Annotated in this window: 53 protein-coding genes, 2 tRNA genes and 1 pseudogene (1 of these 56 running past the window's edge); 29 read left to right on the top strand and 27 right to left on the bottom strand. The window is 31.9% G+C overall.

Translation table 11 applies throughout. The features are described from left to right. The 5 genes from metF to SLH33_RS12525 all read left to right on the top strand — a co-directional run. Positions 1-828, top strand: the 3' portion of a protein-coding gene (gene metF, locus SLH33_RS12545; RefSeq protein ID WP_320419463.1) for a methylenetetrahydrofolate reductase [NAD(P)H]. 129 nt of this gene lie to the left of the window's left edge; 828 of the gene's 957 nt are visible here — the last part of the coding sequence; its start codon lies beyond the left edge, outside the window; the stop codon is at positions 826-828. Between the two features lie 119 nt (positions 829-947). Continuing rightward, entirely contained in the window at positions 948-1,265 is a 318-nt protein-coding gene (gene trxA / locus SLH33_RS12540; RefSeq protein WP_320419462.1) for a thioredoxin, read from the top strand. Between the two features lie 67 nt (positions 1,266-1,332). Beyond that, the gene (locus SLH33_RS12535) at positions 1,333-2,256 is read left to right on the top strand and encodes a DUF58 domain-containing protein (protein ID WP_320419461.1); all 924 of its coding nucleotides are present in this window, start codon (positions 1,333-1,335) and stop codon (positions 2,254-2,256) included. A gap of 52 nt (positions 2,257-2,308) precedes the next feature. Then, positions 2,309-2,382: transfer RNA gene (locus SLH33_RS12530), tRNA-Asp, on the top strand. Between the two features lie 46 nt (positions 2,383-2,428). Continuing rightward, positions 2,429-2,502 (top strand) — tRNA-Asp (locus SLH33_RS12525). Between the two features lie 39 nt (positions 2,503-2,541). Here the strand turns inward: SLH33_RS12525 and SLH33_RS12520 are convergent. Together SLH33_RS12520 and SLH33_RS12515 are read right to left on the bottom strand one after the other, a co-directional pair. Further along, the gene (locus SLH33_RS12520; protein ID WP_320419460.1) at positions 2,542-2,871 is read right to left on the bottom strand and encodes a hypothetical protein; all 330 of its coding nucleotides are present in this window, start codon (positions 2,869-2,871) and stop codon (positions 2,542-2,544) included. Between the two features lie 2 nt (positions 2,872-2,873). Continuing rightward, the gene (locus tag SLH33_RS12515) at positions 2,874-3,335 is read right to left on the bottom strand and encodes a hypothetical protein (RefSeq protein ID WP_320419459.1); all 462 of its coding nucleotides are present in this window, start codon (positions 3,333-3,335) and stop codon (positions 2,874-2,876) included. A 286-nt stretch (positions 3,336-3,621) separates the two neighbouring features. Here SLH33_RS12515 and SLH33_RS12510 point away from each other — a divergent pair, with 286 nt between their 5' ends. The 7 genes from SLH33_RS12510 (at position 3,622) to SLH33_RS12480 (ending at position 9,696) form a co-directional block, all read left to right on the top strand. Continuing rightward, positions 3,622-4,446: a prephenate dehydratase gene (locus SLH33_RS12510; protein WP_320419458.1), complete on the top strand. Its 825-nt coding sequence runs from the start codon at positions 3,622-3,624 to the stop codon at positions 4,444-4,446. Then, entirely contained in the window at positions 4,443-5,585 is a 1,143-nt protein-coding gene (locus SLH33_RS12505) for a pyridoxal phosphate-dependent aminotransferase (RefSeq protein ID WP_320419457.1), read from the top strand. Before SLH33_RS12510 ends, SLH33_RS12505 begins: the two co-directional genes overlap by 4 nt. Next, entirely contained in the window at positions 5,582-6,430 is an 849-nt protein-coding gene (locus SLH33_RS12500; protein ID WP_320419456.1) for a prephenate dehydrogenase, read from the top strand. Before SLH33_RS12505 ends, SLH33_RS12500 begins: the two co-directional genes overlap by 4 nt. A gap of 7 nt (positions 6,431-6,437) precedes the next feature. Further along, on the top strand, positions 6,438-7,520 hold the full coding sequence (locus SLH33_RS12495; RefSeq protein ID WP_320419455.1) for a bifunctional 3-deoxy-7-phosphoheptulonate synthase/chorismate mutase type II: 1,083 nt from the start codon (positions 6,438-6,440) through the stop codon (positions 7,518-7,520). A gap of 49 nt (positions 7,521-7,569) precedes the next feature. Further along, positions 7,570-8,511, top strand: coding sequence for a ribosome small subunit-dependent GTPase A (rsgA, locus tag SLH33_RS12490; protein WP_320419454.1), 942 nt, complete (start codon positions 7,570-7,572; stop codon positions 8,509-8,511). 21 nt (positions 8,512-8,532) lie between these two features. Beyond that, entirely contained in the window at positions 8,533-8,985 is a 453-nt protein-coding gene (gene dtd, locus SLH33_RS12485) for a D-aminoacyl-tRNA deacylase (RefSeq protein ID WP_320419452.1), read from the top strand. Positions 8,986-9,057: 72 nt separating this feature from the next. Beyond that, positions 9,058-9,696 carry a YceI family protein gene (locus tag SLH33_RS12480; protein WP_320419451.1) on the top strand — a complete coding sequence of 213 codons (639 nt, stop codon included), beginning with the start codon at positions 9,058-9,060 and terminating at the stop codon, positions 9,694-9,696. Between the two features lie 45 nt (positions 9,697-9,741). Here the strand turns inward: SLH33_RS12480 and lipB are convergent, their stop codons facing one another. After that, positions 9,742-10,446 carry a lipoyl(octanoyl) transferase LipB gene (lipB, locus tag SLH33_RS12475; RefSeq protein ID WP_320419450.1) on the bottom strand — a complete coding sequence of 235 codons (705 nt, stop codon included), beginning with the start codon at positions 10,444-10,446 and terminating at the stop codon, positions 9,742-9,744. A 79-nt stretch (positions 10,447-10,525) separates the two neighbouring features. Here lipB and SLH33_RS12470 point away from each other — a divergent pair, with 79 nt between their 5' ends. After that, complete coding sequence (locus tag SLH33_RS12470) at positions 10,526-13,852, top strand: reprolysin-like metallopeptidase (protein WP_320419449.1); 3,327 nt, start codon at positions 10,526-10,528, stop codon at positions 13,850-13,852. 79 nt (positions 13,853-13,931) lie between these two features. Here SLH33_RS12470 and nadE read toward each other — a convergent pair whose 3' ends face one another. Further along, positions 13,932-14,723, bottom strand: coding sequence for an NAD(+) synthase (gene nadE / locus SLH33_RS12465; RefSeq protein ID WP_320419448.1), 792 nt, complete (start codon positions 14,721-14,723; stop codon positions 13,932-13,934). Between the two features lie 49 nt (positions 14,724-14,772). Between nadE and gldB the strand changes: the two genes are divergently transcribed. Continuing rightward, positions 14,773-15,729, top strand: a complete 957-nt coding sequence (gene gldB / locus SLH33_RS12460) for a gliding motility lipoprotein GldB (RefSeq protein WP_320419446.1) — start codon at positions 14,773-14,775, stop codon at positions 15,727-15,729. Next, the gene (gene gldC / locus SLH33_RS12455) at positions 15,729-16,067 is read left to right on the top strand and encodes a gliding motility protein GldC (protein ID WP_320419445.1); all 339 of its coding nucleotides are present in this window, start codon (positions 15,729-15,731) and stop codon (positions 16,065-16,067) included. Before gldB ends, gldC begins: the two co-directional genes overlap by 1 nt. A gap of 24 nt (positions 16,068-16,091) precedes the next feature. On the opposite strand, the gene folK is transcribed toward gldC, so the two are convergent. The 6 genes from folK to SLH33_RS12425 form a co-directional block, all read right to left on the bottom strand. Further along, positions 16,092-17,222: a 2-amino-4-hydroxy-6-hydroxymethyldihydropteridine diphosphokinase gene (gene folK, locus SLH33_RS12450; protein ID WP_320419444.1), complete on the bottom strand. Its 1,131-nt coding sequence runs from the start codon at positions 17,220-17,222 to the stop codon at positions 16,092-16,094. Positions 17,223-17,356: 134 nt separating this feature from the next. Beyond that, entirely contained in the window at positions 17,357-19,585 is a 2,229-nt protein-coding gene (locus SLH33_RS12445) for a polyribonucleotide nucleotidyltransferase (protein WP_320419443.1), read from the bottom strand. Positions 19,586-19,717: 132 nt separating this feature from the next. Further along, the gene (rpsO, locus tag SLH33_RS12440; protein ID WP_320419442.1) at positions 19,718-19,987 is read right to left on the bottom strand and encodes a 30S ribosomal protein S15; all 270 of its coding nucleotides are present in this window, start codon (positions 19,985-19,987) and stop codon (positions 19,718-19,720) included. Between the two features lie 203 nt (positions 19,988-20,190). Continuing rightward, positions 20,191-21,048 carry an acetyl-CoA carboxylase, carboxyltransferase subunit beta gene (gene accD / locus SLH33_RS12435; protein WP_320419440.1) on the bottom strand — a complete coding sequence of 286 codons (858 nt, stop codon included), beginning with the start codon at positions 21,046-21,048 and terminating at the stop codon, positions 20,191-20,193. 66 nt (positions 21,049-21,114) lie between these two features. Beyond that, entirely contained in the window at positions 21,115-22,173 is a 1,059-nt protein-coding gene (gene fbaA / locus SLH33_RS12430) for a class II fructose-bisphosphate aldolase (protein WP_320419439.1), read from the bottom strand. A gap of 91 nt (positions 22,174-22,264) precedes the next feature. Further along, positions 22,265-24,745 carry a BamA/TamA family outer membrane protein gene (locus tag SLH33_RS12425; protein WP_320419438.1) on the bottom strand — a complete coding sequence of 827 codons (2,481 nt, stop codon included), beginning with the start codon at positions 24,743-24,745 and terminating at the stop codon, positions 22,265-22,267. A gap of 71 nt (positions 24,746-24,816) precedes the next feature. Here SLH33_RS12425 and SLH33_RS12420 point away from each other — a divergent pair, with 71 nt between their 5' ends. Beyond that, positions 24,817-25,551, top strand: coding sequence for an RNA methyltransferase (locus SLH33_RS12420; RefSeq protein WP_320419437.1), 735 nt, complete (start codon positions 24,817-24,819; stop codon positions 25,549-25,551). On the opposite strand, the gene SLH33_RS12415 is transcribed toward SLH33_RS12420, so the two are convergent. Together SLH33_RS12415 and SLH33_RS12410 are read right to left on the bottom strand one after the other, a co-directional pair. Then, positions 25,543-26,157 (bottom strand): deoxynucleoside kinase, encoded by a 615-nt coding sequence (locus SLH33_RS12415; RefSeq protein WP_320419436.1) that lies wholly within the window; start codon positions 26,155-26,157, stop codon positions 25,543-25,545. The genes SLH33_RS12420 and SLH33_RS12415 overlap by 9 nt on opposite strands. An 89-nt stretch (positions 26,158-26,246) precedes the next feature. Then, a pseudogene (locus SLH33_RS12410) lies at positions 26,247-26,450 on the bottom strand (winged helix-turn-helix domain-containing protein); the annotation flags it as partial. Between the two features lie 179 nt (positions 26,451-26,629). Between SLH33_RS12410 and SLH33_RS12405 the strand changes: the two are divergent. Together SLH33_RS12405 and SLH33_RS12400 are read left to right on the top strand one after the other, a co-directional pair. Beyond that, complete coding sequence (locus SLH33_RS12405; RefSeq protein ID WP_320419435.1) at positions 26,630-27,475, top strand: GLPGLI family protein; 846 nt, start codon at positions 26,630-26,632, stop codon at positions 27,473-27,475. Positions 27,476-27,494: 19 nt separating this feature from the next. Next, positions 27,495-30,224 (top strand): TonB-dependent receptor, encoded by a 2,730-nt coding sequence (locus tag SLH33_RS12400; protein WP_320419434.1) that lies wholly within the window; start codon positions 27,495-27,497, stop codon positions 30,222-30,224. Positions 30,225-30,292: 68 nt separating this feature from the next. Here SLH33_RS12400 and SLH33_RS12395 read toward each other — a convergent pair whose 3' ends face one another. From SLH33_RS12395 to SLH33_RS12350, 10 genes are all read right to left on the bottom strand, one after another. Continuing rightward, on the bottom strand, positions 30,293-32,254 hold the full coding sequence (locus SLH33_RS12395; protein WP_320419433.1) for a hypothetical protein: 1,962 nt from the start codon (positions 32,252-32,254) through the stop codon (positions 30,293-30,295). Between the two features lie 338 nt (positions 32,255-32,592). Beyond that, the gene (gene dnaG, locus SLH33_RS12390; RefSeq protein WP_320419432.1) at positions 32,593-34,548 is read right to left on the bottom strand and encodes a DNA primase; all 1,956 of its coding nucleotides are present in this window, start codon (positions 34,546-34,548) and stop codon (positions 32,593-32,595) included. Positions 34,549-34,622: 74 nt separating this feature from the next. Further along, positions 34,623-35,861: an ATP-dependent Clp protease ATP-binding subunit ClpX gene (gene clpX, locus SLH33_RS12385; RefSeq protein ID WP_320419431.1), complete on the bottom strand. Its 1,239-nt coding sequence runs from the start codon at positions 35,859-35,861 to the stop codon at positions 34,623-34,625. Between the two features lie 48 nt (positions 35,862-35,909). Continuing rightward, a complete protein-coding gene (gene clpP, locus SLH33_RS12380) occupies positions 35,910-36,569 on the bottom strand; it encodes an ATP-dependent Clp endopeptidase proteolytic subunit ClpP (RefSeq protein ID WP_320419430.1) in 660 nt (219 codons plus the stop codon). Positions 36,570-36,722: 153 nt separating this feature from the next. Next, positions 36,723-38,030, bottom strand: a complete 1,308-nt coding sequence (nqrF, locus tag SLH33_RS12375) for an NADH:ubiquinone reductase (Na(+)-transporting) subunit F (RefSeq protein ID WP_320419469.1) — start codon at positions 38,028-38,030, stop codon at positions 36,723-36,725. A 2-nt stretch (positions 38,031-38,032) separates the two neighbouring features. After that, on the bottom strand, positions 38,033-38,815 hold the full coding sequence (nqrE, locus tag SLH33_RS12370; RefSeq protein WP_320419429.1) for an NADH:ubiquinone reductase (Na(+)-transporting) subunit E: 783 nt from the start codon (positions 38,813-38,815) through the stop codon (positions 38,033-38,035). Between the two features lie 56 nt (positions 38,816-38,871). Then, complete coding sequence (locus tag SLH33_RS12365; protein WP_320419428.1) at positions 38,872-39,516, bottom strand: NADH:ubiquinone reductase (Na(+)-transporting) subunit D; 645 nt, start codon at positions 39,514-39,516, stop codon at positions 38,872-38,874. 2 nt (positions 39,517-39,518) lie between these two features. After that, positions 39,519-40,262, bottom strand: a complete 744-nt coding sequence (locus SLH33_RS12360) for a Na(+)-translocating NADH-quinone reductase subunit C (protein ID WP_320419427.1) — start codon at positions 40,260-40,262, stop codon at positions 39,519-39,521. Between the two features lie 2 nt (positions 40,263-40,264). Continuing rightward, the gene (locus tag SLH33_RS12355; RefSeq protein WP_320419426.1) at positions 40,265-41,470 is read right to left on the bottom strand and encodes an NADH:ubiquinone reductase (Na(+)-transporting) subunit B; all 1,206 of its coding nucleotides are present in this window, start codon (positions 41,468-41,470) and stop codon (positions 40,265-40,267) included. 3 nt (positions 41,471-41,473) lie between these two features. Beyond that, positions 41,474-42,820 carry a Na(+)-translocating NADH-quinone reductase subunit A gene (locus tag SLH33_RS12350; protein WP_320419425.1) on the bottom strand — a complete coding sequence of 449 codons (1,347 nt, stop codon included), beginning with the start codon at positions 42,818-42,820 and terminating at the stop codon, positions 41,474-41,476. Positions 42,821-42,980: 160 nt separating this feature from the next. Between SLH33_RS12350 and SLH33_RS12345 the strand changes: the two genes are divergently transcribed. From SLH33_RS12345 to SLH33_RS12335, 3 genes are read left to right on the top strand one after another with little or no spacing between them, the layout of a single operon-like run. Continuing rightward, positions 42,981-44,192 (top strand): DUF5103 domain-containing protein, encoded by a 1,212-nt coding sequence (locus SLH33_RS12345; RefSeq protein WP_320419424.1) that lies wholly within the window; start codon positions 42,981-42,983, stop codon positions 44,190-44,192. A gap of 52 nt (positions 44,193-44,244) precedes the next feature. Further along, a complete protein-coding gene (apaG, locus tag SLH33_RS12340) occupies positions 44,245-44,631 on the top strand; it encodes a Co2+/Mg2+ efflux protein ApaG (protein ID WP_320419422.1) in 387 nt (128 codons plus the stop codon). Next, positions 44,631-45,770, top strand: coding sequence for a DUF3667 domain-containing protein (locus SLH33_RS12335; protein WP_320419421.1), 1,140 nt, complete (start codon positions 44,631-44,633; stop codon positions 45,768-45,770). The genes apaG and SLH33_RS12335 overlap by 1 nt, the downstream gene beginning before the upstream one ends. Here SLH33_RS12335 and SLH33_RS12330 read toward each other — a convergent pair. Beyond that, complete coding sequence (locus SLH33_RS12330; protein ID WP_320419420.1) at positions 45,767-46,477, bottom strand: NRDE family protein; 711 nt, start codon at positions 46,475-46,477, stop codon at positions 45,767-45,769. The genes SLH33_RS12335 and SLH33_RS12330 overlap by 4 nt on opposite strands. 132 nt (positions 46,478-46,609) lie before the next feature. Between SLH33_RS12330 and pruA the strand changes: the two genes are divergently transcribed. The 3 genes from pruA to SLH33_RS12315 all read left to right on the top strand — a co-directional run bounded on the left by pruA (position 46,610) and on the right by SLH33_RS12315 (position 51,062). Further along, entirely contained in the window at positions 46,610-48,238 is a 1,629-nt protein-coding gene (pruA, locus tag SLH33_RS12325; protein WP_320419419.1) for an L-glutamate gamma-semialdehyde dehydrogenase, read from the top strand. Positions 48,239-48,409: 171 nt separating this feature from the next. Continuing rightward, positions 48,410-49,540, top strand: a complete 1,131-nt coding sequence (locus SLH33_RS12320; RefSeq protein ID WP_320419418.1) for a hypothetical protein — start codon at positions 48,410-48,412, stop codon at positions 49,538-49,540. Positions 49,541-49,829: 289 nt separating this feature from the next. Next, on the top strand, positions 49,830-51,062 hold the full coding sequence (locus SLH33_RS12315) for a DEAD/DEAH box helicase (RefSeq protein WP_320419417.1): 1,233 nt from the start codon (positions 49,830-49,832) through the stop codon (positions 51,060-51,062). A 12-nt stretch (positions 51,063-51,074) separates the two neighbouring features. Here SLH33_RS12315 and rsmG read toward each other — a convergent pair whose 3' ends face one another. Further along, positions 51,075-51,704, bottom strand: coding sequence for a 16S rRNA (guanine(527)-N(7))-methyltransferase RsmG (rsmG, locus tag SLH33_RS12310; RefSeq protein WP_320419416.1), 630 nt, complete (start codon positions 51,702-51,704; stop codon positions 51,075-51,077). A gap of 118 nt (positions 51,705-51,822) precedes the next feature. Here rsmG and SLH33_RS12305 point away from each other — a divergent pair, with 118 nt between their 5' ends. Together SLH33_RS12305 and SLH33_RS12300 are read left to right on the top strand one after the other, a co-directional pair. Next, on the top strand, positions 51,823-52,914 hold the full coding sequence (locus tag SLH33_RS12305) for an acyl-CoA desaturase (RefSeq protein WP_320419414.1): 1,092 nt from the start codon (positions 51,823-51,825) through the stop codon (positions 52,912-52,914). A gap of 13 nt (positions 52,915-52,927) precedes the next feature. Then, on the top strand, positions 52,928-54,115 hold the full coding sequence (locus tag SLH33_RS12300; protein WP_320419413.1) for a pyridoxal phosphate-dependent aminotransferase: 1,188 nt from the start codon (positions 52,928-52,930) through the stop codon (positions 54,113-54,115). Between the two features lie 53 nt (positions 54,116-54,168). On the opposite strand, the gene SLH33_RS12295 is transcribed toward SLH33_RS12300, so the two are convergent. Then, complete coding sequence (locus SLH33_RS12295; RefSeq protein WP_320419412.1) at positions 54,169-54,648, bottom strand: retropepsin-like aspartic protease; 480 nt, start codon at positions 54,646-54,648, stop codon at positions 54,169-54,171. A gap of 41 nt (positions 54,649-54,689) precedes the next feature. Here SLH33_RS12295 and SLH33_RS12290 point away from each other — a divergent pair, with 41 nt between their 5' ends. Continuing rightward, positions 54,690-55,454 (top strand): TatD family hydrolase, encoded by a 765-nt coding sequence (locus SLH33_RS12290; protein ID WP_320419411.1) that lies wholly within the window; start codon positions 54,690-54,692, stop codon positions 55,452-55,454. A 1-nt stretch (position 55,455) separates the two neighbouring features. Further along, positions 55,456-55,944: a methylated-DNA--[protein]-cysteine S-methyltransferase gene (locus tag SLH33_RS12285; protein WP_320419468.1), complete on the top strand. Its 489-nt coding sequence runs from the start codon at positions 55,456-55,458 to the stop codon at positions 55,942-55,944. Positions 55,945-56,026: 82 nt separating this feature from the next. Here SLH33_RS12285 and SLH33_RS12280 read toward each other — a convergent pair whose 3' ends face one another. Beyond that, positions 56,027-56,473 carry a nucleoside deaminase gene (locus SLH33_RS12280; RefSeq protein ID WP_320419410.1) on the bottom strand — a complete coding sequence of 149 codons (447 nt, stop codon included), beginning with the start codon at positions 56,471-56,473 and terminating at the stop codon, positions 56,027-56,029. A gap of 92 nt (positions 56,474-56,565) precedes the next feature. Here SLH33_RS12280 and SLH33_RS12275 point away from each other — a divergent pair, with 92 nt between their 5' ends. Beyond that, on the top strand, positions 56,566-57,327 hold the full coding sequence (locus SLH33_RS12275) for a UDP-2,3-diacylglucosamine diphosphatase (protein WP_413818268.1): 762 nt from the start codon (positions 56,566-56,568) through the stop codon (positions 57,325-57,327). A 61-nt stretch (positions 57,328-57,388) separates the two neighbouring features. On the opposite strand, the gene SLH33_RS12270 is transcribed toward SLH33_RS12275, so the two are convergent. Continuing rightward, positions 57,389-57,671: integrase core domain-containing protein (locus tag SLH33_RS12270; protein ID WP_320419409.1), on the bottom strand; the 283-nt coding region annotated here is incomplete at its 5' end.

The following is a 57,671-nucleotide window of genomic DNA, read 5'->3' as shown; positions in this document are numbered from 1 at the left end:
CCTCCTTTTATTGATGTAACCTATCATCGTGAAGAATATGTGTATAAAGAATTAGAAAACGGATTGTTAAAAAAACAAGTCGTAAAAAAACGCCCAGGAACTGTGGGTATTTGTGCTGCTATTCAAAATAAATATAAGGTAGATGCTGTGCCACATATTTTATGTGGTGGTTTTACCAAAGAAGACACCGAAAACTTCCTCATTGACCTAGACTTTTTAGGCATTGATAATGTAGTTGCCTTACGCGGTGATGCGGTAAAAAGCGAAACTTATTTTAAAGCCGAAAAAGAAGGACATATATACGCAAGTCAGTTAGTAGGTCAAATAAACAACTTGAATCAAGGAATTTATTTAGATGATGATTTGCAAAACTCTTCCAAAACTGATTTTTGTATTGGTGTTGCAGGTTACCCTGAAAAGCATATTGAAGCCCCAAGTTTAGACTCTGATATTCATTTTTTAAAGAAAAAAATAGCTAATGGTGCCAGTTATATTGTAACGCAGATGTTTTTTGACAATCAAAAATTTTTCAATTTTGCTGAAAAATGCAGGAAAGAAGGCATCAACATTCCTATAATTCCAGGGTTAAAACCTTTATCAACCAAAAAACAATTGAATTTAATTCCTCACAGATTTCATGTTGATATTCCAGATGATTTGATCAAAGAAGTTATAAAATGTAAAAATCCAACTGAAATTAAACAAGTAGGAATAGAATGGTGCATTGAACAAAGTAAAGAATTAAAAAAAGCTAAAATTCCCGTTCTTCATTATTATTCCATGGGAAAAAGTGATAACATCCAGCAAATTGCATCAAAAGTTTTTTAAAATATCAGTAACATCAATTTAAGTATAACAAAAACCAATTTTATAAAAATTGCAAAAGTCAAATATTTGTTTATTTTTGTGACTTAAAGACGTGATTTATAATTTAAAACAGAAATAAAATGGCATTAGAAATTACAGATGCATCTTTCGAAGACGTAGTATTAAAATCAGACAAACCAGTTTTGGTTGATTTTTGGGCAACTTGGTGTGGACCTTGTAGAATGGTAGGACCAATTGTAGATGAAATTAGTAAAGAATATGATGGTAAAGCAGTAGTTGGTAAAGTAGATGTTGATGCTAATCAAGAATTTGCTGCTAAGTACGGAGTTAGAAACATCCCAACTGTTTTAGTATTTAAAAATGGTGAAGTTGTGGCTAAACAAGTAGGTGCTGCTCCTAAAAAAGCATATACCGACAAAATTGACGCTGCATTATAATAAAACAATACAGTAAAAAATAAAAAGGTTTGGCTTTTGTCAAACCTTTTTTTATTTTCGGTAGTCTATGTTAAATCTTTCTCAATTACAATCATCAGAAATAAAAAACCTCGATTTGTTGGCAAAACAAGTAGTAGAAGGTTTTATAACCGGCATGCATAAAAGTCCGTTTCATGGGTTTTCTGTGGAGTTTTCTGAACACAAATTATATAATAAAGGAGAAAGCACTCGTCATATAGATTGGAAATTATTTGCTAAAACTGAAAAACTTTACACTAAAAAATACGAAGAAGAAACAAATTTAAGATGCCATATTATCATAGATAATTCAGCATCTATGCACTACCCTATTGTTAAAACACAATCATTAAACAACTTAAATAAAATTGGATTTGCTGCTGTAGCCTCTGCCTGTTTGATGGAAATTTTAAAAAGACAAAGAGATGCCGTGGGTTTAAGTGTTTATTCAGATACTTATGAATATTATGCCCCTGAAAAAGGGAGTGAACGCCATAGAAAAATGATTACGCATCAGCTGGAAAAATTATTAGAATCCAGCAAATCATCTTCAACAGAAACCTATCAATTCTTACATGAAATTGCAGAAAAAATTCACAGAAGATCTTTGATTTTTTTGTTTACTGATATGTTTCAAACTACCAAAAAACAAGAAGAATTGTTTGATGCTTTAAGACATTTGAAATACAATAAGCACGATGTGGTTTTATTTCATACTTACGATAAAAACTTAGAACTTAATTTTGATTTTGATGATGCACCCAAAAAGTTTTTTGATGTTGAAACTGGTGAAGAAATTAATTTGTATGCCAATACAATTAAAGATAAATATCAAGAATTGGCAAGTAATTTCTTTAAAGAACTAAAAAATAAATGTTTACAATATAAAATAGATTATGTTCCGGTGAATATTCACGAAGGATTCAATTCTGTACTTACCTCCTACTTTATTAGCAGACAAAAATTTTTATGATTTGTTATTTTAATTTAAAAAAAGTTTTATATTTGCATCCGCTTAACGCAACGGTCTGGTAGTTCAGCTGGTTAGAATACATGCCTGTCACGCATGGGGTCGCGGGTTCGAGTCCCGTCCAGACCGCGAAAAGTTCTTAAAACATTTTTAAACATATTTGCTATATGCAAACGGTCTGGTAGTTCAGCTGGTTAGAATACATGCCTGTCACGCATGGGGTCGCGGGTTCGAGTCCCGTCCAGACCGCAAAAAAGCCTCTCAAAATTATGAGAGGCTTTTTTATTTTTATCCAAATACCACTCCTTTTATTACATCAAAAATGGTGTTTATTACCTTGTTTTTAAAATGCCCCAAACTAATTTTAGAAACACCAACTTTATATAAGGCTTTCATATGCAGTAAATCTTTTTGAGCCTCGAGCAACCATTTAAAATCTTGTAAGGTAATTTTTCCTTCCGCAAGTAAAATCGTCCAACGCTCTAACTTTTCTTTCGAATCACTTAAAATAGCTTCAACATCTTTTTTAGATTCTTTAGTGAACTCCGAATATTTATCCTTAAATAAATCAGTCAAAACTTTTTTGAGTTCTTGTAATATTTTTTCAAAATCTATCATACTTAGTTTTTAGAAATTATATCCAATAACTTGGTCTTTACTTCCGGGTCTTTTTGTGATTCGTATTGAATTAACAAATCCATAGCTTCCACTATAATTTTCTCCGCTTCTTCCACAAAAAACGAATTTAACTGTTGTTCTTCCTCCCATCTTTTGAAGAAACCTGAGAGTAAGTTTTTATCTTTATTAGAAAGTAACTGCCACATTTTGTAAGTTACTTCATTATTTGGTTTGTATTTTTCGTACTCAACCATTTTTTCAACTTCGGTTTGTAAATCTTCCACTTCTTCAGTAAAATTCTTAAAATCATCCGTGGCTTTTTCCATTAATTTTTGAGCTTCAATTTTAATTTCAATGGATTTCTGATACGAATATTGATCAAACGCTGCGGTCTTTAAAGCGTTGCAAGACATCAGCAAGACTGAAAAAATAACCGTGAAAACTGTAACCTTCATTAACTTCATAACAACTTATTATTAAGACAGTTAAATGTAATCATTTTTTGAATGAGATAAAAAATTAAGTTCAAAATGAAAATTTAATTTACAAAAGCTTGTTTTTTTCATTTAAATATTTAGATTTGCTTTTATCAAACAAAAGATAACAACGATGTTACAAAACGTATGGCAAGGTTTCTATTTTTACTTTTACTATTTTAGTAAGAGTTGAGACTTTGTATCGTAATGTTAACACTATAACATAATAGTAATATAAAGTCTCGATTTATCGAGGCTTTTTTTTTGGTTTTATATGAAAAAAATAGCCATTCAAGGAATAGAAGGAAGCAATCATCATATTGTTGCCGATGCTTTTTTTAGCGAACAGATTTCGTTAGATAAATGCATGTCTTTTGATGCTTTGGTTGATAGTTTACTCACCAAAAAAAGTGATTGTGGAGTGATGGCCATTGAGAATTCTATAGCTGGATCAATCATCCCTAACTATGCATTGATTGACAGTAATAATCTTCACATCATTGGCGAACACTATTTAAAAATCAGCATGAATTTTATGGCTTTAAAAGGTCAAAAAATTGAAGATATCAAAGAAGTGTATTCGCATCCAATGGCACTTTTACAGTGTAAAAAGTATTTTAAAAATCTTCCTCATATAAAACTTATTGAAGATAAAGATACCGCAGAGGTTGCAGAGCGAATTCAAAAAAATCAACTACAAGGTATCGCAGCTTTAGCAAGTAAAGAGGCTGCTCAAATTTTTGACTTAGAAATTTTAGCGGCCGATGTACAAACCATACAAAACAACGCTACCCGTTTTGTGATTATTCAAACATCAAACTCAGTAATTGCTGAGGAAGATATCAACAAAGCGTCGTTAAAATTTCAGTTAGACCACAAACGCGGAAGTTTAGCTACCATTTTAAATGTGTTGAGTGATTGTAAACTCAACTTAACTAAAATACAGTCGTTACCAAGAATAGAAACTCCATGGAAATATTCATTTTTTGTGGATGTGACTTTTGAAGATTATAAACATTACGCCAAAGCAAAATCGATTATGAATATTATGGCAGAAGATTTTAAAGTTTTAGGAGAATATAAAAACGGACACGCATGATTCAGTTTGCAGACAGATTACATACCGTTGAAGAATACTACTTTTCTAAGAAATTGCGAGAGGTTCGTCAGTTAATTTCAGAAGGAAAACCCGTAATAAATATCGGAATTGGGAGTCCAGATCTATTACCCCCTACCTCAGTTATTGATTCTTTAAAAGAAAGTTTAACCGATAACATCGCTCACAAATATCAGAGTTATCAAGGACTACCTGAATTTAGAGAAGCTGTTGCCAATTTTTATCAGGATAAATATCAGGTGATTCTGAATCCAAATTCAGAAGTATTGCCTTTAATGGGAAGTAAAGAAGGAATTTTACACATTTCTCTAGCGGTTTTAAATGAAGGAGATGAAGTTTTAATTCCGAATCCTGGTTATCCTACCTATACATCGGTAACCAAATTAGTTGGTGCAACTCCTGTTTTTTACGATTTAACCGAAGAAAATAAGTATCAACCGGATTTTGAAGAACTAGAAAAATTAGATCTTTCAAAAGTTAAAATGATGTGGGTTAGTTATCCGCACATGCCAACAGGAGCAAAAGCTCAAAAAGATACTTTTGAAAAATTAGTCGCCTTCGGAAAAAAGCATGCTATTTTAATTGTAAATGACAATCCGTATAGCTTTATCTTGAATGATGATCCGCAAAGTATTTTAAATATAAACGGAGCAAAAGATGTGGTTTTAGAGCTGAACTCTCTCAGTAAAACTTTTAATATGGCCGGTTGGCGTGTAGGAATGTTGTTAGGCAACGAGCAGTTTATCAACCAAATATTAAAAGTAAAAACACAACAAGATAGCGGTATGTTTTACGGCATTCAAAAAGGTGCTGTAGAAGCATTAAAAACTTCAAAAGAGTGGATTGAAAATCAAAACCACATCTACCAAAAAAGAAGAGCATTAATTTGGGAATTGGCTGATAAAATTGGCTGTATCTATGATAAAAATACCTCAGGAATGTTTGTTTGGGCAAAACTTCCCGAAGGAAAATCTTCCGAAGATATGGTGGATGAGTTATTATACAATCATGACATTTTTGTAGCTCCGGGAACTATTTTTGGATCGAAAGGAGAAGGATTTATCCGATTTTCATTATGTGTAAAAGAAGAGGAAATTAAAAAAGCGATAGAAAGAGTATGAATGTATTTGTAATAGGAATCGGATTAATTGGCGGAAGCATGGTGTTGGATATTCAAGACAACTATCCAGAGGCTATAATTCATGGTATTGATGCCAATCCTGAACATTTAGAAAAAGCTTTAGCATTAAAAATTATTCATAAAAAAGCTACTTTTTCTGATTTAGAGTTTGCTGATGTGGTCATCATTTCTATCCCTGTTGATATTCAGTTAGCGGTTATTCCGAAAGTTTTAGACACCGTAAACGACCATTGTTTAGTAATAGATGTGGGTTCTACTAAGTCACAAATTTGTGAGGCGGTTAAAAATCATCCGAAGCGAAGAAATTTTTTAGCCACGCATCCTATTGCAGGAACAGAGTTTTCAGGCCCTCAAGCAGCGTTGAGAGGTTTATTCAAATCAAAAACCAATATTATTTGTGAAGTTGAAAAAACGGCTTTTAAGCTTCAAGAGAAAGCGTTGGAAATCTTCACAAAACTAGGAATGAGAATCCGATACATGGAACCAAAATCACACGATAAGCATATTGCTTATGTATCGCATTTATCACACATCAGCTCTTTTATGTTAGGAAAAACGGTTATTGAAAAAGAAAAGAATGAAAGAGACATTTTTGATATGGCGGGTAGTGGATTTGCTTCAACGGTTCGTTTAGCTAAAAGTTCCCCTGCTATGTGGACACCTATTTTTCAGCAAAACAAAGAAAATGTAATCGAAACTTTAGAAGAGTATATTACCAACTTACAGCAATTTAAAGAACTTATGTTGAATGATGATTTTTCAGAAATTCATCAAGAAATGGAAAATACAAACTATATAAAACAAATATTAAACGGCATTAAATAATACTAAAATGGAAAACAAAAAAGAATTAAGAAATTGGTTGGATGACATGAAGTTGGATCATCCTTTAGTAATAGCGGGTCCGTGTAGTGCAGAAACTGAAGAACAGGTTTTAAAAATTGCACACGAACTAAAAGATACCGATGTAAATTATTATCGTGCCGGAATTTGGAAACCTAGAACAAGACCAGGAAATTTTGAAGGTGTAGGTGCTTTAGGTTTAAAATGGTTGCAAAAGGTAAAAGAAGAAACAGGAATGAAAACTTGTACTGAAGTTGCCAATGCCAACCATGTAAAATTAGCTTTAGAGCATGATATTGATCTTCTTTGGATTGGTGCAAGATCTACCGTTTCTCCGTTTATTATGCAAGAAATTGCAGATGCTTTACAAGGAACTGATAAAATTGTATTGGTTAAAAACCCTGTAAACCCAGATTTAGCACTTTGGTTAGGCGGAATTGAAAGATTGTACAAAGCTGGAATTAAAAATTTAGGAGCTATCCACAGAGGATTTTCTACCTATGAAAAATCTAAATACAGAAACATTCCAGAATGGCAATTAGCTATTGAATTTCAAAATAAATTTCCAGATTTACCATTGATTAATGATCCGTCACATATCACAGGAAAACGAGATATGATTTTTGAAGTTTCTCAAACTGCATTAGATTTAAATTTTGACGGATTAATGATTGAAACCCATTTTGATCCGGATAATGCTTGGAGTGATGCGGCGCAACAAGTTACCCCAGCTACGTTAAAGCAAATTATGAAAGATTTAAAAATCAGAAAAGAAACCGATACGGAAGCTGATTATAAAAATTCTTTAGATAATTTACGCGCACAAATCAATGTGTTAGACAACCAATTAGTTGAAATGTTAGGTAAAAGAATGAAAGTTGCTGATGAAATTGGTAAGCTTAAAAAAGACAAAAACGTGGCGGTTTTACAAACCAAACGATGGAACGAAATTCTCGGAAATATGATTTTAGAAGGAGAAACTAGAGGATTAAGCGAAGAGTTTATTTTAAGAATGTTTAAAGCTATTCATCAAGAAAGTATCAACCATCAAGAAAAGATAATTAATTCATAAAAACTCTCTCCCGCTTTTGCGGGAGTATTTTTATTCTCATCTTTGTTTTATGACAGGAATAGTTTATAAATCAACCGGAAGTTGGTATTGGGTAAAATCTGAAGGCGAATTTTATAAATGCCGAATCAAAGGAAAATTCCGTATTAAAGGAATAAAAAGCACCAATCCGATTGCTGTAGGTGACAAAGTTGACTTTAGCATTGAAACCAAAAATGATGAAGAAACCGGACTTATTACCAATATTCATGAGCGAAAAAATTACATCGTTCGTAAATCGGTAAACCTGTCTAAACAAACTCATATTTTAGCGGCAAATATTGATCAGGTTTTCTTACTAATTACCATAGATAACCCTCCCACTTTTACCACTTTTATTGATCGTTTTTTGGTAACCGCAGAAGCTTATTCTATCAAAACCATTTTAGTTTTCAATAAAATAGATTCTTACGAAATTGAACAGCGTGCAGAAATCTTGTATTTGAAAGATATTTATGAGCCAATTGGTTATGAATGTATTGAAGTGTCTGCAGTTACAGGTCAAAATGTCGATAAAATCAAAGAAATGATGACAGGAAATGTAAGTATGTTTTCAGGTCATTCCGGGGTTGGAAAAACTACGCTTATCAACACCATTGAACCTAGTTTAGATTTAAAAACCAAAGAAATTTCTGAACAACATAAACAAGGACAACACACTACAACTTTTGCTGAAATGTTCGATTTGAGTTTTGATGCTCAAATTATTGACACTCCCGGAATAAAAGGTTTTGGTGTTGTTGACATGGAAAAAGATGAGTTGGGCGATTATTTTCCTGAATTTTTTGCCTTAAAACAAGATTGTAAATTCAACAACTGTATTCATGTAAATGAGCCACAATGTGCTGTAAAAGAAGCGTTGGAAAATGAAGAAATTTCTTGGTCTCGCTACAAAAGTTACTTACAAATTTTAGAAGGTGAAGAAGAAAACTACAGAACTGATATTTGGGAATAATCAAAAGAAAAAATCAAAACTATGAAAGCTGTTATTCAACGAGTATCAAGAGCTAGCGTTACTGTTAATCAAGAAAAAATTGCAAACATTAATCTTGGATTACTAATTTTAATTGGCATTGAAGATGCTGATGAAAAAGACGACATTGAATGGTTATCAAAAAAGATTGCTAACCTTAGAATTTTCAATGATGAAAATAATGTGATGAACAAGTCGTTATTAGAAGTAAACGGTGATGCAATTGTGGTTAGTCAGTTTACACTGCACGCATCAACCAAAAAAGGAAACAGACCAAGTTATATAAAGGCTTCAAAACCTGATTTTGCCATTCCTATGTATGAAAAGTTTGTTAATCAGTTTGAAAAGGATTTAGGGAAAAAAGTGCAAACAGGAGAATTTGGAGCAGATATGAAAGTTGAATTATTGAATGATGGCCCCGTTACCATTGTTATAGATACAAAAGATAAAAAATAATTCCCACGGAAAATAAAATTTAATATATTTGCCATGGAAAATAAATTAAAAACCAATTAATCACTAATAAATATGAAAAAAGTAATTTTAATGTTAGCTCTTGTAGCTACTGCTTTAGTTTCTTGTAAAGGAGAAAAAAAGGAGAAAGTTGAAGCAAAAGAAGAAGTAAAAGTTGAAGAAACTGTTGCTGTTGTAGATAATGTAGATGTTGAAAACTCTGTATTAACTTGGAAAGGAACTAAACCTGGTGGAGCTCATAACGGAACTGTAGCTTTACAAAGCGGTTCTTTAGTTGTAGACAATGGTACACTTACATCTGGAGAATTTGTAATTGATTTAAACACTATTAAGTGTTTAGATATTGAAAATGAAGAGTACAACGGAAAACTAGTTGGTCACTTAAAAGCTGAGGATTTTTTCAATGTAGAAAAATATCCAACAGCTAAATTTGTTATTACATCTGTTGAAAACAATGAAGATAAATTAGATGTAACTGGTAACTTATCAATTAAAGACGTTACTAAAAGTATTACTATTCCTGCTACATTAACAGAGCAAGATGGTGTTTACACTTTAAAAAGTGATACTTTTAACATTGATAGAGCTGACTTTAACGTAAAGTATGCTTCTAAAAAATTCTTCGACAACTTAAAAGACAAGTTTGTTGATGATTTAGTTGAAATGTCTTTTGAAGTAAAAACTACAAAGTAATTTTACTAAACTTTAAAAATAAAAAACCGAGCAATGCTCGGTTTTTTATTTTATGAGAAACTCCTCTACTTCAAATAGTTCTTTAAAGTGTTTTAGAATTTTTTCTTTAACCTCATCAATTGGAACTTTCCTTCCTAATTCAGCTTCTAGTGAAGTAACCGCTTTACCTCTAATTCCACACGGAATAATATTATCAAAATAACCTAAATCAGTATTCACATTTAAAGCAAAACCATGCATAGTTACCCAACGACTCGTACGAATACCCATAGCACAAATCTTACGAGCAAACGGAGTTCCAACTCCCAACCAAACTCCAGTTTCACCTTCGCTTCTTTCACCTTCTAAACCATATTCAGCAATCGTTTTGATGATAGATTCTTCTAACAATCGAAGATATTTATGAATATCTGTAAAAAAATTTTCTAAATCTAAAATAGGATACCCAACAATTTGCCCCGGACCATGATAGGTTATATCTCCTCCTCTATTAATTTTATAAAAAGTGGCTCCTTTCTGTTTTAATTGCTCTTCGTTTAATAATAAATTACTCATATCTCCACTTTTTCCTAAAGTATATACATGAGGATGTTCAACAAAAAGAAAATAATTATTGGTAGGTGTTTCTTTACTTTCTCTTCTGTTTTTTATCTTAAGATCAACTGTACTTTGCAATAAATCAGTTTGATAATCCCAAATTTCTTTGTAATCTTTTTGATTTAAATTAATCAAATTAATCTTTTTATTCATATTTTTTTTAAATTGCTTTATTTTTAATGAAAAAAATTCAAAATAAAAAAGTTTTTTTTATTCCAAATAACAAAAATATATGAAAAAAATTACATTAATTACGTTCTTCCTGTTTTCTTTTAGCCTTAACATGCATTCACAAGAGCTATGGAAAAAAACTAATGATAATGGAGAAATTAATGGTATTACTATTCAGAAATTAGACCATAAAAATTTTTCTGTTTATTCACTAAAGTTTAAAAAGTTTCAATCTTTATTGAAAGAATCTCCAAAAAGAGGAACTCTACGAGGTAGCCTATTCAAGATACCAAATGAAAAAGGAAAGTTCGAAATTTTTGAAATATTTGAAAATTCTATTTTCGCCCCCTCTTTAGCTGCCAAATATCCTGAAATCAAATCATATATAGGTGTAAATAAAAACACAGGAGCTGTACTAAGAATGAGTATATCACCTAAAGGCATACAAACCATGATTAGCTATAAAAATAAACCTACCGTTTTTATGCAGCCTCTAACAGGAAGCACTGAAAAATATATTGTTTATAACAGATTAGCTAAAGCAAATTTACCACAAGAAGAATTTATATGTTCTACTGCTGATGAAATTGTTTCCTTAGATGAAATAAAAGATACTTATAGTAGGGATGCTAACGACCAAACATTACGTAAGTTTCGATTAGCCATGTCTGTAAATGGTGAATACACAATTTATCATGGAGGCACTATAGAAGGTGCCTTATCTGCTATTAACGCTACTATAACAAGAGTAAATGCTGTTTTTGAAACAGATATGGCAGTAACTTTTGAAGTTCAGGATTTTCCAGAATTAATTTTCACAAATCCTGTGACTGATCCCTATTCTAATTCTTTAAGTACTTGGAATGTTGAATTGCAAAACACTTTAACTAATACAATAGGTAACGATGCTTATGATATTGGACATATGTTTGGCGCCTCTGGAGGAGGAGGGAATGCAGGATGTATTGGATGTGTATGTGTAGATGATACACCTGCTACAACTGATGAAAACAAGGGTGCTGGAATTACTTCTCCTGCTGATGGTATTCCTGAAGGTGATACTTTTGATATTGATTATGTAGCACATGAGCTTGGGCATCAAATGGGGGCTAATCATACATTTTCAATGAATACGGAAGGAACTGGTGTAAATGCAGAACCTGGTTCTGGCTCCACTATTATGGGATATGCAGGAATCACAAGTTCAAATGTGCAACAACACAGTGATCCTTATTTTCATTACCATAGTATACGTCAAATTTTAACAAACTTAGAAACCCAAACGTGCTGGCAGAATAATAATCCAATAAATATAGTTAACAATCCTCCAACTGCAGATGCTGGCAATGATTATACAATTCCTGCTGGTACTGCTTATGTTTTAAAGGGGGAAGCTAGTGATCCTGATAGTGGAGATAATTTAATGTTTTGCTGGGAACAAACAGATAGCGGTCAAGTATCTAGAAGTCAATTTGGGCCTACAAACACACAAGGAGCTCAAGCAAGATCCCTACCTCCTACTATTGAATCAGATAGGTATATTCCAAAATTGAGCCGTGTGATTGCTGGTCAATTAACGGAATCAGATCCTGATTCTGGGGATGATTGGGAGACTGTTTCAGAAGTTTCTAGAGAATTAAATTGGGCCTTAACTGTTAGAGATAGAGAGCCCTCAGCAATAGGATTAGGCGGTCAAACTAGTTATGATACAATGAAAATTACTGTTGATTCATCAGTAGGGCCTTTTATCGTTACATCACAAACTACCGATGAAGTTTGGGATGTTGGAACAACACAAACTATTACCTGGAATGTTGCTGGCACAGATTCAGGTACTGTGAATACCCCAACAGTAAATATTAAAATGTCAACTGATGGAGGTGTTACATTTCCTTTTATTTTGGCTACTGATGTACCAAACAATGGAAACTGTAATATAATTGTTCCTGTTACTGGCGGCGGTGATACAAATACTGCCAGATTGATGGTGGAAGGAAATAATAACATTTTTTATGCCGTTAATTCCTCAAATTTTTCAATTCAAGAAACAGAATTTGCATTAACAATTGATAATCCTAACTTAAGTGTTTGCAAGCCTAATAATGCTATATATAGCTTTATTTATGACACTTTTATAGGTTTTTCTGATACTACTATATTTTCAGCTGAAAACCTACCTTCTGGAGCTACCATTACTTTTGATCCTGTTTCAGCCATAAATGATGATACCCCAGTAACAGCTACTATAACAACTACTAATATTGCTAAGGGGAGCTATTCAATAATTTTAAAAGGAACATCTGGTAGTATTGAAAAAACTGCAAATGTGACTTTAAATGTATTTGATAATAATTTTGATCAATTAACATTAACCTCCCCTACAAATGGAGCTACAAATGAGTCTATAAATCAAATACTTAGTTGGGAACTAGACAATAATGCTCTATCTTATGATGTAGAAATCGCAACAGAAAATAACTTTACAAACATAATAGCTAGTGAAAATGTTACAACTAATGGGTATTCAGTGCCTGCAATCTTAGAACATACTACAACTTATTATTGGAGAGTAAAACCTAAAAATGATTGTGGTGAAGGAGTTTTTTCTTCTCCCTTTAATTTTATAACAGAAGATCCATCATATTGTAGTTCTACTTTTACAGAAACTAATAACAGTGAATTTATTTCTAATGTTACATTTAACACGATAAATAATAATTCAGGTAATGATCATGAACCAACTGCAGACGACGGTTATCAAGATTTCACAAATATATCCACTACTGTACAACCTGGAGATACTCATCAAATAAATGTAACATTTGATGCTCAAGGATTTAGAGACCATTGCTTTGTGTTTATAGATTGGAATCAAGATTATATTTTCGATTTAACTGATGAAAGGTATGACTTAGGCACATTATCTGGGAATGTGGTTACAGGATCATTAGATATAACTGTTCCTGAAAATGCTGTAATTGGTCCTACTCGAATGAGAGTTGTTATTGAATTTACTACTAGTACTAATGATATATATGGTGAAGGAGCATGTGATGAAGATCAAGGAAGCGAATGGGGAGAAACAGAAGATTATACTATAGTTGTGGACAATCCTGCTTCAATTGAAGATTATGCGTTTGACAGTTTCAATTTATATCCTAATCCTTCTTCAGGTATTTTTAAACTTAGATTTGAAGTTTTAAATACAGAAAGAGTTGATATAAAGCTTTTCGATATCAGAGGTAGAGAAATTGACACTAAACAATTTAATAATGTTTCTAATATATTCTCTGAAGAGTTGAATTTTGATAAAGTAAATGCGGGTCTTTACCTACTTCAAATTAAAAACGGAAGCAAACAAACCACTAAAAAACTAATTATTAGATAAGCATAATAAAAAACCAGAGAAAATATCTTCTCTGGTTTAATCTAAATTCTATCTAAAAACAGGCACCCTTATTTTAGGACTATTTTTTAATTCCACTTGGTATTTCACAAACAGGAATAGGAATCATTTTGTGCTGATTAATTCGGTTTAAACGCGTATATATTTTATATACTTCTTGCTTACGCCCAGAAAAGTCAGTAACTTTTTTACCAGCATCTTGCATTTGCATAGCCCATTCTAATTCATCATAAGAGGCGCCAATTTGATCCTCATCTGTTCTGTCATCTCCCCATAAACCATCAGTTGGATCTGCAACAATAATTTCTTTGTTAATCCCTAAGTATTTTGCAATTTCATATACTTCTGATTTCATTAAATCTGCAATCGGACTTAAATCTACACCACCATCACCATATTTTGTAAAAAAGCCCACACCAAAATCTTCTACCTTATTTCCGGTGCCAGCTACTAATAAGCCATGGAAGCCAGCAAAATAGTATAATGAAGTCATACGTAATCTAGCACGTGTATTTGCCAAAGCCATAAACCTATCATCTTCGTTTTTTACAGGAGGTAATGCTTTAATCAAACTATCAAACACGGGAGTTAAATTAACTTGAGTCATAGATACATTTGAAAAGTTGTTTTGTAACCAATCTATATGATTTAAAGCTCTACTTACTTGATTTGGCGCTTGATAAATAGGCATTTCTAAACACATTACAGATAAGCCAGTTTTAGCACATAAAGTAGAAGTAACCGCGCTGTCAATTCCACCAGACACTCCAATTACAAATCCATTTACTTTTGCATTTTCAGCATAATCTTTTAACCAATTTACAATATGATCAATAACTTTAGGTACATCCATTTGATACTAATTCTTTAATTTTGACATTCAATTTATAAGAGCTAAGATAATGCGAAAAATTATATTCTTCATACTCATTTTTATTAGCATCATTTCTTGCAAAGAAAATAATGTTAATAGAATAGATGTTTCAAATATTGATGTAAACTTTAAAATTAAAAGATTTGATATTGATTTTTATTCTACTACACCAAATACTTTAAATAAAACGAAGAAAGAATATCCACTATTATTTCCTCCAGAACATGATAGTGTTTGGATTAATAAAATTAATAATAAAGATGAACAAGAATTGTTTAATGAAACGCAAAAAGTATTTGGTGATTTTTCTGAAGAAACTAAACAAATAGAAAATTTATGTAAGCATATAAAATATTATGATAAATCTTTTCAATCACCCAATGTAATAACTATGTTAACTAACATTGATTATGATAACAGAGTGGTTTATGCAGACAGTATATTATTGATTTCCTTAGATGCCTATCTAGGAGCTAAACATCCTTTTTATAATGATTATCCTGAATATATTAGACAAAATAACCACAAAAATCATTTAATTGTTGATGTAGCTAATGCTATAATTAACAAAAAAGTAATGCCTACTGCTAAAAGAAATTTTATAGATAAAATGATTTTTGAAGGAAAGAAAATGTACCTATTAGATCTTTTTTTACCTGGTATTTCTGATAGAGAAAAAATTGGTTATTCTCCTGAAAAATATGATTGGGCAAAGACAAATGAAGAAGAAGTATGGAAATATTTTATAGAAAAAGATGTACTGTATAGTACTGACACTAAATTAAATCGTAGGTTTTTAGATTTAGCTCCATTTTCAAAGTTTTATTCTGAAGATGACTCTCTTTCACCAGGCAGAATAGGAGTATGGATTGGATGGCAGATTGTGAGGTCTTATATGAGAAATAATGACGTATCTTTGCCGGAACTTTTACAAAAAAGTGAAGACGAAATATTTAAAAATTCTAAATATAAACCTAAAAGATAATGGCTATAGAGCATACATCAGAAATAAAATTTAAAGTAGGATTAGACGAAAATAGAGTTCCCGAAGAAATTTCATGGAATGCAGAAGATGGAGGAATTGAAAATGAAACGTCTAAAGCAATTATGTTATCAGTATGGGATCATAAACAAAAAGATACGTTGCGTATGGATTTATGGACCAAAGACATGCCTGTCGATGAAATGAAACAGTTTTTTCACCAAACATTAGTAAGTATGGCAAATACATTTGAACGTGCTACCAATGATGAAAAAATGAGTGCTACCATGCGCGATTTTTGTGATTATTTTGCAGAAAAACTGGATTTAATAAAGAAATAAAAAAAGCAGCTATCGCTGCTTTTTTTATACTTTATGATTTTTAATCTTTTTTAAAATATGTAAATAATCAGCTTCATTATTTACAAAGTCAAGTTCTGAAACATCAATAATTAAAATATTCAAATCTTGTTGAGTTTTAATAAAATTACTGTATCCATCATGGATTTTCTGTAAATAGCCAGCTTCTATGTTTTGCTCATAATCGCGTCCACGTTTTTTAATGTTCTGTAACAACCTATCAGTATTTTGATATAAATACACGTACAAATCTGGTTTTGTAATTTCATTGTACATCATATCAAACATTTTTCTATATAGTTGATATTCATCATTTTGGAGTGTGACTTGTGCGAAAATGAGCGATTTAAAAATATAATAATCAGAAACAATAAAATTTTTAAATAAATCGAATTGGGCTAAGTCATCTGATAATTGCTGATAACGATCCGCTAAAAAACTCATTTCCAAAGGAAAAGCATATCGTTCTTCATCATTATAAAATTTTGGCAAAAAGGGGTTATCAGCAAAACGTTCTAATACCATTTTTGCATTGAATTCATCTGACATCATATTAGCTAAGGAAGTTTTTCCTGCGCCAATATTTCCTTCAATAGCTATATAATTATACTTTTCAGTGATTGGAATTGGTCGTTGAAGCTGCTCTTCTAATTTAAAGATTTCAGAATCATCTGTACAGTTCTCCAAACAAATAAACAGATGCTTTTTTTCAATAGGATGAATCACATTGCGTGCAATTTCAACTAAAGGAACTAAAGCAAATTTACGTTCAAGCATTCTAGGATGCGGAACTATCAAGGTTTTTGAAAAGATAATTTCATCATCAAACAGTAAGATATCAATATCAATCACCCTATCTGTATATCCTTTTTTGTTTTTACGTTCTCTTCCTAACTCTTCCTCAATTTTTAGCAACCTGAACATTAAAGTTTCAGGTGGTAGATAGGTAGAAACTTTGATACACGTATTATAAAAATCTTCACCATCATACCCCCATGAAGCCGTTTTATATATTGAAGCTACTTTTTGTACTGCTCCAACTTTTTCTGCAATCAAATCAATTGCTTTTTGCAAATTTTGAAGCTTCTCTCCTTGGTTAGAGCCTAATGATAGGTATGTAATTCGTTGGATTTTCAATACTGTATACTTATAAATGGTGTAAAGAAATTAAAGCTAATTTTTAAAGCTCAAATTAGATAGCAAAGAAACAAAAAGCATAAAAAAAATCGGTAAAATACTTTACCGATTTTTCAACATTTATTTTAAGAAAATTAATCTTCTTTCTTTTCTTGTCTTGGTTTTCTATCATCTCGACGATTATCGCGATTACGATTATCTCTACCTTTTCCGTCATTGTTTCTAGGTTTAGAAACATAGCCTTCTGGTTTAGGTAATAAAGCTTTACGAGATACTTTTTCTTTACGAGTTTTTGGATCAATACCAAAGTATTTTACATCTAAAATATCTCCTAAATTAACTACATCGGTAACGTTATTTGTGCGTTCCCAAGCTAATTCACTTACGTGTAATAAAACTTCGTTTCCTGGAGCTTCTGTATATTCAACAACAGCACCAAAGTCTAATAACTTTACAACTTTAACTTCATAAACACTTCCTTTTTCAGGTTTAAACATCATTGACTCTATACGAGCAATTACTTTGTCTATTCCTTCTTGGTTGGTTCCTAAAATTTCAACAATTCCTTCTTCAGTAACAGGATCTTCGTTGATAACAATAGTTGTTTCGGTGTCTTTTTGAAGCTCTTGAATATGTTTTCCTCCTGGTCCAATAAATGCACCAATTAAATCGTTAGGAATAACTCTGGTAACCATTTTAGGTGCATGAGCTTTTACTTCTGCATTTGGTGTAGCAATAGTGTCTGTTAATTTTTCTAAAATATGTAAACGACCATCACGCGCTTGTTTCAGTGCTTTTACTAAGATTTCATAAGACAATCCTTTAATCTTAATATCCATTTGACAAGCTGTAATTCCGTCAGCAGTACCAGTAACTTTAAAATCCATATCTCCTAAGTGATCTTCATCTCCTAAAATATCTGATAAAACTGCGTAGCGCTCACCGTCAGAAATTAATCCCATTGCAATACCTGAAACTGGTTTTTTCATTTGCACACCAGCATCCATTAATGCCATAGTACCTGAACAAACAGTTGCCATTGAAGAAGAACCATTTGATTCTAAAACTTCAGAAACCACACGTACAGTGTAAGGGCAATCTGCAGGAATCATTCCTTTTAATGCTCTTTGCGCTAAGTTTCCGTGACCAATTTCACGACGAGAAGTTCCTCTAATAGGTCTTGCTTCTCCTGTTGAAAATGGTGGGAAATTATAATGTAAATAAAAACGTTCTTCGTCTTGTAAAGTAGGAGAATCAATCATGTTAGCATCACGAGATGTACCTAAAGTAACTGTTGCTAATGCTTGAGTTTCACCACGTGTAAAAATTGATGACCCGTGTGTGCTTGGTAAATAATCTACCTCACACCAAATTGGTCTAATATCTGTAGTTTTACGTCCATCTAAACGTAAACCTTCGTCTAATGTTAAATTACGAACAGCCTCTTTTTGAGCTTTATTAAAATACTTACCTACTAAATCTCCATATTCCTCTAACTCTTCTTCGGTAAACATTGCTGTAACTTCTTCTTTTACATTAGCAAAAGCCTCGCCTCTTTCTTGTTTAGAAGTTCCTTTTTTAGCTATGTCGTAGCATTTTTGGTATGCAGCGGCATTAATTTTTTGAGCTAACTCTTCATCTTCTCTTTCTCCTTCATATTCACGAGTTACTTTTTTTCCGAAAGCTTCTGCTAAAGCAACCTGAGCATCACATTGCGTTTTAATAGCTTCATGTGCAATACGTATAGCTTCCGCCATTTCTTCTTCAGAAACCTCGTCCATTTCACCTTCAACCATGGCTACGAAGTCTTTAGAAGCTCCTACCATTAAATCGATATCTGCTTCTTTTAACTGAGCAGAACTAGGGTTAATGATAAACTCTCCATTAATTCTTGCTACTCTTACTTCTGAAATAGGTGCTTCAAAAGGAATGTCTGATAATTGAATAGCTGCTGATGCGGCTAATCCTGCTAATGCATCTGGTAAAACGTTTTCATCATGAGACATTAATTGGATCATAACTTGCGTTTCAGCATGATAATCTTTAGGGAATAATGGTCGTAAAACTCTATCCACTAAACGCATGGTTAAAATTTCTTCATTACTTGGTCTTGCTTCACGCTTCATAAACCCGCCAGGGTAACGTCCTGCAGCTGCAAATTTTTCGCGGTAATCTACAGTTAAAGGTAAGAAATCAATGCCAGGAGCTGCTGTTCTAGCTGATACTACAGTAGCTAATAACATTGTATCTCCCATTCTTACAACAACTGAACCATCTGCTTGTTTAGCTAATTTTCCTGTTTCTAACGTGATGGTTCTTCCATCTCCAAGTTCTATTACTTGGGTAAATACTTGTGGAATCATACAGTGTTTTTTCTAATAATTTTTAATTTGTTTTTGTTAGGTGTTGTTGTGTGTTGTTCCAATGGAAGTATAAAATACTTTTTGCAATATAAAAAAAAGAGGCTGAATATTCCAGCCTCTTTTTGATAGGTATTATTTTCTAATTCCTAATTCTTTAATAATCGCACGATATCTATTAATGTCTTTTTTCTTTAAATAATCTAAAAGACTTCTACGCTTACCTACCATTCTAACTAATGAACGCTCTGTGTTAAAATCTTTACGATTTCTTTTTAAGTGTTCTGTTAAGTGGTTAATTCTGTGCGTAAATAACGCGATTTGTCCTTCTGCTGATCCGGTATCATTTGTTCCTTTACCGTGTTTTGCAAAAATGTCTTGCTTTACTTCTTTTGTTAAATACATACCAATATTGTTTAAATGATTTTAATGTACTCAATGAAATTCATTGAAGTTGCAAATGTACAATTATTTTTTAATAGATGATTATAATATTTTAATAGAATTTCATGTTTTATTTTTACTGATAAACATTAAAAGTATAAGAGAATTATTTTACAAATGAAAAGGTTAAAAAAACAAAAACCAGCAAATTGCTGGTTTTTTATTTATGCTCTGATAGGTTGATTTTGTATTAAGTCAATATACAAATTCACTTGTTTTTTTAAGTTTTTACGTTCATAAATTGCATCTAAGAATCCGTGTTCTAATAAAAACTCTGAACGTTGAAACCCTTCAGGTAAGTCTTTACCTGTGGTATCTTTAACTACACGGGGACCAGCAAATGCAATTAAAGCATTTGGCTCTGCAATATTAATATCACCTAACATTGCAAAAGAAGCTGTAGTTCCTCCTGTAGTAGGATCTGTACATAAAGAGATGTATGGAACTTTGGCTTCTGCTAATTGCGCCAATTTAGCTGATGTCTTTGCAAGCTGCATTAATGATAATGAAGCTTCCATCATACGTGCTCCTCCTGATTTAGAAACCATTAAAAAAGGGATTTTATGTTTGATGGAATAGTCAATTGCACGCGCAATTTTTTCTCCGACCACACTTCCCATAGATCCTCCAATAAAGGCAAAATCCATAGCGGCAATTACAAGATCTTTTCCTGCTGATTTACCTACCGCAGTACGAACGGCATCTTTTAAACCTGTTTTCTTTTGTACAGCCTTAATACGATCTGGATATTTTTTAGTGTCTTCGAATTTTAATGGATCTTTTGAAGTTAGTTTTTCATCTAACTCTGTAAATTCATTATTATCAAAGAATAATTCAAAATATTCTTTACTACCAATTCTTACATGATATCCATCTTCCGGACTTACATAAAGATTTTTCTTTAGCTCATCGGTATCAATTATTTTTCCGCTTGGAGTTTTGTACCACAAGCCTTTAGGAGTGTCTTTTTTTTCTTCTGTTGGGGTATGAATCCCTTTGTCTTTTCGTTTAAACCAAGCCATAATGCACTGTTTAGTTTTTGTTTTTTAAACTGTATTAGTTTTTGGTTTTCTCTTTCTTTAATTTTTTTATAACGTGTTTACGTTATTTAAGTCTTCAAAAGCCTTTTTCAAGCGCGCTTTGAAAGTTAATTCTCCTTCGCGTAACCATTTACGAGGGTCGTAATATTTTTTGTTTGGAACATCATCTCCTTCTGGGTTACCAATTTGCGATTGCAAATATGCAGAATTTTCTTTCATATAATCACGAATTCCTTCAGTAAATGCATATTGTAGGTCAGTATCAATATTCATTTTGATAACTCCATAACCAATAGCCTCTCTAATTTCTTCTAATGTAGACCCTGAACCTCCGTGGAATACAAAATCAATAGTATTGTGAGGAACGTTATATTTTTCAGAAATATATTCTTGTGAATTCTTTAAAATTTTAGGAGTTAATTTAACATTACCTGGTTTGTAAACACCATGTACGTTACCAAAAGCAGCAGCTATTGTAAACTGGTCGCTAATTTTTAATAACTCTTCATAAGCGTAAGCAACTTCTTCGGGTTGTGTGTATAGTTTTGAGCTATCTACATCAGTATTATCTACACCATCTTCTTCTCCACCAGTAATACCTAATTCAATTTCTAAAGTCATACCCATTTTGCTCATGCGTTTAAGGTATTCTTTACAAATTTCAATATTTTCCTCTAATGGTTCTTCTGATAGATCTATCATGTGAGAACTGTACAAAGGTTTACCAGTTTCAGCGAAGTGTTTTTCACTAGCATCTAATAATCCATCTATCCAAGGCAACAATTTTTTTGCAGCATGGTCGGTATGTAAAATTACAGGAACACCATAAGCTTCTGCTATTAAATGAATATGTTTTGCGCCTGCAACAGCACCTGCAATTGCAGCTTTTTGGTTTTCATTAGATAATCCTTTACCAGCATTGAATTGTGCTCCTCCGTTGGAAAATTGAATAATGACAGGTGCGTTTAATTCTTTTGCGGTTTCTAAAACCGTATTTATAGTATTAGAACCTACAACGTTTACAGCCGGTAGCGCAAAGCCTTTTTCTTTTGCTAATTTGAAGATTTTTTGAACTTCTTTTCCGGTGGTAACTCCAGGTTTGATCATTTCTTTAAATTTTTAGATGTTTGATGATTAGAAAAACAAATCTACACTTTTTTTATGTAAGTGTTGATTGATTTTAAATAGAAAGTAGGGTTTAGAATGGGTAATTTATACCAATATTATATACTGCATTACTAAAATTAAAATTTTGGAACCATCTTTTGTCATTTAAATAAGGTTCTCTTGCTTTAAAGCCAATATCTAGTCGAGCTACTAAAAATTTAAGATCATATCTAACTCCAAACCCCGCGGCAACTGCCATGTCTGTGATAGATTTTAAATTTTTAAATTTAGCTTCTTCATCAACAAAAGAAGAATTGGTGATGTCCCAAATGTTACCAGCATCCATAAAAACTGCTCCTTTTATACTTCCAACCATAGGAAATCGATATTCTAAAGAAGATAAAAACTTCAAACTTCCTATATTGTATTCTAATCCTGTTTTTCTTGTTCCCGGACCTAAATCATAGGTTCTCCAAGCTCTTATATCATTTGAACCTCCTGCAAAATAGCTTTTTGAAAAAGGAATATTAGAACCGTTATAAGTAATGATGGCTCCTAAAAATGTTCTGTGTGCTAAAACAGTACTTCTTCCAAGATCCCAGAATTTTTTATATTCTAAATCAGTTTTAAAATACTGTGCTACGGGAATTTTAAAAACTGTTTTTTGCCCATTTGCATTTTCTTGTTTAGATAATAAACCCATTACATTTCCAGAATTAGCAATTCTAGCACGGAAAAAAGAGAAAGAAGCATCATTTACATTTTCTTGATTGTTATAGGTGAAATTATAAGCTATTTCTGGAATTAAGAAATCTGACGAAATAATCCTATACCTGTTATAAACATTTAAATTATCTTGAAACGCTTGTGGATTTTCATTTCTAAAATTAACGTCTGAAGCAATTGTTCTCATAAATGAAACTATTCCTTCAAAGTTGTTTGGTGTATTGTTAGGTAAGTTGGGAGCAGAACCATAGGCGTTTTCTACTTGAATAAGCTTAGAATATTCTGATTGATAGATATTAAAATAATTATCAACATTTAAATTTCTAATATACTGGGCGTTTAATAACTCTAATTGAATACTTTTTCTTTCATTGTATTGCCATTTATAATCTACTCCTAAAGAAATATTTTGTTTATCTAAAGCAATGTTTTTTTGAATACTAATACCTGTTTGAAAGGTAGTACGAGGCATCATACTTTTGGGTACAAATTTATGCAAACCAAAAGGAGCCATGAACCTTGGTATTTCTAAAGACAAGTTAGAACCTAACTCCCAACCGGGACCGTTTCTTGAATTGAAGTAAGCTCCTAATACTGAAAACCTAAATATTTCAGCCCCTCTAAATGTATTTCTGTTTAGTAAAGAAAATTTAGCTGAAATATCAAAATTTCTAATATTTGATCTAGAAAGTTCTGTTTCTACTCCTAAGGTATATTTTTCGATAGGAGTTAAAAAAATATTAGCTTCTAGCTCATCATCATTTATTTCATTATATCTTATAGATATAGATTTAAAATTTTTTAGTCCTCTTAAATGAATCCGTGTTAAACTTCTTAAAGAATCAGTGTATATTTGATTGGGTTGAATAAATACAGATTGAGCAAGGTATTTAGGGTTGTATCTTAATTTATTATGAGCAAAAAAAGAAATTCCTGTATAACTAACAGAGTCTAAATAAGGTTGTTGTCTTAACTCATATGTGTAATCTGTAAAAACATTTATATTTTTTATCTTTTGAATTTTGAATGGCTTAGAGGAATATTCTCCATTTTCTTCAATTAACCTATCAGATATGTTGATTTCAACATCTGTTTTTTGATAGTTACTTAAGGTATCAGGCTCAAATAAAATGTTATTTTCATTAAAATGAAAAATACCTTTATTTCTATAAAGGTTTACAATACGATTTGCTTCGTTTATAAAATTTTGATTTTTATACTGCTCTCCTTTACGTAAAAAGCTTTTCTTTTTATTTATATGATAAATAGAATCTAATATAGGTGATTCTATGCTAGTGTAAATAGAGTCTAAAAAAGTGGGTTTTCCTTTTTGAATGTAATATGTTATAGCTCCTTTCTTTTTTGCTATTGAATCTTTTTTTGAAGTTACGTTCGCTCTAAAATAACCTTCGGTAAAAAAATAATTTTCTAGATTTTGTTCTGTGTCTTCAGTTTTTTCATCATCAATAATAACAGGAGGTTGACCATTTTCTAAATACCAATTATTAAGCCCAATAAAAGTTTTAGCAACTGAGATACTTTGTTTTTCTGAAAAAAGATCTTTAAAAAGGTTGTACCAACCTGGATGATTTTTTCTCCACTCAGAAACATCTTGAGAGCCTTGTGGATTTCCTAAATTATAAAAGTAAAGTGAAAGCGGTAAACCTAAAGCCTTAGCATTTGGGCGCTGCAATAAAAGACCATGAATTTTTTCTTTTGAGGTTTTTACACTATCTATATAAATGATGTTTTTGCTTAGTAATAGTTCATTTTCAGGAACATGTTCAATTGTGCTACATGAGCTTAAAAAGACTAGTAGTAAAAAATAGAAAGAAAGTTTTTTCATTAACTTTACGCGTCGCATTAAACATCAAAAATACTAATTTTTTATGGTTATTGTTTGTTAAAAAATATCCAATGAGTTTATCTAAAAATCAGCAAAAATTAATATTAGGTTTACAACAAAAGAAAAATAGAAATAAACACAACTTATTTGTAGCCGAAGGCATAAAAGTAATAAATGAACTGCTAAAATCATCACTTGAAATTGATGCTATTTTTACAACTGATGATTTTTTACCGGATATTCCATCAAATAAAATTACAAGAGTATCTGAACAAGAGTTAAAAAAAATAAGCTCTCTTAAAACTCCGAATAAGGTTTTAGGGCTGTTTAAAATCCCAGAAGAAAAGAAACCTCAAACTAAAGGTTTAATTATTGCTTTGGATGAAATAAACGACCCAGGAAATTTAGGAACCATTATACGATTGTGCGATTGGTTTGGAGTTAAACAACTGGTGTGCTCTAAAAATACTGTGGATTGTTACAACCAAAAAGTAGTACAGTCAACCATGGGATCAATTACCAGAGTACAAATAAATTATTTGGATTTGTCAGAATATGTAAAAACTACTACGCTTCCTGTTTTTACAGCAGATATGGATGGTAAAAACGTTTACAAATCTCAATTACCAACAGAGGCAGTTTTGGTTATGGGAAATGAAGCCAATGGTATATCCGACGAAATAAATGAGCTTGTAAATAATAAACTAACCATTCCGCGATTTGGAGATTTACAACAAACCGAAAGTTTAAATGTTGCTACTGCAACCTCAATTTTACTAAGTGAATTTAAAAGAAGTTTAGAATAATCCGTGTAATTGCGAATCGATTCGGTCTATAATATATCCTAAATCTTCAGGTTGATCTACAAAATCTAAGTTATCAACATCAATTATCAATAATTTTCCTTTGTTGTATTTGGTGATCCAAGCTTCATAACGCTCATTTAATCTACTTAAATAGTCAATGCTGATTGAACTTTCATAATCACGACCACGTTTATGTATTTGACCAACTAAAGTAGAAATATCTGCACGTAAATAAATCAATAAATCTGGTGGAGTAACCAGATTTTCCATTAATTCAAATAACGAAGAATAATTACTAAAATCACGATTCGTCATTAAACCCATGGCATGCAGGTTAGGTGCAAAAATATGAGCATCTTCATAAATAGTTCTATCTTGAATGATGTTTTTACCCGATTGACGCAACTCTAATACTTGACGGAAACGACTGTTCAAAAAATATACTTGCAAATTGAATGACCAACGCTCCATTTCAGCATAAAAATCATCTAAATATGGGTTTTCATCCACTGCTTCAAAATGTGGTTCCCATTTATAGTGTTTTGCTAATAATTTGGTCAAAGTGGTCTTTCCTGCTCCAATATTTCCGGCAATAGCTACGTGCATAATGATCTGTGTAATGTGGTTTTATAAAATTAGGTGTTGCCTATTTTAAGGAGGGTAAAATTACACATTATTTTAAATCTCAAAAGTAATTAACATATCAATTTATATCCATAACCTTTACCGTTTATAATTTGTATAAAACTGTCGTTTGTTAGTTTTTTTTGAATTTTTGATATAAAAACATCCATACTTCGAGCATTAAAAAAATCATCATTACCCCAAAGTTTGTTTAAAATGAACGTGCGGTCTAAAACATCGTTTTTCTTTTCTTTTAGACGAAATAATAACTCAGCATTGTTTTTTAGGATGTTATTTTAAAACTATAAGAAAATTTAAAGTGCAGAATCTATTACTGTAAAAGTTTACCAATAATCATTTTTAGTATTTCCCTATTAAACCTTTAGCTTTTTTTTAAGTCAAACTCTAGTTAACTAGACTTATATTTAATCTAAAATAATAAAGCTAAAAAATAATGAAATCAATTGTAACCTTAGTATTTGCTTTTTGCTCGGTAGTAACATTTGCACAAAAAAACTTTCAAGGAAAAGCGGTTTATCAATCAAAAACCTCATTTGATATGAGCAGATTTGAAGGTAGAGAAATGTCTGAACAACGTAAAAAACAAATTATGGAGCGTATGAAAAATATGCTTGAAAAAACCTACGTATTAACATTCAACAAAACATCTTCAATTTATAAAGAAGAAGAAAAATTAGAAGCACCGGGACAAGGAAGAGGTTTCAGATTTGGAGGTTTTACAGAAGGAATTCAGTATAAAAATACTTCCGATAAAAAGTTATTAGAAGAAAGAGAAATGTTTGGTAAGAAGTTTTTAATTTCTGAAGAACCAGAATTACCTCAATGGGAAATGACTGCTGAAACTAAACAAATAGGGAATTATCTATGTTATAAAGCAACCATGATGAAAAAAACAGATGCTTTTGATTGGAGAAATATGCGAAGAAGAGATGATAACAAGCCTAAAGATACAACCAAAACCAAAGAAGTTGTTGAAGGGGTTGAAATACCAAAAGAAGTTTTAGTTACGGCTTGGTATACACCTCAAATTCCTGTTAGTAATGGTCCGGGAGAATATTGGGGATTACCAGGATTGATTTTAGAAGTAAATTCAGATAAAACTACCATCTTGTGTACAGAGGTGGTTTTAAATCCGAAAGAGAAAATTCAAATAGAAGCACCAACTAAAGGAGATAAGGTTACAAGAGAAGAATACAACAAAATAGTGAAAGAAAAAATGGAAGAAATGCGTGAAATGTTCCGTAATCGTAGAGGTGGAGAAAGACGCGGTAGATTTTAACTAGCCAAAATTTTCAAAAATGAAAAAACTAATACTATTAGCAATTGTACTAATTGCCAGTTATACCAGTGCCCAAGTTAAACTATCAGGAGTTGTAAAAGATAGCATAGGTAACGGCTTAGAAATGGCAAATTTAATTGCAGTTAACAATGAAACTAAAAAACTCGATTCCTATGGATTTACCGATGCTTTTGGTAATTATAAACTGAATTTAAAAAAGAACTCAAACTATATTATTAAGGTGAGTTATGTGGGGATGAAAACTGGGGAAGTTCCTGTTTCTACCAAAGAAGAAGATATTGTTAAAGATATTTTTTTAGAGTTTGATAATACGCTGGATGAGGTTGAAGTAGTCTCAAAAATGCCTGTGACCGTAAAGGGAGATACTATTGTTTATAATGCTGATTCTTTTAAAAGTGGCACTGAAAAAAAGCTAGGTGACGTTTTAAACAAATTACCGGGAGTTGAGGTAAATGATGAAGGTGAAATTCAGGTAGAAGGGAAAACAGTTAAGAAGGTTATGGTGGAAGGAAAAGATTTTTTTGATGGCGATTCTAAACTTGCCACTAAAAATATTCCCGCCAATGCAATTGACAAAGTTGAAGTGTTAAAAAATCATAGTGAAGTCCGTCAAATGAGTAGCGTAACCGATAATGAAGATAATATTGTTATCAATTTAAAACTTAAAGAAGGAAAGAAAAACTTTTGGTTTGGTGAAGTTACTGCAGGTTTGGGTATGGGAACAGAAGATACTCGTTATTTGGTGCATCCAAAGCTGTTTTATTACAATCCGAAGTATAGTGTAAATATCATTACCGACTTTAATAATATTGGAGAAGTTCCGTTTACGCGTCGCGATTATTTTAAGTTTACAGGCGGGTTTAGAGGTGGCGGCGGAAGAGGAACTGGTTTTAATGTGGCTTCATCAGATATTGGTTTTTTAACCATGAGAAATAACCGTGCAAAAGAAATTGACTCACGTTTTGGTGCCTTAAATTTTAGTTATTCTCCAACTAAAACTTGGGATGTAAGTGGTTTTGCTATTTATTCGGGAACAGATACTGATATGGAAGAAAATACTATCAGAAATTATATCAATCCTGATGAAAATGATACAGAATCGGTACAAACGGAAACAGCCCAAAGTACCACTAACCAAAAGAGTGATTTAGGTTTGATTAAATTGAGTTCTAGTTATAAACCAAATGCCAATAATCAATTTGATTATGACATTTTCACTAAGGTTTCGAATCAAAGAGAAGATCAGTTGTTAATCTCAAACAGAACTACGATTGATGATGTAACAACTACAATTCCTATTGCTCAAATTACGAAGCAAAATCCTTTTTCAATCAATCAAAATGCAAATTATTATTATACGTTAAACGACAAAAATATTTTTGCTTTTGAAGCGCAACATTTGTGGCAAGATGAAGATCCGTTTTACAATGCAGCTTTATCTCAGTTATCATTTGCAAATCAATTAGGATTAACAAGCGGACAAACATTATACGATGTTTCTCAAAACAAGAGAGTAAAAACGAATAAGTTAGATGCGAAGTTAGATTATTACTATGTAATCAATCCAAAGAGTAATTTAAACCTAACTTTAGGTACAACACTAAGTAACCAACAGTTTAATTCTGATGTTTTTCAAGTGTTAGATGATGGGAATCAACAGAATATTAATAATCCTGACGCTATAAATGATGTAGATTATTCTTTTGATGATTATTATGCAGGATTACATTATAAATTCATTACCGGAATTTTCACCTTTAATCAAGGTTTTACCTTACATCAATATTCAGCAGAAAATACGCAATTAGGAACTTCGTTTGATAATAATTTTACCAAATTATTGCCTGATGCTTCTATAAAAGTCGCACTAAAAAAGTCAGAGACTTTACGTTTAGATTATAGCCAACAAGTAAGTTTTACAGATATCAATAGTGTAGCAGAAGGTTTTGTGTTTAATAATTACAACCGTTTATATGCTGGTAATAGAGAATTAGAAAGTGCATTATCTCATAATGTGAATTTAAGTTACTTCAGCTTTAACATGTTTAATTACACCAATGTGTTTGCCAATATTAACTATAACAAAAGAATTGATGCAATTAAAGGATTAACTGAATTTAGTGGAGTAGATCAAGTTTCAACATCGATTAATTCAGCTTTTCCTGATGAGAGTATTTCAGCAAATGCTAATTTTCAGAAGAGTTATAGAAAATTTAAAATCTCTTTAGGTGGTAATGTAGCGTATTCAATCTCTAACAACTTATTTTTTTCAAGAGAAACCAATGAAAATGAAAACAGAGAATCGAATTCATTTACACAATCTTACCAAACAAGATTCAGCTCTAATTTTAGAAATGCACCCAATTTTGATGTCGGATATAATGTGAGTATTAATAAATATGATCAAGGTGGTATTATTAATAAATTTACTACACATAGTCCGTTTATTAATTTTGATACTTTTATTACAGATGATTTAGTGTTCAACACAAAATATACCTATAATAATTACAGAAACGATTCTACAACGTTAAATGAGTATAGCTTTTGGGATGCATATGTAACGTATCAAAAAAAGGATAGTAAATGGGAATACAAAATTGGAGTAACCAATTTATTAGATACAAAATCTTTGAATCAAGATAATACGAATACTATTTTTAATAGTACATCGGCTTATGTTATTCAGCCTAGATATGCTACTTTTAGTGTTAAGTATGATTTGTAAACTGGACGAGTTAATGAAAAAAGACCTCTAAAATTAGAGGTCTTTTTTATTTGTTTTCATCCCAACAATTAAGGGACTACTTGATAATATCTTTCTAACAACTGTACTCCTCCTTGCAGGATACTAATTTTAAATTCAGTATCAGAAATATATTCAAAAGTCCAATCATCATAATCAATTCCATTATTTATAGATAATATATCTCCGTTTAAACTCCAATCTGTAGTAAATGTTAATGAACTTCCTGAGTTACAATGATTAGGATCTTCAGGATCAAACGAGTTATTATTATAAACCTCTAAATCACCAGAGTTTTTAAACAATTCATAGTCTTTACCATAACAATAATAAGGTTCAGCAGTATAATCTGTTTCGTCCATTACACCTGAACTAGTTGTTGATCCATTATAAGTAATCACTTTTGCATATTCTAACTTTTTTCCTGTGAAAAAGGTAAATTCAGGTGTTGTTACAACTTCTATCATAGTTATGCTACTTGTAACTGCACTTGGCATTGTACCATTAGCATCAAACATATCTTGATAAGTAGCCGTAATTACCGTGTTGTTTTCTGCATTCAAAGTATCATCGTTATTTACACCTGCATTTGCGCCACTTACAGTAGCAATAACGCCAACAAAAATACCTGTATCAATACCCGTTTCAGTTAAAGTAACAGTTTCTATTTCTCCTTTATCACTAGTAACCTCTACAGTTATAGTTTCAGCAACGCTGTTATTAGTATTTAAATCAGCATCCGTAACAGTAACGGTTAAATCATCCCCAACATTTGCTGTTCCTTCTACTAGTATAGTACCTGTAGCACCTCCTAACATAGTAGTTGTACTATTAATTACCACCTCTGCTCCTTGTTCATTTAAAACATCGGTATAGCTTGTTGTTAAAACGGTATTTGTGCTTACATTGAAGCTAGCATCGTTATTTGCACCTGCGTTTGCACCGTAAACCGTAGTAATAGTACCTGTAAAAACGCCAGTATCTACACCTGTTTCAGTTAAAGTAACTGTTTCTGTTTCTCCTTTATCACTTGTAACTTCTACAGTTATTATTTCAGCTACAGTAATATCCATATTTAAATCAACATCGGTAACAGTAATAGTAATATCCTCACCTACTTTAGCGGTTTCATCAACTACAACAACTCCGTTGACTCCTCCTAAAATAGTTGTGGTATCAGTAATTATTGCTTCTTCACCTTGTTCATTTTTAGCATCTGTATAGCTTGCTGTTAAAACGGTATTGGCACTTACAGTAAAGTTCCCATCGTTATTTGTGCCTGCGCTTGTACCATAAACTGTAGTAACTACTCCTTCAAAAATAGCAGTATTAGCACCTGTTTCAGTTAAAGTAACTGTTTCAATCTCTCCAAGATCGCTAGTAACTTCAACCATTATTGTTTCAGCTTCACTATTATCAGTATTTAAATCGGCATCTGAAACTCTTACTGCAATTTCCTGACCTACTTTAACATCCTTGGTCATTTCTAGGGTTCCTGTACTCGCAACTAGCATTTGCCATGTATTGTACACATAATTATCAAAATAATAATTATATACATAATATGCATGGTCACTTCGTCTTTCTGTATATGAATAATTATTAGCACTTATACCAAATCCTTCACCAGGAAGAATATACAGTGTATTATCGTCAGAATTATCTGTCCCTACTTTAAAAGAGACAGTAGCCTCAAAAATTTTAGAATCTACTTCAGTCTCAACAAAACTAAGTGTTGCGTTATCACCTGATCCAATAAGTTTAAATTCAAAAACGTCTTTTTTTGTAGAATTATCTAAACCCCCTATTTCATCATTTGTATTGTTTAATGTTACAACAGCATCATCTTGAAACGTTAGTTTACCATTAACTTCATTTGAAAAACTTATAATATTGGTATCTAAACGAGCTTCTTGGTGAAAATAATCGATATCATCATCATAACAAGAAGTTAAAAAGAGAGGAAAAACTAATAAAAAAAATGGCAGGTAAAATTGTAATTTTTTATTCATATTGATTGGTTTTTAAAATGTTGATTCGCAAATATATATTTTTTTGTTAATTAATAATTAATAAAAAAATACACATCAACACTTTAAAACATAATCATCACTTTAGATTAAAAAATTAAAGTAAATTAACAGAAACCATCAACTGTTTAATTTTTTTATAAGCATGTTTTTTTTCTCCATTAGAAATTTTGATAGGTAGCTGAATCAACAAAACTACCAAATGGCAAATTTGCAGCAATTTTCTCATAATTTTAAGCTTTCTTATTCTTTTCTTTTGGGGAGGGACTGCTAAATTACAAAAAAAAACATACAATTTGTTAAAAAATTGTTAATGATTTTTATACTACTCTATTTAGTTTTTCAAAAAGTAACTTTTTTAAGTCTGTATATCCTGAAATTTCTTCTAGATCTGGCTGAATTTGTTGGGTTTTTATTTCTTGAAGAATTCTGTTTATTTTCTTTTCAATTAATAATCTTCTTATATTTAATAAAGCATCCGTAACTAATTTTGGAAGTATTTTTGAGGTTTTTGTTACAAATATTTCTTTTCTACTCCAGTCACTTAAAGCATATTTTTCTTCATCCATTAAGATATTAGTTACTAGTTGAGAAACCTCAGGATTTTCATGTGTTACCAATTGATCAATTGAAATTTTTTCTTCTTGATTTAATTGATGTATCAACTCAAAATACACAACTTTAAATAATTCATTTGTAAATTCAATTTCGTCTTCTTGAAGATTTAAGTAAATTTCATTTGAAATGGTATTACTGTACTCTTCTTTTTCTAAAAAATGTCTTCCATTTTTATCAACTGCATCTACCCAATTTATAAATTCTATTTCTTTATTTCCGTATAATAATAAAATTCTAATAATTTCTTTTTCAAGGAGAAAAAGACTATCGATTTTAGGTTTATTTTCCTGTTTTACAGGATGTAAAACTGGTTGTTTTATGTTAGAGTTTGAGGAAGAAGAGTCTTCTTTTTTGAGTAGTTGAGCTAATTCACTAAACAAAACACGTTCAGAAATATCCATTATCCTTGCACATTCTTGTACATAAACTTCACGTTGAATGGCATCAGGTATTTTAGAAATACTGGTTACAATATCTCTAATTAACCCTGCTTTTTTAACAGGATCATTTTGAGCATCTTCCATTAAAAGAGACACTTTAAACTCAATAAAATCCTGTCCTTTTTCTTGTAAATAGGTTTTTAATTCAGCATCTGAATGTGATTTTGCAAAACTATCTGGATCTTCTCCTTCCGGAAAAGTAACCACTTTTACATTCATTCCTTGCTCTAAAATCAGATCTATACCTCTAATAGAAGCTCTAATTCCTGCTGCATCGCCATCGAATAATACTGTAATGTTATTGGTTAATCTGTGAATAAGTCTTATTTGATCAGATGTTAAAGCGGTACCCGAAGAAGCTACTACATTTTCTATTCCGGATTGATGAAAGGAAATTACATCTGTATATCCTTCTACCAGATAACAATTATCTTCTTTAGCTATTTCCTTTTTAGCTTGATAAATTCCGTATAAAATTTTACTCTTATGGTAAATATCACTCTCGGGTGAGTTAAGATATTTTGCTGCTTTTTTATCATTGGTTAAAATTCGACCTCCAAAACCTAAAATTCTTCCAGACATACTATGAATAGGAAACATCACTCTGCCTTTAAATCGGTCGAATTTCTTTTCCTCTGCACCACCTTCTTTAACAATAGTTAGTCCTGTTGCTTTTAGATATTTTAAGTCATATCCTTTTTTTAAAGCTGCATTGGTAAAGTTATCCCATTCATCTTTACAATACCCTAAATCAAATTTACTAATGATATCTTCTCTAAAACCACGCTCTTTAAAATACGACAAACCAATAGCTCTACCTTGTTGGGTATTCATTAAGACATCATGAAAGTAATCTTTGGCATATTTAGACACCAAAAACATACTTTCACGTTCATTAACTTGTTGTTTTTGTTCATCCGTTTGTTCGGTTTCTTCTATTTCAATATTGTATTTCTTTGCTAACCATTTAATAGCTTCCGGATACGAAAAATGCTCATGCTCCATTAAAAAAGAAATGGCATTTCCTCCTTTTCCTGTACTAAAATCTTTCCAAATTTGTTTTACAGGAGATACCATAAAAGAGGGTGTTTTTTCATCAGTAAACGGACTGAGTCCTTTAAAGTTACTTCCTGACTTTTTTAGCTGAACAAATTCACCTATCACCTCCTCTACGCGAGCAGTTTCAAATACACGATCTATAGTTTGTTTAGAAATCATTAATAGAAAATAAAACCTCACAAACTTAAAAAAAATCTGTGAGGTTATTTTGTTATAGTTTATAGCTTATTTAACTATGATGCGGCTTTTAATCTTTGTAATGCTGATTTGGTAATTCTGCTTTCAGCATATTTTCTTGTTACTACAAATTCTTTAGCTGGTGAACCAGGTAGTTCAAACATGGCATCGGTTAAAATTGCTTCACATAAAGAGCGCAAACCTCTAGCTCCTAATTTATATTCAATAGCTCTTTCAACAATATAATCTAGCGCATCATCTGTCATAGAAAACTCAACATTATCCATAGCAAATAGCTTTGTGTATTGTTTAATAATTGAATTTTTAGGCTCTGTTAAAATAGCTCTTAACGTTTCGGTATCTAAAGGATTCATGTAACTTAAAACCGGTAGACGACCAATAATTTCAGGAATCAATCCGAAATTTTTTAAATCGGCAGGAATTACATATTGTAGTAAGTTATCTTCATCAATTTTATCTTCCTCTAAAGAAGCTCCATAACCTACTGCCTGACGATTTAAACGTTTACTGATAATTCTATCAATCCCAGAAAATGCACCTCCGGCAATAAATAAAATATCTTTGGTATCTACTTCAATAAATTTTTGTTCTGGATGTTTTCTACCTCCTTTAGGCGCTACATTTACTAAAGTTCCTTCTAATAACTTTAATAAAGCCTGTTGAACGCCTTCTCCTGAAACATCTCTTGTAATTGAAGGATTATCTCCTTTACGTGCTATTTTATCAATCTCATCAATAAAAACGATTCCTTTTTCAGCTTTCTCTACGTCATAATCTGCTGCTTGTAATAATCGACTTAAAATACTTTCTACATCTTCACCTACATAACCTGCTTGGGTTAACACAGTAGCATCTACAATAGCAAAAGGAACGTTTAACATTTTAGCAATAGTACGAGCAACTAATGTTTTACCTGTACCAGTCTCTCCTACTAAAACTATGTTAGATTTTTCGATCTCAACTTCATTCTCATCATTTACGGTTTGCAGTAATCTTTTATAGTGATTGTAAACCGCAACTGACATTGCCTTTTTAGTTTCTTTTTGGCCAATGATATATTCATCTAAAAATGCTTTGATTTCTTTTGGCTTTTTTAAAACTAAATCATTAGATAGGCTTGTTGTTTTTGCTTCAGCTACTTCTTCTTCAACAATACCATGTGCTTGCTCTATACACTTATCACAAATATGTGCATCCATACCTGCAATTAACAGGTCTGTTTCTGCTTTTTTTCTTCCACAGAAAGAACAATGTAAGTTTTGATCTTTTGTCATCTTCTTTTCAATTAAACGTAACCCTAATAGTAGTAGTTTACTTGGTCGTTATTTTCTTGCTAAAATTTCATCAACCATTCCATAGGCTTTAGCCTCCTCTGCTTTCATCCAATAATCTCGATCAGAATCTTCATTTACTTTTTCAAATGATTGACCAGAGTGCTTAGAAATAATATTATATAGCTCGTCTTTTAATTTTAAAATTTCACGTGCTGTAATTTCGATATCTGATGCTTGTCCTTGTGCTCCACCTAATGGTTGGTGAATCATAATTCTTGAGTGCGGTAATGCAGAACGCTTTCCTTTTTGTCCTGCACACATTAAAACTGCTCCCATAGATGCAGCCATCCCTGTACAAATAGTAGCCACATCTGGTTTAATGAATTGCATAGTATCATAAATGCCTAAGCCTGCATAAACACCACCTCCTGGAGAGTTGATATATAATGAAATATCTTTAGATGCATCTACACTTTCTAAGAACAATAATTGTGCTTGTATAATGTTAGCTACTTGATCATTAATACCAGTACCAAGGAAAATAATTCTATCCATCATTAAACGAGAAAAAACGTCCATTTGTGTAATGTTTAATTGACGTTCTTCCATAATATATGGAGTTAAACTACTGGTAATTTTATTATAATAAGTACTGTTAATACCATGATGCTTAGTTGCATACTTTTCAAATTCTTTTCCAAAATCCATATAAGGGCTTTTTATTTTAAAAGTTGTAAGTGACAAAGATAAGAAGTTTTTCTTTTAAAAAAAGTTAAGATTCATATGAACAAAAACATCTCTTAATAAAGCAAAAAACCGACACATTTTGTGTCGGTTTTAATATATTTTTTTGGATTGATTTTATCCTCCAAAGTCGTCAAAACGGATATTTTCATCTGGAATACCAAAATCTTGACCCATTTTTTCAACTGCTTTGTTCATTAATGGTGGCCCACAGAAGTATAATTCGATATCTTCTGGAGAATCGTGTTTGCTTAAGTAATTATCGATAACACAATTATGAACAAATCCTACAAAACCATCTCCTTCTGCATCAATACTATCTTTAACTTTCCAATTATCTTCTGGTAAAGGCTCAGATAAAGCAATGTGGAAACGGAAATTAGGAAAATCTTTTTCTAATTGATAGAAATGATCTAAGTAGAATAACTCACGCTTAGAACGCCCTCCGTACCAATAAGAAACTTTTCTTCCTGTTTTTAAGGTTTTGAATAAGTGATATAAGTGTGAACGCATTGGCGCCATACCTGCTCCACCACCTACATATAACATTTCTGCATCAGACTCGTTGATGAAGAATTCACCGTAAGGACCAGAAATAGTTACTTTATCTCCTACTTTTCTTGAGAAAACATAAGAAGAAGCAATACCCGGATTTACATCCATCCATCCTCCTTTTGCTCTATCAAATGGAGGTGTTGCAATACGAACGTTTAACATAATTTCACGTCCTTCTGCTGGGTAAGAAGCCATAGAGTATGCTCTTTCTACAACTTCATCATTCTTCATTACTAATGGCCAAAGTTTAAACTTATCCCATTCCATTTGGAATTTGTCTGGGGTTTCATGCTCTTCTGGGTGAGCTGTAATGTCCATATCAGAAAACTTCACTTCACATGGTGGAATTTCAATTTGAATATATCCTCCTGCTTTGTAGTTCATATCTTCTGGAATTTCTACTACAAACTCCTTAATAAAAGATGCAACGTTGTAATTACGTACAACGGTTGCCTCCCATTTCTTAATTCCGAAGATTTCTTCAGGAATAGAAATATCCATATCTTGTTTTACCTTAACTTGACATGCTAAACGTGCTCCGTGTTGTAATTCTTTACGAGTAAAGTGAGGTGTTTCTGTTGGTAATGCTTCACCACCACCAGACAATACGTGACATTCACACTGAATACAAGATCCACCTCCACCACATGCTGATGGCAAGAAGATCTTCTCATTTCCTAAGGTAGATAATAAAGTTCCTCCTGAGGCTACCTCAATAGTTTTTTCTCCGTTGATGGTAATTTTTACCGGACCAGACGGAGCTAATTTTTGTTTTACGAATAACAATAAGGCTACCAATAGTAATACTAATGCTAAAAATGCTATTACTGTAATAGCTACTGTTCCTCCTGTACTTGCTTGTAAAAACATCATTATTCTGAAATTTCTTTAGTGTTAGTAGCTAATTTTTCTTCTTGTTGAGCTTCTGTTTCAGTTTCTTTAACTTCTTCAACCACAGCAGTAGCTACTTCATTGGTTTGTTCTTTAGCTTCAACTTTAACCTCAGCTTGTGCTTCTTCTTTCTTACCTTCTTCATTACCTCCTGTTAACATACCTCCAAAACTCATAAATCCGATAGCCATTAAACCAGTTGTAATAAACGTAATTCCTAATCCTCTTAATGCTGGCGGGATTGAAGAGTAACGTATTTTTTCACGAATCGCTGCAATAGCTAAAATTGCTAAAAACCAACCAATACCTGAGCCAATACCGTATACAAATGACTGACCTAAAGTAGGGATTTCACGAGATTGCATGAATAATGAACCTCCTAAAATTGCACAGTTTACAGCGATAAGTGGTAAGAAAATACCTAATGAATTGTATAATGCAGGAGCGAATTTTTCTACAATAATTTCTACCAATTGTACCATGGTTGCAATCGTTGCAATGAACATAATAAATGATAAGAAACTTAAATCGTATTCAGCATATTCTGCTCCTAACCAAGCTAAAGCACCTGGTTTTAAAATATATTGATCTAACAACCAGTTGATAGGCACTGTTACTGCTAATACAAAGATTACAGCCGCACCTAAACCTACTGCAGTAGATACCTTTTTAGATACAGCAAGGTAAGAACACATTCCTAAGAACGTAGCAAATACCATGTTGTCTATAAAAATCGACTTGAAAAATAATTCTAATAATTCCATCTATTTATATTTTGATGAGATCCTGAAATAAATTCAGGATGACATTTATTTAATGCCTAATCTTCAATTAATGCTTTATTTCTACTACGCTGAATCCAAATGATAATACCTACCACAATTAGCGCCATTGGAGATAACAACATAAATCCGTTGTTTTCATATCCTAAAGCATATAATCCTGTTTTTTCAATAGGATCTCCTAATACTTTAAAACCTAATAAAGTACCAGAACCTAGTAGTTCTCTAAAAAATGCTACAATTATTAATATAATACCATAACCGGCAGCATTTCCAATTCCGTCTAAAAATGATTTCCATGGGCCATTTCCTAAAGCGAATGCTTCAAAACGCCCCATAATGATACAGTTTGTAATAATTAATCCCACGAAAACCGACAATGTTTTACTTAACTCATAAGCAAATGCTTTTAGAACTTGATCTACAACAATTACTAAAGCAGCAACTACAACTAACTGTACAATAATTCTAATTTTTGAAGGAATAATATTTCTCATTAATGAGATAACAACGTTACCTACACCTAGTACAAACATTACCGAAATAGCCATTACAATAGCAGCTTTTAATTGTGCTGTAATTGCTAAGGCAGAACAAATACCTAATACTTGAATGGTAATTGGATTGTTATCTGCTAACGGATCTGTAATTAATTTTGCGTCTTTCTTTGATAAAAGTCCCATAATTATTTTAAGTTTTTAAAGTAAGGTACATATAACCCTAATTCATTTTTAATCATAGCAGATACACCGTCTCCAGTAATAGTTGCTCCTGCAATAGCATCTACCTCGTAATCTTCTTTAATTTCATTTTTAGGATCATTATTCCCTTTGGCTACGCTAATTCCTTTGAACACACCAGCTTCAGTTAATAAATGTTCTCCATAAAAATCATCCATAAAGAATCGTTCTTTTATGTTAGCTCCTAAACCTGGAGTTTCTCCTTTATGATCAAAATACACTCCTTGAACGATCATATTTTTATCTACTGCAACGTAACCCCAAATAGCATCCCAAAGACCTTTACCTCTAATTGGTGCGATATAAAACGTTTTACCGTCTTTTTCTCCAATAAACAATGGCAACTTTCTTGTTTTACCTTCTTTAGCATTTGTTTGTTGCTTTTTAACATCAATTAAATATGCTTTGTTATCTTCTGTAATTTTATCACCTTCAATAACAATTTGTTTCTTGATGTATTTTGAAAATTCTTCTTCTACTTTATCTGCTGCAATAAACTTTGCACTACTTTCATCATTTTCGTTTACGCCCATAGCGTATAAAATGTTTTGCTGCTTTTCAATACGTTCATTGGCATTGATTAACGGGCGTAAAGATGAAGCTGTAAAAGCTAATAAAGCGCCCACTAACACTACCATTCCGATAGCGAAAAGTACTGTGTATACATTACTATCTGTTCTTTTAGACATAATTATGCGGTTTTAGCTTTTAAACGTTTCATTCTTCTCTTTACATTTCCTTGTACCACGTAGTGATCAATTGTTGGAGCAAATACGTTCATTAATAGAATTGCTAACATTACTCCTTCTGGATATGCTGGGTTGAAAACACGAATCATAATTGATATAAAACCAATTAAGAAACCGTAAATCCATTTTCCTTTGTTGGTTTGTGCCGCTGTTACAGGATCTGTTGCCATGTAAACCGCACCAAATGCAAAACCACCAATTAATAAGTGTTTCCAGAAATCAAGAGACATTAATCCGTAGAATTTACTCGTCTCTCCAATAATTTCCGCATCTACAACCATGTTAAAGATGAACCCCATTACTAAAGCTCCTATTACTGATGATAACATAATTCTCCAGCTACCAATTTTAGTAAAGATTAAGAATAAGGCTCCTAATAAGATTAACAACGTTGAAGTTTCTCCAACTGATCCTGGAATCATTCCAAAAAACATATCCGAAACCGAATAATTTAATGGTTGTGACTGTGCTAAACTTCCTAAGATAGTTTCTCCAGAAATTGCATCTGGTTGCCCAACTCTATTTACAGCATCATGCACCCATACTTTATCTCCCGACATCCAAGTTGGATACGCGAAGAATAAGAACGCACGAATAGTTAATGCTGGGTTTAAGATGTTCATACCTGTACCACCAAACACTTCTTTTCCTATTACAACTCCAAATGCAACAGCTACTGCTAACATCCAAAGTGGTAGATCTACCGGTACAATTAACGGCACTAACATACCCGTTACTAAGTACCCTTCTTCTACTTCGTGTCCTTTAATTACTGCAAATACAAATTCAATTGCTAATCCTACTCCGTAAGAAACAATAACTAAGGGTAATACTTTGTATAAACCAATTATTAGGTTATCTAAATTCCAAAAGTTTCCGCTAAAAAAGCTCATTGCTCTTTCAACTTCTCCTGTAGCTACATGATGTTGGTAACCTGCATTGAACATTCCAAAGATTAAACAAGGAACTAATGCCATTATTACCGTGTTCATGGTACGCTTTAAATCATCTGCCGCTTTAATATGAGTACCTCCATGGGTAGTTTCATTCGGCAAGTATAAAAAGGTGTGGATTGCGTTAAACGCAGGTGCCATCTTAGTACCTTTATATTTCTCTTTTAAATTATGTAAATTTTGTTTTAAGCCCATGTCTTATCCTAATTCTTGCTTTAATAAATCTAATCCTTCACGAATTATCTTTTGGTGTGGTTGTTTAGACACACAGATAAATTCTGTTAAAGCGAAATCTTCTGGTGCAACTTCATAAGCTCCTAATCCTTCCATTTCGTCAAGATCTTTGTACATACAAGCTTTTAATAATTGCATCGGATAGATATCTAAAGGAAATACTTCTTCATACGACCCAGTTACTACAAAAGCTCTGTGCTCTCCATTTGTATTGGTATCTAAATCGTATTTTTTCTTCGGATTCAACCAAGAGAAAGTTAATGCTCTTGAAGTTGATACCTTATCAAATACTGGCTTATTCCAACCAAATAACTCGTAGTCATCACCTTCAGGAATTGCTGTAAGCTGGTTATCATAATATCCTAAGAAACCATCTTCACCAACTTGCGTTCCGCTTAAAACATTACCACTAATAACACGCGTGTTATCATTTTGTAAATTTTCTTTTACCAAACCTGAAACTTGAGCTCCAGCTAAAGCAGTAATATATTGTGGAGTAGTGAATTTAGAACCTGTTAAAGCTATTGTTCTTGTAAGGTTTAATTTCCCTGTTAATAATAACTCACCTATTACCACTAAGTCTTGTGGAGTAACCACCCAAACTACTTCACCTTTATTTATAGGGTCAATTTGAGCTATTTGGGTACTGACATTACCTACAGGGTGTGGCCCAGAAACCTTATGCAGTTCAACATCTCTCACACTTGCTAAAGGTGATTTAGAAGAACCTACCGAAACATGAACTTTACCTTCTGTTAACTTTGTTAACGCTGTAACAGCTGCTTGCAACTCTGCTTCTTTGCCTTGTAGTACATAATCATAATTAGCAGCTAAAGGTGCACTAGCATATGCAGAAACAAAGATTGCTTTTGGTGCTTGATTTGGATTTGCAATAACATCATAAGGACGTTGTTTTACAAATGGCCAACAACCTGATGCAAATAAGTGATTTTTAACTTGCTCTCCTGTCATTGACGCAACATCAACTTTACCAAAATCTTTGTGCTCTTGTGTTCCGTTAGAGGTAATTTTAATTTCTAATACTTTTCTTCGAGCTCCACGCACAATCTCAGTAACTTTACCACTTACAGGACTAGGAAATAAAATACGCTCATCACTTTTTGCATGAAAAAGTGCTTCACCTGCTTTTACTTCTGTACCTTCTTTTGCTAAAATTTTAGGAATAACGCCGTGAAAATCGCTTGGCTTAATTGCAAAAACACTACCCATTGGAAGTTTGGTAGTTACCTGCTTTGCCTCACCAACGAGCTTAATATCAAGCCCTTTTTTTATACGGATGTCTTTTGACATAGTAACTATATATTTGATTTTCTTAAAAAACACGCAAATTTAAAAATTTTGAAAATGACACATAGCCTATTCACATTTTATCTTTCTTTTAAACACTTATTTATACTGGTTCTAAATAGAAAACTCCTTATTTGGCTTACATTTTGATATTTTTGTGTTTATGAAACATTTAATTAAAATTAGCCTACTCTTAATCTCAACTTATATTAGCGGACAGAATATTAAAACCGTTCAATTACGCCCACTTAGCAGCAATCAATTTGCTCCAATTGTAAAATTAGGTGAAATTTTAGAACTATCTTTTGATGATTTAGATGCGGACAACAAACAATATCAATATAAAATTGAACATATGACACACGATTGGAAACCAAGCAATTTACTTTCCAATCAATACATACAAGGGTTTAACCAAAATTACTTTACCAATATAACCAACTCATTCAACACACTACAAGATTACACCCACTATTCCATTAAAATCCCTAATGAAAATACCACCCTTACCAAAAGTGGTAATTATTTAATTTCTGTTTTAGATGAAAACCTAGAAGTTGTTTTTACAAGAAAATGTGTGTTTTATGAAGATCTAACCACAGTTGGTGTTGCTGTTTTTAGAAGCAGAAATGTAGCCACACTCAACAAACAACAAACGGTTCAGTTTGTAGTAAATCACCCTAAAGTTTCTATCATTAATCCAACACAAGAAATTAAGGTAACCTTACTTCAAAATAACAATTGGAATATAAATATTAATAACATTGAACCTCATTTTATAAAACCAAATCAGTTAGTATACAACCATACTACTAAAACTAATTTTTGGGGAGGAAATGAATTTTTAAATTTTGACAATAAATATATTCGAAGCACCAACATAAACATTGCTAAAACAGAACGTTTAGATGTGGTTCATAATTATTTGTATTTGAACGAACCTAGAGCTTACAAGCCTTATAGTTACAATCCTGATATTAACGGACAGTTTATAGTAAGAACCTTAGACGCTCAAGATGAAGATACAGAAGCAGATTATGCTACCGTCCATTTTTCATTAAAAAGTGAAAAACTTAACTTTAAAGAGATATTTGTTCATGGAGCATTTAACAATTTTGAATTAACTGATGAAAATAAAATGGAGTATAATGAAAATGAAAAAACATATACTACATCACTTCAGTTAAAACAAGGTTTTTATAATTATGGTTTTGCCACAAAAGATCAAAATGGCAATGTTAGTTTAACAGAAATAGACGGCTCTTTTTATCAAACTGAAAACGAATACACTGCGATTATTTACTACAAACCTTTTGGAGAAATTTACGATAGAGTCATTGGTGTAGGTTTTGGTTTTTTTGATCAAAACAGATAATTAGTAATCTTCTTCTATTGTATCATTCAATAAAAACTTTTACATTTATTGTATGTTTCAACAAATAACAAAAGGAATTAAAATTTCCGTTAAATCTCTTTATAACGGAATAGTTGCCCGTGATAGATTAAACTATCACGCCTTTAGTTATTTTGTATCTATTGAAAACAACTCTAAAGACCCAGTACAATTACTAGAAAGATATTGGACTATTTTAGACAGTCTTAATATTACTGAGTATGTAGAAGGAAAAGGTGTTGTGGGAGAAACTCCAATTATATTACCTAAAGAAAAATACAATTACAGATCTAACTGTTTTTTACGCTCATCAACAGGAGCCATGTTAGGTAATTATAAAATGCTAAACCTAACTACCAATGAAGAGTTTTTAGTAACCATTCCTACATTTCAATTAACCACAACTACTACATTAAACTAATGTCTAAAAAAAACAAACCCATTACATTTCATAATCTTACCTGTTTAAATTGTGGATATCCTTTTTTTGGACACGAACTTTATTGCCCAAATTGCGGACAAAAAAACAAAACAGAAAAACTAACTTTTACATCCTTTACAAAAGAGGTTTTTAATGGCTTTACCTCTTGGGATGCCAAGTTTTGGAAAACTCTTTTTCCTTTACTAACAAAACCCGGAAAAGTATCAAAAGATTATATTGAAGGAAAACGCGCTAGATATGTAAACCCTTTTCGTTTTTACATAACTATATCTATTGTTTTCTTTTTAATAATAGGACTTTTAAATAGTTATACCGCTTTTAAAAATTTATCAAACGGAGACTCATCTTCTAGAAGTTCTACCAGTTTTACTATAAATGAAAACGGGATAGAAACTAGCAAACACAACTTTGATTACGATTCTTTTCAAAATCAGTTTTACAATGAATTAGAAAAAAACAAAAACAAAAAAGATTCTTTGAATATTTTAGTTAAAAATAACATTCTTACTAAAAAAGAAAAAGATTCTATTTTAAGTAACGACAAAAGTAATTTTAGCTTTTCTTTTGGCGATTCTGATAAAATGCAATCTTTTATGCTTTTTCAAAAAAAGCATCCACATATGAATATAGATAAGGCGCTAGACAGTTTAGGTTATGAAAAAACCTTTTCAAATCGCTTTTGGTATTCCAGATCTGGCTTTGCTAATAGCATGATATCAACCGAAGATGCAAATCAAAAATACATAAATCAGATAATCTCATATACTTCTATAGCGCTGTTTATTTTACTTCCTATTTTTACCTTGTTTTTATTTTTAATTTATGTTCGAAAAAAGTTTTCTTATGTAGAACATTTAGTATTTGTTTTTCATATTCAAACAGTATTTTTCCTGCTCTTTACTTTCTTCATTATAATTAACTTTTTTATAGCTACACCTAATATAATTATACTTTTTATAATTCTTTTTCTTGTATATTTATTTGTTGCAATGAAAAATTTTTACAATCAAGGTTATTTCAAAACTTTTCTAAAATATACTTTAGCTAATATAATTTATTTAACACTTTCATTATTCGGAATGCTTGCTATGTCTTTAATTGCTTTTGCATTGTATTAAAAGACACTATCCTCCAAAAAATTAGTATTAGAAATAAAATCAAGATAAGTTATAGCTACATTTTTTTCTTTCTTTTGTACCGAAGTAATGCTTACAGTTTCAACATAGCTACGTTTCATTTTTAAAGAAATTTCTGAATTTCCTTTGGTTTCATCTTGATGAAACTCTAAAATATCTTGTTGAGTATACTCCGGATTTTCATCCAACCACTGTGTAAACCATGTTTTACGTAACGCTTTCATTTCATCAGTATACAACGTAGAACTTGACCAAATATGAGGTTTATTTTTTAACTTACTAAAATGTTTTTCTACTCCAGTCCACACCAATTCATAAGCATATAAACTATTTGACCAATCCACCAACACAATGGTAAACGGTTCAATATTATTAAAATCAAAATGCTCAATAATTTCCACCGGATTATCAACCTGCAACAATTGTTTTACAATAACTCCTCTGCTCATGTTATACGATTCTTGTCGTTGGTGTTTTTCAAAACCACCATTTAACAAGCAAATCAATCGTTTTTTTTCGCTGATTCCAATCCATGTACCACCTGCTAACTCATCCTTCGGAAAAAATAGTTCCACTCCATTCTCAACATATTTTTGAGGCGGAATCGTTTTTCTTTTCGGACTTTCATCTCTATTCGATGTTAAAATAAAATCGTTATTAGCAAGAGGGAGTAACGTTACTGTGCACATTTATTGAGGATTTACAAGTTATTTATCAAACCTTAGGTCAGTATTCTGCAACAAACGTTACAGAAAGTATCAGTTAAAAATTGTACATTTACACCTCAAAATTAATTTAATAAAAACAATAAACAAACAACCATGGGAAAAGGTTTTTTTAATGTGCCTGTAGCGGTTAACGAACCTGTCAAAGGATATGCTCCGGGTTCACCAGAAAGAGAAGCCGTTTTAAAACAGTATAAAGAATATTTTAACGGTTCTGTTGACGTGCCAATGTACATTGGTAACGACGAAGTAAGAACCGGAGATACTAAAAATATGACTCCTCCTCACGATCACAAACATGTGGTTGGAACATATCATACTGGAGGAAAAGCGTATGCTGAAAAAGCGATTGACGCTGCTTTAGAAGCTCGTAAAAACTGGGCACAAATGCCTTGGGAACAACGCGCTGCTATCTTTTTACGTGCTGCTGATCTAATTGCTGGTCCATACCGTGCAAAAATCAATGCTGCAACTATGATTGCACAGTCAAAAACAGTTCATCAAGCAGAAATTGATGCCGCTTGTGAGTTAATTGACTTTTTACGTTTTAACGTAGAGTACATGACTGAAATTTATGCAGAACAACCAAACTCTGATGACGGAATTTGGAATCGTGTTGAGTACAGACCTTTAGAAGGTTTTATCTACGCAATTACACCGTTTAACTTTACTGCCATTGCTGCTAATTTACCAGCATCTGCAGCTATGATGGGAAATACCGTAGTTTGGAAACCTTCGGACAGCCAAATTTTCTCTGCTGAAGTAATTATGGAAGTGTTTAAAGAAGCTGGCTTACCTAACGGAGTTATTAATATGATTATGGGTGATCCTGTTGAAATTACAGAAGCTGTGTTAAGTTCTCCTGATTTTGCAGGTTTACACTTTACAGGATCTACGTTTGTTTTTAAAGAACTTTGGAAGAAAATTGGTGAAAACATTCACACCTATAAAACGTATCCAAGAATTGTAGGTGAAACTGGAGGTAAAGACTTTATCGTGGCGCATCCATCAGCGAATGCAAAACAAGTAGCTACAGGTATTGTTCGTGGTGCTTTTGAGTTCCAAGGACAAAAATGTTCTGCGGCTTCAAGAGTATATTTACCAAAATCGATGGCAAATGAAGTATTAGACTTCGTAAAAGAAGATGTTGCTTCTTTTAAAATGGGATCTCCAGAAGATTTAAGCAACTTTATTACAGCGGTGATTCATGAAGGATCATTCAATAAATTAGCTAAGTATATCGATCAAGCAAAAGCCGATGCTGACGCTGAAATTATTGCCGGAGGTAACTACGATAAATCAAAAGGATATTTTATTGAGCCAACCGTTATCTTAACTACCAATCCAAAATACACTACTATGGAAACTGAGTTATTCGGACCCGTAGTAACAATTTATGTGTATGAAGATGCTGATTGGAGCAAAACCTTAGAATTAGTTGACGGAACGTCTGAGTACGCATTAACAGGAGCTATTTTCTCTACGGATAGATATGCCATTGCAGAAGCTACGAAAGCTTTAGAAAACTGTGCTGGTAACTTCTATATTAACGACAAACCAACAGGCGCTGTGGTAGGACAACAACCGTTTGGTGGAGCAAGAGCTTCTGGAACGAACGATAAAGCAGGATCTGCACAAAACTTATTACGTTGGGTATCGCCTCGTTTAATTAAAGAAACGTTTGTTTCTCCATCAGATTATCGTTATCCGTTTTTAGGAGAATAAAAAAGAAATGTCATTCCGCACTTGATGCGGAATCTCATCATAAAAACAAAAAACCAATCTCATTTGAGGTTGGTTTTTTTATTAACAAAGTATACAAAGAAAAGAATTCATTTCTTTGAAAGCTCATTTTTTGTTTTATTTTAGCAACTAAATTTTAATCAAATTCATGCTATGAAAAATGTGATATTTTTAATAATATTTCTTTTTTGCTTAAATTCTTATTCACAAGAATTTAAGAATATAACAATCATTAAATCAGATAAGACAGAAATAAAAACTTTAGGAACATTTGTATACGAAGATGATTTAATCAAAGGAATTAAAACAAAAAAAAATAATTTATTAATTTCTTTTCAGGATGTAAATAAAGTATTCATTAATAAAGAAACATATCTAGTTAAAAACTATAAATTTAAAAAGTATTTATTTCTTAAAATTATAAATGGAAATTTGTCACTATACAAAGACAAGAAAAATTACTACTTAGAAAATAATGAGTTAGGGTTAAAAAATATAAAAAAAGATGAGAAAAGATTACAGTTTGTTTTTAAAACTGGTGAAGTTTCTTTGTTTATAAATAAATGTAAGGCAGCTACTAATGAACTATATAACAAAAGAAAATCTCTTATTTTAAGCAACCTTAAAAAAATTATTAATATTTATAACACTTGCGATACATCATCTAAAATTCAATTTGCTGATGAAGTGATTAAAGAATCAAACAGACCAAAAGAAAAAGTCAAATTTGGGCTATCTTTTGGATTAATGAAATTAAAAACGGATTATAATCAACCATTCTCTATTGAAGGCTCTGATAAAAATTTCACTTTTGTAGGTGGCAAAGTATATATTTTTTCTAATATATTTCAAGAAAAGTTAGACGCTAATTTATCTATAGATTATTTTTTTAGAAAGAATTACCAAATAAATGATATTGACTACTATATAAAAAACAGTACTCAATTCACTAAATTAACAATAGGAGCAAACTACACAATTAACAACATAAGTAAACTCATTACACCTTATTTTGGGATTTCAGGTGGCCTCCTCTTAAGTTCAAATTCTTCAGTCAAATTAATTTCTAAATATTTAGATCTCCCTTCAAGACATTACACTCTTAGCAATGAATTAATTTACAATATAAATGTAGGGTCATACATCTATTTATTGAATCAAAAAATTGATCTTATATTTGAATATCAACCCAAGATAAATACTAAATTATCAGATAGTATTAACCTTCATAATAATTCATCTAGTTTTAGTAGTCTAAGTTTTAAACTTAGTTACATATTTTAGACAAATGCTTATACCTATTTTTTATAGATCGTACGTTTCTTCTTTTATCTAAAAAAAGCATAAGCACTCTATAACAACAAAACTAAATGTCTGTTCGAGTGATTTTAAAAAAATTATATTTAGAATATCAACCTATAATGAATTTTTTTAATCTCAATATAACTTTAACTCTTAAAAAGAGTAAATTTTGCTTAAATTGATAGAATTAAAACCTCAAATGCATCATTTTAAAATGAAGTTTTTCATTTGCTGTACCTTCTTTTAATCTACCTTTGTAAAAAAATAATGTATGCAGTTTTCAGACTTACCATTACATAAATCCATCTTAAAAGCAATAGCTGAAGAAAGATACCACACACCTACTTTGGTGCAAGAAAAAGCAATACCATTAATCTTAGCTAAAAAAGATGTAATTGTATCTGCACAAACGGGTACAGGTAAAACCGCTGCTTTTGCATTACCCATTATTGAGCAATTGTTTGACGAGCAAGACGCTAAAAAGGGAGAAAAGAAAATTAAAGCCTTAGTTATAAGTCCAACTCGTGAACTAGCTTTACAAATTGAGCAAAATTTTAAAACCTATAGCAAATACACCAATTTAAGAACTACGGTTGTGTATGGTGGTGTTTCTTTAGAACCTCAAAAAGATGTTTTGAATAAAGGAGTAGATGTTCTTATTGCCACTCCTGGTAGGTTGATAGATTTACACAAACAAGGAAATGTCGACTTGCGTTTTTTAAAAACCTTTGTGTTAGATGAAGCCGATTTAATGCTAGATATGGGCTTTATAAACGATGTTCAGAAAATAGAAGAATTGTGTCCGCGTAAAAAACAGACGTTATTATTTTCTGCAACAATGCCCGAAAAAATAGTGGAACTATCAAAAACTATACTTCATAATCCTAAAAAAGTAGAAATCAACCCGTCTGAAGCAACCGCTAAAAAAATTGGTCAGTTGTTGTATTATGTTCCTAAAAGAAACAAAACAGATTTATGTTTGCATTTATTACGGAACACTATTAACGGAAAAATCATCATTTTTAGACGTACCAAGTTTGGAGTTGATAAACTAGAACAAACTTTACTTAAAAATGGTTATAAAGCTACTAGCTTACATGGTGACAAAACGCAAAACCTACGTAACAAAGCTATTGAAGATTTTAAAAATAAAAAGGTAAACATCTTAATTGCTACAGATGTTGCTGCTCGCGGAATTGATATTAGCAAAGTAGATGCTGTTATTAATTTTGATTTACCAAACATACCAGAAACGTATGTACACAGAATTGGACGTACCGGTAGAGCAGGAAAATCGGGGATAGCATTTTCTTTGTGTAGTGCTGATGAAATTACATACATCAAAACCATTCAAGAATTATTACAAGAAAAGATAAAAGTAATTGAAGATCATCCGTTTCCGTTAGCAAAACCAAAACCTAAAAAACAACCAAACACAATTAGCACAAATAAGAAAAGTAGGAAATCAAAAGCTTCTAAAAAAAATAAAAAACGCTGGTACTAAATCAGCGTTTTCTTATCCTTTATATTTTATTGGTAAATGCACCACTTTTTTGGTTTCAAAAAAGTCTTCATCAAAATAATTTGGCAAATCGTAAATCGTAGCTTTAGGAAATTTTTCTAACTCTTCGGTTAAATCACCTCCTTTTAAGTATAAAATTCCGTTTTTTAATTCGTGGTTTTGTTTTTTGGCTACTTTATCTTTTACCCAACGATGAAAAGTTTCCATTTGTGCCACGGCTCTACTCACAATAAAATCGTAGGTATCTTTAACTTCTTCCACACGTCCGTGAGTAGTTTTTACGTTTTCCAATCCTAATCCTTCAGCAACTTCATTTACTACCTTAATTTTTTTACCGATAGAATCTACCAAATGAAACTTTGTTTCTGGAAATAAAATAGCTAACGGAATTCCAGGAAAACCACCTCCTGTACCAACATCCATCACTTTTGCTCCTGGCTTAAACTGCATTACTTTTGCGATACCTAAAGAGTGTAACACATGACGTAAGTATAATTCGTCAATATCTTTACGAGAAACTACGTTTATTTTCAGGTTCCAATCTTGATACAACTCTTGTAATTTAGCAAATTTTGCTATTTGATCTTCTGTTAAATCAGGGAAGTATTTTAAAATGATTTCCATAATATATTCTTTCAGCGGCAAAAATAACAAACAAATTATCAAAAAATATCCTTAAAAATTAGAATTAGTAAAATAAGATGTTTCAAAAAGAGTTATTTTTACAAACTTAAACTGAGACATGAAGAACGTACAATTTTCAAGAATAGACAAAGCAAAGTTTTTTAGAACGCTAAATAAACGTGTAAACCAATATTTTAAAGAAAACAATCTTAAACGTACCGGTAACTGGAAATTATACTCAAAAGCAATAATTATGTTTGCTGTTTTTTTAATTCCTTTTATCCTTATGCTAACTGTAAGCATGCCACAATGGGTACTTTTATTATTAACTATAATAGTCGGTGTTGGTATGGCTGGAGTGGGCATGAATGTAATGCATGATGCTAACCATGAGTCATTTTCTACCAAAAAGTGGGTAAATAAATTAATGGGAAGTAGCATTTATATTTTAGCAGGAAACGTGTATAACTGGAAAGTACAACATAATGTATTACATCATACATACACTAACATTCCTGACCATGATGAGGATATTGATGCGGGTAGAATTATCCGTTTTTCTGAACATGCAAAATGGTATTGGATACACAAATATCAAAAATATTATTCGCCAATTTTATACGGATTACTGACTATAAACTGGGCAATAACTACCGATTTTAAGCAAATGCGCAACTATTTAAAGCGTAAACTTTCTTATGGTGAATTTCCAAATCCAGCTACAGAATGGACCAAATTGGTTGTTTCTAAAATAGCTTATTATTTACTATGGATTGTATTGCCAATTATAGTGATGGATATTGCCTGGTGGAAAGTATTAATTGGTTTTTTTGCAATGCACTATACTGCAGGCATCATTTTAAGTGTAGTATTTCAATTAGCACATATTGTTCCTAAAACAGAAATGCCTTTACCAGATGAACAAGGTAATATGAAAAATACTTGGGCAATTCATCAGTTATACACCACTGCGAATTTTGCTCCTAAAAACTGGTTGATCAATTTTTATACAGGCGGATTAAATCATCAAGTAGAGCATCATATTTTTCCGAATATTTCACATATTCACTATAAAAAAATAGCTAAAATTGTAAAAGAAACGGCCAAGGAATTTAACTTACCGTATCATGAATACAACACCACAAGAAGAGCTATTATTGAGCACTTTAAACACATTGGTGAATTAGGAAAAAAACCTCAACTAGCATAAATAACACAATACAATGTCACATCCACTTTCTAACAGGATTAACAATTTACCCGTTTCGCAAACTTTAGCTATGGCTGCTAAAGCGCGCAAATTAAAAGCAGAAGGAAAAGATATTATCAGTTTAAGTTTAGGAGAACCCGACTTCAATACTCCTGATTTTATCAAAGAAGCTGCTATTGAAGCTATCAACCAAAACTACAATTCGTATACACCAGTAGACGGCTATGTAGAGTTAAAAGAAGCCATTTGTACTAAATTTAAACGTGATAACAATTTAACGTACAACCCAAATCAAATTGTAGTTTCAACCGGAGCTAAGCAATCTATTGCAAATGTTGCCCAAGTATTGTTAAATCCTGGTGATGAAGTTTTGTTACCTGCACCTTACTGGGTAAGCTATTCAGCAATTGCAATGCTTTGTGAGGCTAAATTTGTTGAGATTCCTTCTTCTATTGACACGGATTTTAAAATCACTCCTGAGCAATTAGAAGCAGCTATTACACCAAAAACAAAAATGATTTTCTTCAACTCACCAAACAACCCTAGTGGAAGTATTTATAGCGAGGAAGAATACAGAGCTTTGGCCAAAGTTTTAGAAAAACATCCACAAATTTTCATCCTTTCAGATGAAATTTACGAACATATCAATTACGGAACAAAACCATTTAGTTTTGCAGCTATTGAAAACATGTACGATCGTACCATTACCGTAAACGGATTAGCAAAAGCATTCGCCATGACAGGTTGGAGAATTGGTTACATTGGTGCTCCGGAATGGATTGCAAAAGCGTGTACTAAAATGCAAGGACAAATTACCTCTGGAGCCAACTGTATTGCGCAACGTGCGGCTATCACCGCTGTTTTAGCAGATCCTAGCAAGGTTCAATACATGGTTAATGAATTTAAAAGCCGTAGAGATATTGTTTTAGATTTATTAGGAAAAATCGACGGATTTAAATTAAACGTACCAGAAGGTGCTTTTTATATTTTCCCAGATATTTCTTCGTTCTTCGGAAAAACCATTCGCGGTAAAGAAATCAAGGATGCTAACGATTTTTCTATGTTATTATTAGAAGAAGCTAATGTAGCAACGGTTACCGGTGATGCGTTTGGAGAACCTAATTGTATTCGAATTTCATACGCAGCTTCTGAATTACAATTACGAGAAGCAATTAAAAGAATTAAAGAGGTTTTAAGTTAAACCCTTGAATATATCAAACAAAAATCCCGAGCAAAACTCGGGATTTTTTTATCTTAAAAAGGAAGCTCTAACTTTCGTAACTTCTTCTTTTTTACTTTTTTCAAATACAACACCTTTTTATCATAATCAATAAAAGCTTTTCCTTTTTCTAACACGTCTGCACCAATAATTCCATGCACTTCATCAGCATTATGTTGTTTTAAAGCTGTATTCACATGCATTAAATTAAACAATACTAAATGACAATTATTCAACTTCCAACCGCCAATCTTTATGGTATTATTTTCAGACTTATGAGTTTCCATATCCGTAGCTCCTGCACCAGCAGCTTTAATTTCACTTTCTTCAGATGTAAGCTTAAAAAACTCCTTTAAATCTAACCCAACACACGAGTTCGAGGCTCCCGTATCTAAAATAAATCTCCCTTCAACTCCGTTTATTTTAGCAGTTACCTCTAAATGATTGGTTACAATCTTTTTTAATTTAATGCGTACGTACTTCTTTTTACGTAATACTTTTTTCAAACTTGCCATTTCTCGTACTTTTGCATCCGCAAAGATACGGCAAAACAAATATGATTACAGATACACATACCCACTTATATTCAGAACAATTTGATGAAGATAGAAACGAAATGATACAACGCGCCAAAGAAGCAGGTGTATCTCGTTTTTTTATTCCCGCAATTGATAGTTCTTATACTGACAGAATGTTGGATTTAGAAAAAAACTATCCAAACGATGTGTTTTTGATGATGGGCTTACATCCAACTTCTGTAAAAGATAATTACAAAGAAGAATTAGCACACGTTAAAGAATGGTTAGATAAACGTGACTTTTATGCTATTGGTGAAATTGGTATTGATTTGTATTGGGACAGAACACATTTACCACAACAACAAGAAGCTTTCAGAACTCAAATTCGTTGGGCGAAAGAGAAAAAATTACCAATAGTCATTCATTGTCGTGATGCTTTTGATGAAATTTTTGAAGTGTTAGAAGAAGAAAAAAGTGATGATTTGTTCGGAATCTTCCACTGTTTTACCGGAACGTTAGAACAAGCTCAAAAAGCCATTTCTTACAACATGAAATTAGGAATTGGTGGTGTAGTTACTTTTAAAAATGGTAAAATCGACAAGTTTTTGAATCAAATTGACATAAAACACATCGTTTTAGAAACCGATTCACCGTATTTAGCGCCAACTCCATACCGAGGAAAACGCAATGAAAGCAGCTACATAGAACAAGTGGTGGGGAAATTGGTTGATATTTACGGACTTTCTTTCGAAGAAATTTCCGAAATTACTACTCAGAATTCTAAAGAAGTTTTTGGTGTCTGACATTCAGAAAACATATTACAAATCACCTATCGGAATCCTTGAAATAAAAGGAGATGAAAATGGTATTCAATCTATTTTGTTTGATGATGCTTCGACTACGCTCGAAGTGACAAATGAAGTTAAAATTCCAGATTCGCTACAAAATTGTGTTTCGCAATTAGATGAATATTTTTCAGGTGAAAGAAAAGAATTTGAGGTAAAACTGAATCCACAAGGCACCGACTTTCAACAAAAAGTTTGGCAAGAGTTATTAAATATTCCTTTTAATAAAACAAGAAGTTATTTAGAGCAAACCAAAGCTATTGGCGATATAAAAGCAATTAGAGCTGTGGCATCAGCAAATGGAAAAAATCCAATTTCAATCATTATTCCGTGTCACCGAATAATTGGCTCTGATGGTTCTTTAACAGGATATGCAGGTGGAATTTGGCGTAAAAAATGGTTGTTAGAACACGAAGGTGTGCTACAAAAACAACAGACTTTGTTTTAACTCGCTACTGTGTCATTCCTGCGAAGGCAGGAATCTTTTTATAAAGATTGCTTCGTCACTTCACTCCTCGCAATGACGATTATTAATTCAAATTTCGTTTTTCAACAAAAAACTTCTTTAATAAAAAACTACATTCTTCTTCTAAAACTCCTGAAATCACCTTAGTTTTAGGATGTAATTTGGTTTTCAAAACACTAAAACCGAGTTTTGGTTCACTTGCTCCGTAAACAATCTTACCAATTTGCGCCCAATAACTTGCTCCTGCACACATCTGACAAGGTTCAAGCGTAACGTATAACACGCAATCTTTTAAATATTTTCCTCCTAAAAAATCAGATGCTGATGTATAGGCTTGCATTTCTGCGTGTGCTGTAACATCATTTAACGTTTCGGTTAAATTATGAGCTCTTGCTATTATTTGATCTTTTAACACGATAACAGCTCCCACAGGAACTTCACCTTTATCAAAAGCAATTTCTGCTTCCTGTAAGGCTTTTTTCATAAAATATTCATCGTTAAAAGGATTCATTGCATTTAAGATTAGCACGTAAAACAAATGTAACTAAAATTTATGCGCTTGGTATCTTGCTAAAATGGTTATTTTTACCAAAATTTTTTGATTTGATTTCAATCACTATTTCCGAAAATAAAAAAATATATTTTGCTTCTGATCAACATTTAGGAGCGCCAACTGCTGAAGCCAGTTTTCCTAGAGAGCAAAAATTTGTTCACTGGTTGAATGAAGTAAAAGAAGACGCCGAAGCTATTTTTTTATTGGGTGACTTGTTCGATTTTTGGTTTGAGTATAAAACCGTCGTTCCTAAAGGATTTGTAAGAGTTTTAGGAAAACTAGCAGAAATAAGAGATAGTGGAATTCCCATTTATTTTTTTGTAGGAAATCATGATTTATGGATGCATGATTATTTTGAAAAAGAATTGAATATTCCTGTATATCATTCACCTCAAGAATTTTTAATCAACAACCAATTATTTTTAATCGGTCATGGTGACGGATTAGGTCCGCATGACAAAGGTTACAAGCGAATGAAAAAAGTATTCACTTTTAAACCTTTTCAGTGGCTATTCCGCTGGTTACATCCTGATTTGGGAGTGAAACTAGGTCAATATATGTCGGTTAAAAACAAACTCATTTCCGGAGAAGAAGACTTCAAATTTTTAGGTGAAGAAAACGAATGGTTGGTTCAATATTGCAAAAGAAGATTAGAAACCAAACATTATGACTATTTTGTTTTTGGTCATAGACACTTGCCTTTAAACATTCAGCTTAAAGAAAAAAGCAAATACCTAAACTTAGGAGACTGGATACATTATTTTACTTATGCTGTTTTTGACGGAAAATCATTTGAACTAAAAGAATATTGAGTTGTCCTGAAATAGGTTGACAGATTTTAATAAAAATAGATTTAAACCTGTGAAGTTAACTTCACAGGTTTTTGTTATGTAAAAAGTTAGGTGTTTTCATATTAAGAGCTAAATGTGGTCTTGAGTTATTATAAGTTTCAATAGACTCTTTAATTAAAATGTCTAGTTCTTGTTTGTTGTTATATTTATAGATTAAAAATTCATTTTTTAAAATACCATTGATTCTTTCAGCTAAAGTATTTTGATAACAGTCATAACCAGTAGTCATAGAAGGTATGATATTATTTTTGAGTAATTCTCTTTGATACACTTCTGAGCAGTATTGCAATCCTCTATCTGAGTGA

This window comes from Tenacibaculum sp. IB213877 (assembly GCF_034043975.1).
Lineage (GTDB): Bacteria > Bacteroidota > Bacteroidia > Flavobacteriales > Flavobacteriaceae > Polaribacter.
Note: the sequence above shows the minus strand (reverse complement) of the source record. Positions and strands in the feature narration are given on the sequence as shown.

Excerpts from the sequence above, each read along its gene's own strand:
- trxA (WP_320419462.1), top strand. The coding sequence starts at position 948 with ATGGCATTAGAAATTACAGATGCATCTTTCGAAGACGTAGTATTAAAA.
- SLH33_RS12535 (WP_320419461.1), top strand. The coding sequence starts at position 1,333 with ATGTTAAATCTTTCTCAATTACAATCATCAGAAATAAAAAACCTCGAT.
- SLH33_RS12520 (WP_320419460.1), bottom strand. The coding sequence starts at position 2,871 with ATGATAGATTTTGAAAAAATATTACAAGAACTCAAAAAAGTTTTGACT.
- SLH33_RS12515 (WP_320419459.1), bottom strand. The coding sequence starts at position 3,335 with ATGAAGTTAATGAAGGTTACAGTTTTCACGGTTATTTTTTCAGTCTTG.
- SLH33_RS12510 (WP_320419458.1), top strand. The coding sequence starts at position 3,622 with ATGAAAAAAATAGCCATTCAAGGAATAGAAGGAAGCAATCATCATATT.
- SLH33_RS12505 (WP_320419457.1), top strand. The coding sequence starts at position 4,443 with ATGATTCAGTTTGCAGACAGATTACATACCGTTGAAGAATACTACTTT.
- SLH33_RS12500 (WP_320419456.1), top strand. The coding sequence starts at position 5,582 with ATGAATGTATTTGTAATAGGAATCGGATTAATTGGCGGAAGCATGGTG.
- SLH33_RS12495 (WP_320419455.1), top strand. The coding sequence starts at position 6,438 with ATGGAAAACAAAAAAGAATTAAGAAATTGGTTGGATGACATGAAGTTG.
- rsgA (WP_320419454.1), top strand. The coding sequence starts at position 7,570 with ATGACAGGAATAGTTTATAAATCAACCGGAAGTTGGTATTGGGTAAAA.
- dtd (WP_320419452.1), top strand. The coding sequence starts at position 8,533 with ATGAAAGCTGTTATTCAACGAGTATCAAGAGCTAGCGTTACTGTTAAT.
- SLH33_RS12480 (WP_320419451.1), top strand. The coding sequence starts at position 9,058 with ATGAAAAAAGTAATTTTAATGTTAGCTCTTGTAGCTACTGCTTTAGTT.
- lipB (WP_320419450.1), bottom strand. The coding sequence starts at position 10,446 with ATGAATAAAAAGATTAATTTGATTAATTTAAATCAAAAAGATTACAAA.
- SLH33_RS12470 (WP_320419449.1), top strand. The coding sequence starts at position 10,526 with ATGAAAAAAATTACATTAATTACGTTCTTCCTGTTTTCTTTTAGCCTT.
- nadE (WP_320419448.1), bottom strand. The coding sequence starts at position 14,723 with ATGGATGTACCTAAAGTTATTGATCATATTGTAAATTGGTTAAAAGAT.
- gldB (WP_320419446.1), top strand. The coding sequence starts at position 14,773 with ATGCGAAAAATTATATTCTTCATACTCATTTTTATTAGCATCATTTCT.
- gldC (WP_320419445.1), top strand. The coding sequence starts at position 15,729 with ATGGCTATAGAGCATACATCAGAAATAAAATTTAAAGTAGGATTAGAC.
- SLH33_RS12445 (WP_320419443.1), bottom strand. The coding sequence starts at position 19,585 with ATGATTCCACAAGTATTTACCCAAGTAATAGAACTTGGAGATGGAAGA.
- rpsO (WP_320419442.1), bottom strand. The coding sequence starts at position 19,987 with ATGTATTTAACAAAAGAAGTAAAGCAAGACATTTTTGCAAAACACGGT.
- accD (WP_320419440.1), bottom strand. The coding sequence starts at position 21,048 with ATGGCTTGGTTTAAACGAAAAGACAAAGGGATTCATACCCCAACAGAA.
- fbaA (WP_320419439.1), bottom strand. The coding sequence starts at position 22,173 with ATGATCAAACCTGGAGTTACCACCGGAAAAGAAGTTCAAAAAATCTTC.
- SLH33_RS12425 (WP_320419438.1), bottom strand. The coding sequence starts at position 24,745 with ATGAAAAAACTTTCTTTCTATTTTTTACTACTAGTCTTTTTAAGCTCA.
- SLH33_RS12420 (WP_320419437.1), top strand. The coding sequence starts at position 24,817 with ATGAGTTTATCTAAAAATCAGCAAAAATTAATATTAGGTTTACAACAA.
- SLH33_RS12415 (WP_320419436.1), bottom strand. The coding sequence starts at position 26,157 with ATGCACGTAGCTATTGCCGGAAATATTGGAGCAGGAAAGACCACTTTG.
- SLH33_RS12405 (WP_320419435.1), top strand. The coding sequence starts at position 26,630 with ATGAAATCAATTGTAACCTTAGTATTTGCTTTTTGCTCGGTAGTAACA.
- SLH33_RS12400 (WP_320419434.1), top strand. The coding sequence starts at position 27,495 with ATGAAAAAACTAATACTATTAGCAATTGTACTAATTGCCAGTTATACC.
- SLH33_RS12395 (WP_320419433.1), bottom strand. The coding sequence starts at position 32,254 with ATGAATAAAAAATTACAATTTTACCTGCCATTTTTTTTATTAGTTTTT.
- dnaG (WP_320419432.1), bottom strand. The coding sequence starts at position 34,548 with ATGATTTCTAAACAAACTATAGATCGTGTATTTGAAACTGCTCGCGTA.
- clpX (WP_320419431.1), bottom strand. The coding sequence starts at position 35,861 with ATGACAAAAGATCAAAACTTACATTGTTCTTTCTGTGGAAGAAAAAAA.
- clpP (WP_320419430.1), bottom strand. The coding sequence starts at position 36,569 with ATGGATTTTGGAAAAGAATTTGAAAAGTATGCAACTAAGCATCATGGT.
- nqrF (WP_320419469.1), bottom strand. The coding sequence starts at position 38,030 with ATGTTTTTACAAGCAAGTACAGGAGGAACAGTAGCTATTACAGTAATA.
- nqrE (WP_320419429.1), bottom strand. The coding sequence starts at position 38,815 with ATGGAATTATTAGAATTATTTTTCAAGTCGATTTTTATAGACAACATG.
- SLH33_RS12365 (WP_320419428.1), bottom strand. The coding sequence starts at position 39,516 with ATGGGACTTTTATCAAAGAAAGACGCAAAATTAATTACAGATCCGTTA.
- SLH33_RS12360 (WP_320419427.1), bottom strand. The coding sequence starts at position 40,262 with ATGTCTAAAAGAACAGATAGTAATGTATACACAGTACTTTTCGCTATC.
- SLH33_RS12355 (WP_320419426.1), bottom strand. The coding sequence starts at position 41,470 with ATGGGCTTAAAACAAAATTTACATAATTTAAAAGAGAAATATAAAGGT.
- SLH33_RS12350 (WP_320419425.1), bottom strand. The coding sequence starts at position 42,820 with ATGTCAAAAGACATCCGTATAAAAAAAGGGCTTGATATTAAGCTCGTT.
- SLH33_RS12345 (WP_320419424.1), top strand. The coding sequence starts at position 42,981 with ATGAAACATTTAATTAAAATTAGCCTACTCTTAATCTCAACTTATATT.
- apaG (WP_320419422.1), top strand. The coding sequence starts at position 44,245 with ATGTTTCAACAAATAACAAAAGGAATTAAAATTTCCGTTAAATCTCTT.
- SLH33_RS12335 (WP_320419421.1), top strand. The coding sequence starts at position 44,631 with ATGTCTAAAAAAAACAAACCCATTACATTTCATAATCTTACCTGTTTA.
- SLH33_RS12330 (WP_320419420.1), bottom strand. The coding sequence starts at position 46,477 with ATGTGCACAGTAACGTTACTCCCTCTTGCTAATAACGATTTTATTTTA.
- pruA (WP_320419419.1), top strand. The coding sequence starts at position 46,610 with ATGGGAAAAGGTTTTTTTAATGTGCCTGTAGCGGTTAACGAACCTGTC.
- SLH33_RS12320 (WP_320419418.1), top strand. The coding sequence starts at position 48,410 with ATGAAAAATGTGATATTTTTAATAATATTTCTTTTTTGCTTAAATTCT.
- SLH33_RS12315 (WP_320419417.1), top strand. The coding sequence starts at position 49,830 with ATGCAGTTTTCAGACTTACCATTACATAAATCCATCTTAAAAGCAATA.
- rsmG (WP_320419416.1), bottom strand. The coding sequence starts at position 51,704 with ATGGAAATCATTTTAAAATACTTCCCTGATTTAACAGAAGATCAAATA.
- SLH33_RS12305 (WP_320419414.1), top strand. The coding sequence starts at position 51,823 with ATGAAGAACGTACAATTTTCAAGAATAGACAAAGCAAAGTTTTTTAGA.
- SLH33_RS12300 (WP_320419413.1), top strand. The coding sequence starts at position 52,928 with ATGTCACATCCACTTTCTAACAGGATTAACAATTTACCCGTTTCGCAA.
- SLH33_RS12295 (WP_320419412.1), bottom strand. The coding sequence starts at position 54,648 with ATGGCAAGTTTGAAAAAAGTATTACGTAAAAAGAAGTACGTACGCATT.
- SLH33_RS12290 (WP_320419411.1), top strand. The coding sequence starts at position 54,690 with ATGATTACAGATACACATACCCACTTATATTCAGAACAATTTGATGAA.
- SLH33_RS12280 (WP_320419410.1), bottom strand. The coding sequence starts at position 56,473 with ATGAATCCTTTTAACGATGAATATTTTATGAAAAAAGCCTTACAGGAA.